The sequence below is a fragment of the Methanomassiliicoccales archaeon genome, from assembly GCA_029907465.1.
Taxonomy (GTDB): Archaea; Thermoplasmatota; Thermoplasmata; order Methanomassiliicoccales; family JACIVX01; genus JACIVX01.
Map to the genome: position 1 here is coordinate 1 of JARYLV010000010.1, position 54,371 is coordinate 54,371.

Here is a 54,371-nt window from a genome sequence, read left to right on the forward strand (position 1 = left end):
CTCGTGCGCAACGGCAGCGCGATGTATGATATCATGGAATACCACCATCAGTTCCGCGTCAAGGTAATGAGCGCGATCAAGAATCGAATTGCGCTCGAGGTGTCTTCGGAGAATCATGAAGGAAAACTGGTGCTCGTCAATGTCGATAAGAACACTCTCCAAATGAAAAATTCCAATCTGGTCGTGAAGATTGATGGAAAAATGATTAAGGAGACGACAAGGCCACTGGAGGTCCTTTTTGCATCTGGATCAGGAGAAAGTGATGCGGTGTATACGGTGCTTCATAACGACGAGATTTCTCAGATCCTCATTTACGTTCCGAGTTTTTCAACTCACACAATCGAAATTGAAAGCGCTTCAGTCCTCGCAAGTATTTTTTCTCCATTAGGAATTACGGCGGTTCTCTCTGCATTTGCGATCGTTTGTGTTTCAGCGATCGTACTCATTAAGAAGAAATGATAAATGCGAAGTTTTATCGACCCCCGTTTTTATTAGAAATGATTGCGCACTATTCTATTTCGGTCGCGCTGGCAATTAGGCAAAATTACCAATGTACGTATATATGCATCACATCTGTTGATTTCCTGTGCAATACCGGAGGTTCCCACAAAACCGCATTTTGCTTGTCGATATCCTCTTCGATCTTCACCGTCTAACCTCTTGTAGAAGCGCTCTTTATGAAGCTTCTAATTCAAATACCAATCTCATGTTGCGTCAAACCTAATAGGCGCGATTGGGTCATCCGTTGATTTTCAGAGCAGAATAACTACATAAACATTGTCTAGTTTAGTTACCATAGTGAAATAATCGCGAACTAAATCCACAAGCAGTGGATATTTTCAGGTTATCACTGTGTCAACTGGTACGAGAGCACTAAATGCTCTCATATTGATTAATTATCTGCTACTGATAACCTACAGCCAGACCAAAGAGTTACCTTATTTATCGATGCAATCTAAATCCTTATTTGTGTTGGTGGCTATTTTCGCTAAAGATGAGAATGCTACGACTGGTAGATTTGCTCATGACATACAAACCTTCTCAATTGAAGCCACAATCGTGTGATTGCCTGGCACTGACCGATGCCTACAGCGATCTCGATAGCAGAGATATTTCTCCCTAGCGATGTCACGGGGTATTCGTCGTAAACAATACGAGGTCTACTGGGTCGCTACATACCGGATCAATCATCCGATATTCTATCACTTCGGCAATAACATGTAATGAAATGTCAAGAGATGCTACATGGTCGATCGAGATCTTGACAGTCGCTTTTTCCGCTAGACAGAGTTTCACACTGACTGCATCTAGAGTGTGTGGGGTCGCTTCGTTATCGGTTATGCGCATATTCTCTAAGTTTAAATAATTAGCATAAACGGCAGTACTACGAGAAGGCAAGCGATGAAAATCAAGACGATGGCGACATTTCTCTTCTCATTAAGCGAATCCCTTCGATTTTCGGTTTCTTTGAATTGCCGTAGATTCATCTATCGCTCATGATACCCTCCTAGCGCGATAAGGTAGAACCACATTGTTCAGGCTTACAGCACAACGATTAGTATCATCAAAACGGCGGGCAGAATAAGGAGTCGTTTAGACAGACGGCTGAAATAAGCGTATTCCAGCTGTGAGATGCCTTGAACGTGTTCATGTAACGCTTTGAGCAGTATATGATCACTCCATATCAAGGCGGTGAATAAAATGAAAAAGAAATAATAAAATTGAGGAGGACGAACAGGGCACTACTAATGAAAACAAAACAGAAGAAAGGCTTGTCGTCGAGAAAATGATAAAGCGGTTCAAAGAACTGAGAAGCAAGGTTACATACTTGAGGCGGCAAGAGAAATGGCAAAACTATGTCCCAATGAGTATGCCGCTAATTACGACAAGATATAGTGTGATCTGGAGAAAAAGGTCTTCACGTGTTAAACCTGATCATAAATTCAGAGCCATGTAGAAAATGGGGAGAATGCTAATCAAGCACCGAAGAGACGTTACTGGATGAATAAGAAATAAACACCGATTTTCCACATATCCAACTTAAAATTGTTATTACCATAATTTGATTTTTCATCATGCTTAATAACCGAATAGTATATGTTTGATCAGGCTGGATTTATGAAATACCAAGTTCTCTTAGTCAGTGGTTAGCCACCAATAACACTTAGTTCTTATGTGCAACTCTTAACGAAAATCCTTAAAGAAACGATGATATACCCAGAACCGAACTTTAAAACATTAGAAATTGTGAGCGGAATGCAGAACCTGAATGCTATAAGATTGGAATTTGAAAATCTATCCGACAAGATAAATAAAATGGATAGCTCTCCTTCAAAATTGAGAATTACAATGATCGGAACACTCCCCCCATTAAAGGGGATAAGCCGCTACTGTTACTTTCTTTGCTCCGCATTGTCCAATTTGGTAGACATAGAATTTGTCTCTTTTAGGAAATTGTACCCCAATTTTCTCTATCCAGGAGGAGTTGATACAGAAAAAAAATCAGAAGAGCTGATTATGAAATTTAGAAGAAGGAATGATTTACATGGTTATAATCCATTAACCTGGCTCAAGACAGGGATTTATTGCTCTGGAGATGTGGTACATGCGCAGTGGTGGAGTCCCCTTCTTTTTCCTGCATATTTTACAATCCTCATATTAGCTAGAGTCCGATGTAAGCGTGTTGTTATTACCGTTCACAATGTGATACCTCACGAAAATACGAAAATAGGAAAGGTTCTAACTAGTATGCTGCTCAAATTCGCGGACTTTATCATTGTTCATAGCGATTCGAACAAGGAGATCTTGTTTAAAGAGTACCGCAATTTAGATAGAGATCATGTTTTTGTTGTACCGCACGGGTTGCTTTCTTTTCCCAATGCACCTTACGACAAAAGGAAAGCAAAAGATATACTCGGTATTCCTATCAGCGCAAAGGCTATCCTTTTTTTTGGAAATATCAGGCCATATAAAGGCCTAAAGAATCTGATTAAAGCTATGGAGAAAGTTACCAAAACTTTGCCGAACACAATGCTTATAATAGCAGGTCACTGTTGGGAAGACTGGCATGAATATGAACGATTGATTAAAGAACTCAATATCGAGGACAAAATCATTGTTAGGAAAGGATATGTCGAACCAATGGACGTACCTCTTTTATTCGCAGCGACTGATCTTGTGGTTCTTCCATATGAAACATTTGATGCCCAAAGTGGTGTTGGACTTGCAGCATTGAACTATTGTAAACCGATGATCGTTACTGCGGTGGGTGGGCTCCCTGAGTTGGTTTTGGACTCTATATCAGTTGTCGAGCCGAAAAATCACGAATTGCTAGCAAGTAGAATAATAATGATTCTGAGGGATCCACGATTATTATCAAAATTGGAAGAAGACTCTAAGAAGATTAGGGAAGAATATGGATGGCAAAGAATCGCAGAAATAACTTATAGGATATACGAGGAATTGCTACGACCAACAGAAAAATGATTCAAAAATCACGCTCATGCATTATGGGATAAATTCGCAGTATCAATCAATTATTTTTTGGTACCCACCTATGATGCATGCACTAGTTCCAACGACGTATTCTTTTTTTAAATCGTGAATCGCATAATTATTTTTAGTGCTGAAATAGTTCTGGATAATTCTTGAATCGTATCTAAATTAAAGGTCCTTATTAAAAGTTGCACATAAGTAAAATATATATGTTTATGAATTGCGAAGCTCAATAAGATCATCTTTTCGAGGACGAGGAAAAGCAATTAATCGCATCTCTATAAACATTCATGTATTCCGACAAAGTATGTCTCCAGTCAAACTTCTGTCTCAAGAAGGAAATACAATTACTGCTGAGCCTTGAGTAATTGACCGAATCAAGAACGTATTCGACGGAAAGAATTAAGTCCTTTAAAGATCCGGGTTCAAACAACTTGCCATTTTGACCGTCTTGGACAATTTCTGGAAGACCGCCAATTCTGGATGCCACAACCGGTAAACCAAAGGACATAGCCTCAAGAGGAGCAGTTGGCAAGTTTTCTGGCCAGATTGATGGAAACACCATCACTCCCCCTCTTAAATATTCTTGTTCGACATTTTCGACGAATCCTCTAAAAGAAATTACTTTAGCATCCTTATATTCGGCCATCAATGACTGCAACATTTTGCCATCACCTATAACATCCAGTGGTATCTCAGTGAGCCTTGAGACTTCGCATACGAGCTTTACGCCCTTTTCTTCAGTAATTCTTCCTACAAAAAGCATTCTTTTATCGTATTTAGGAAGGATTATTTCATCTGGTAAATCGATTCCATTGTAAATTCGCCTCACGTTATTATATCCAGCTTTTGTGAGTTTTGAAAACATATAGTCACTCGGTGCCACGAGAAAGACCTTCTGAAGATGTTTCATTTTGATTAATCTCGTAATTCCTGCTATAGGGAATTTGCATTTCCAACAATCCAAACTGCAGATACAACCCGATCTTATCATGATACTATTAAAGCAAAAAGGCCAGTAATCATGGATGGTCGCAATCGTTGGCAAGCTCTCGGCAGCTGCTGCAAAGAGATTTGTCCCAGCTCCATACACATTATGAAAATGAACAATGTCCGGTTTGATCTCTCGCACTACATTACGCAATATTTCTATATTTTTGAGATGAAAATAATCGGCAATAGATTTTCTCACTACTCGATTCTTAACAACTTTCAACTCATCGATGATTTCAATATTTTCGGATAATTCCTTGACCGGAAACTCTTCAGATCGCATGTTCGAAGTAAGAATTGCAACTTCTATTCCGCTTTGCGATAGTTTCATAGATAATTTCCTGCAGAATTCCTCAGCGCCACCGTATTTTCTTGAGGGGGGCAAACTAGAGATCATTAACACTTTCATATCAGCTGTAAATATATTATTCCAACAGGCTACTTATATTATTCCCTCAATTGCAAATACTCTGTAATTGGATCGCGCAAACTTGAATTGACGCGGTCGATATCTATTTTAATTATCGTGATATGGGATACATATCAAATTCAAAGGGATATTAATTAGATATCCGAAGAACCACAAAAAGAGTCTACATTCCCAGATGTTTTCCAACAATCTCCAAACCCCCAAACCATAATGACCCATTCTGAATTTCAAAAGTAATTTCAAATTCACCTCTCAGTACTTTTGAAAAATCAAGACGATAGTACTCAAACCACCATTCCCATCCTTTTAAATGCGTTCCTGTGATTCTCACGCTATCCAAAACGTTCTCTTCGTTTCTGAGTGACATAGTAATATTTGCCGAAGGTGACAGTTTGAGCTTAAGATAGACTGAAATAAAGGACAGATTGTCTGGGTTAACGGATCTTAACTTTATTGAGCAAAATTTCGATGTTGATTCATAATATGCTATTGATTGCTTTTTCACGATACCATGTGCATCCTCTGAAATATTATACAATTTCATATCAGAGAAACCCAAATAAACCAGCTCATCATTCTCAGCCGGGATATTGATCCATTGAATTCCGTTATAAAATTGAATATAATAAATAATTAGTTTAGAATTAAAAAATTTAAATATGGTTAGGTTTATGAATGGAGCCTTTAATAACTCAACTCCCTTGTCGGGAAATGGGTAGTAATAACCACTTAATTTGTCATAAATGAAGTACTTAGCATCAATTTCATAACAACGTTCAGCAACATTTTCGCTATTCTGAATCATCACAGAAAAGTCGTACAAATTACTAGAAGGCACGAGCGAATAGGAATGTACAAAAGAAGGCCAATAAATGTATAAGATTGATTCTTGGCCGATTGCCTCTTTTGTGAATTCACCTGCAACTGATCTTAAACCGTAAGATTCCGAAACCCATCTCTTGAAATTCGCATAATTAGGAGCGTAATTTATGATGGGTAAAACGAGCAATACAATTAAAATAATAATAAATAAAAACCTCAAGTATTTTCGAGATTGGAATCTTATTTTTTCAAATCTAATAAATAATATATAAACGAAAAAACTAGAAAGGAGTATGATGGCTGGAAAGAATTGTAAATGATATCTGGAACGATGACTATATGAAGCAGGAATTATCATCAAAATAATTAGATTTAATACTAACCATATCATGAAAAATAGGATAACTGGATAAATCTTTCTGTAATAGATTGCAAGTAAACTGCCCAGAATCGTTGTTAGCAACAGTGATATCTGGAAAAAAGAAGGCAATAAGGCAAGATACTCTGTTCCCAAAAAAACTGGTTCGTTGGTGAAACTGTAGCTAACTCCTGGAAGATAAATCGCTACGGCTTTAAAGAATGTAAGAGCGCCGCCAAATATGAACCAAAAGGAAATGCCGAGCAGAATCAAAAAGAAGTTTTTCTTACTAATAAGATATCTAGGTTTCTTTTCAACGACTAAAGATACAAAAATGTAACCAACAATAAGCATCGCTACAAATACATTCCCAAAATTGTGGGCCAGACTTAGACAGCCGCACGAAGCAAAGCATAGTATTAGATGCGCAGTTTTTCTAGTTCTCCAAAATTTAACAAAAAAAAAGGTCGACCCTGTCAAAAGCAGTACCAGTAGCGCATCAACTGGTGAGAATGATGTGACCCATAATACATTATAACTACCAAAAATGAATAAAAACGACATGAAAAATGGTAAGAATCGATCCTGAAATAGATTCATTCCTATGGCATACACTATCGCCACTGAAAAAGCTTGAAAAATATACGGAAGTATCTTGAACCAGTTTTCATTGCCTATTGGCGAAATGGAGTTCAATATTGAGGATATAAGCGCAAGGAGTGGGGGGGAATCTCCTACACGTGCTTCCATTCTTGCAAATTCATTAAAAATATATCCACTTTTAGAAATTGTATCGCTAAAAATTAGATTGGAATAAACATCTTCCGTAGCGAAATGCTCAAAAAACAGTAAACCAAACACGTATCTGACAATAAAAAGAATAATGATGCATGATAGCATGGAAAATTCAGGGATGTACTTACGGAACAGTAATACTGCCTTTTTCCAAATAAGATAAGATATCATTTACGACCCCCCTCACGATATAACGCCAGTCATACTCATGCAGATCGTAAGGAATTAAATATTTAAATTCGTTAGGACGGGTCGCGAGCTTAACCATTAACTCGGAGAATTTGTCCCAATCATCCGTTATCTGAAGCCAATCTCCAAAGCTATCTCTTTCCAATCCTTCAGCACCAATTCCAGTTGATACAACAGGCCTTCCGCAAAAAATGGCTTCAAGTATTTTTATCCTCGTACCTCCACCACTTTTCAAAGGACATATTACCACATCGCATCCGCTGATCAGTTCTGCGATATTGGGATAGATGCCTGTAAAAATAAACGTTGGATCATTGCAAACATCAAGGGGTGGATTGTCGCCGGCTATAACAAATAATGCAGATGGGTGGAATTTCTTTACACGAGGAGCTAATTCGCGCTTAATTATATCAACGGCTTGTTTATTTGGAGCATAATCTAGTTTTCCATGAAAAAGATAAACAGGATCATGAATAGGTAGACCGATCTTCTTTCTCGACGTCAACTTATCACAAGCATTCATACGCAACACCGCGCTATCCACCCCATTACGAACAAGCAGAACGCGTTCCTTCGGTACTTTAAAGGTTGAGATGATTAACTCGCGGTCTGGCTTAGACACGCAAAAAACTTTTGCGGCAGAACGCAGTAAGAAGCCTTCGTATAATTTTAGCAAAAACCTACTAATCCTATTTCCTTTTTTTATTCTTTCAAATCTCTGAAATTCGACGTTGTGTTCGTCAATGATCAAGATTGCACCAGTGATCCGGCAAACAATCAATGAGATAAACCCGAGCCATGGAAACTCCACCAAAACAACTCGAGCTTTGGAAGTTTTTATTGCAAGTAGTAGATAAAAAGCAAGTAAAGGATTGAAAATCTGTGAATATCGAGAGAAAGCCTTCACCATTTTTATTTTGACACCCTCTCTTTCAAGAGCATGCATATAGAATTGAGAGTCTCTTTCGCAACAATCTACTTGAACCAGATCGTTACAAACGATGATTACATAGAAGTAATCACTAAGGAATCGAGCCAAATTAAAGACCCTTGCTGCCCCACCAAAATATGGAGGAAACGGATTAAAGGGACAAACAATTATAATTGTTTCTTTGTTCGATTTATCACTCATTTTCACCTTAAAATGTCGTCTCAGTTAAAAAGATTTCTAGTATTCATGAAGCCCAAATTGATATAATAAATTTATCTAGTTGAAAAAGTCTCGATTAATCAAACGCTTATCTAAATTGTCATACTCGGCATTTCAATCGTCACCGATCATTCGGTTTCTTTTTTTATTATATGAAACTCCCAAGAGACCCAGAGCAGATACTATTCCAACAGACAAAAATGTGGATGTTGCGCTAATTCTCATACCGAAGAATACATTAAATCCAATAATAAGAAGTGGAACGGTAACCAAAGATATGAGATAACTGAAAATTATTCTTTCTCCAAAGGACAGCCTGTCTCTGCTACCATTTTTTTCAGGCCATATCGCATAGGTCCATATGAGGCCAGGGAGCAAGAGCACCAATACAAATGCTAAAATTGATGTGATCATTTCAAACATCGTATGCTGTGTAGATACTAATTCCTATTTTTGCCTTCCGTAACTTATCATTCTCTTAAAGCAATCTCTGATGGGTCGATGTACGTATATTCAAGTCAACAAGAGTGAATACCGCTTGCTCAAGGTCGACCTTTATATAGCATAGCTTTTCTGCTTGAGAGAAAGAATGCGTTTCGAAACAGGGTATGAGATTAAAGGGAGCTATGCTTTTTCACATCGCTAGAAAGATGTAAGAATGGTTCAAATACTTGGGCATTTCATTAAAATCGAAATTCCTAGCTAATTTGTATTGAGATTACCGTTGCATTTTATCGTTGTCTGAAACTGGCTTATTAAAGTTTCCACTCAATATCCGTTTCAAGAGAAGCCACGGAGGGTATTAAAGTTTCTCGATTCGGCTAAAAAGTGTAGGATTTTTCCACAAGAAGAGAAGGAGGTTTCCCTTAGTCGCTTTTATCATGCGATGTAATACTCTGATATGTGGACTTTACGAGTCCCCGAACCTGACACACTCAGAATCCATCTTGGGTATATGACGCAACAACAGTAAAACAAACAAAGGAAATTTAGATTGCGTTTCGATCTACAGGATGCAAAACCGCAAATTAAAGCGGGCCGCAAGTTATCTCTTGCCTCCCGCCGTCGGCGAAAAAAGTGTTGCCTTCTCGCCGAGAATTTATTTATGACCGATGATCTACCTCCCGGTACCATTCCTTTGGATCTGGGTTTTCGAGGGCAAAATGGGATAGTTATGCGCGTTAACGCGAACCGAGTCGTAATGGTAAGTTGAAATGCGTTAGCTCGTCAATGAATGCTTAAGACTACGATCGCCATTTCTAGATAAGTAAACCAGCATGGAATTAGGACGCTTAGGAAACACTGGAAAGGCAAATAGGTTATTTCGGCTAGCGTATCCAGTAGTTGTTCAGCTCTTCAGCAACCGTTCTATGAAAGCTATCATAATTGCAAAAAAGATGCCGGGTTCTCACAATGATCTCACTAAAAGATTGACAAAAGCTGAATAATTGTTTTTTTGGCATGATCATAAAACATAAGTCGAAAGACTCTGATAATTCGTTAGCAAGAAGACTTTCCATATGATATAAGTTATACTTTCCAACGAAGATAATTCCTTCAGAAAATTATTTCTTATGGCATTTTGTGATTGGACGCAAGATGCGAAGATCACAAAAAATCCAAGTAACCTTCTAACTACTCATTCCTTGACGAGGCTGCTAATATCAATGGAAAAATCAGCTACAATATCTTGATCGAATCTGCAAATTTGGAAAAGCAAGAGATAATTTAGAATAGGGTTCCTATCGATATGATCTATGTCTACAAACTGCGGGATTGATCTGTTTTGTTCGATTTACATTTGAATCACTTATTCTATTGTTAAAATTTCAATAGGCCCGATTGCTTTAGATTTCGTTTAGAACAACCAAAGTGTCCTATCTCACCCATCATTACAGGATTAGAATTTCCCATTAGCAATAATAAATATCGTCAAACCCGATAAAAATCAGAACAAGTGGAGGATTAAGAAAAAAGAACCATTCTTGGGCAAACGATTGTTTTTCTTTGTTGCATAGATCTAAATATGCAAGGGCAGAACTATTTAGCTTGCGCGTTGATCAAACAATAGGATAAATTCAAATACATGGCAAGAAGGGCAACAACCAAATCGTCTGAAACGCGAAAATTAAATCTATTTTAAATGAAAATGAGTTGACTTACGATATTTAATATAACCACCAATCAATTCCGCTAGAGAGATGATTGTAGAATTATTGTTGGTGGCAATCGGAACGATTCTCGTTTATTTCCTCCCAGGATTCGTGTGGTCCTATTTGCTGCTTGAGCAGGAAAATATTTTGGATAAATCTCCGCACGAGAGATTTTTTAGAATCATCGAACGGATCGCGGTTTCATTTGCTCTATCTCTAGTGCTTATTCCTCTAACAGTCTTTCTTTTGAATTTGGTCATTGATGTCGGTCCTTCGATTCTTGATTCCCTCATGATATCTCTAATACCGATTGTTGTCGGAGCTCTGTTTCTACTGGCGAAGAAGAATAGAATACATGAAAGCATCATAGGAAAAATAAAGGAATTGCTGAAAAATTGATGTTTATCATCAATGAGGTTCATCACCCGAATGACCAACGTATTTGTAAATGCAAAGGATCTCAGCGTACCCGTGATAAACACACTTGAAGTAAGGACTGGAAGCATAGTCATCAACGGGAATCAATTTCTTGGTCACCACGAGGGGGCGGTCGAGGTCCCAAGTTCCCCAAAGTACGTAGATCTCCTTTTCTTTGTACGCTGGATTGTCAGTCAGAAATTTCTCTATATAAGTGAGATTTGTCGGTGCATTAAGCATGAATTCCTCTGCAATGGCCATCGGATGATCGTTTTCTCTAGTCAAGGAAAAGTCCCAGACAGCCATTAAGTAGCCGAGCTGAATGAGATCGGCGGAGAGGTAATCTGGTGCAAAAATCACCGCGTTGTCCTTAGACATGTTCTTTTCGATCCAATCAATTGCCTCGGTGTTTTCTTTTATGTAAGGCGCCTTATTGAGCTGGCTATCAATCGAAAAACATGCGGATGGAACAACAAGCACTGAAGCCATCAAAACGACGCCTATAACCTGTATTTTGCTTCCATATTTCCTTAAGGTATTCTTATAAAAGTACACAATTGCAAATGGTGCAATGACACAAAGTAATAGATCAAGATTCAAGATAAATCGATTTCCGAAGAAGAGCCAAAGGCCGATATAAAACCATAGTACGATCGACAGGGCTGGTAACGTGTAATGGAGCTTATGTTTTGTCCAAAGAATGTAATAACTCATAATTGAAAAAACGACGAGAGGGAAAAAGAATATCAGATATCCAACCAGGATATGTGGATATGACCAAAATAGACTCGGGATCGCTCCACCTCCAGCCCAGAGACCTTCCCCGGAAGACAGGGTTGAGGTTCTCCAGACAGATGTCGATATCGCTGCAATGAATGTGGTCAAAATATCTCCAAATCTCGGTATCCAAGCGGGCGCAGATATCAGTATCGCAGAAATGATTGAGAGACCAATCGACCTTATTGCTTTCCTATCTTTGGTCCAAATGAAAAAGATGAGCGATATCAAGTATGCAAAAGAAACGAACAAGGATACAGCAATATGATAAGCAACTGTCCCGGATGCGAGGACAGTAAATAATGCGAGATCACTGGTTTTTCTAGTCTCAAGATACTTGTCTAAATAGACGAGCGACATAACTAATATTACTGAGGCGAAAATCTGCCTATAATAAGATTCAGTTACCGCATCAATTTGAACGTATGAAAAAGAAACTAATAGAGCGGAGATTCCACCACCGATGTTCGATCGCGTGAGATTTTTGCCAGCCACAAAAGAAGTCAAAGTAGCAATTGCCCCCACAATTCCCGGAAGATAGTATCTGAACAACCAGTGGATGTCGACGCCCATAACCCCATTTGAAACAGAAACCATAACGAAGAAGCCAGGTTCCACCCATTTAGTATATACTTGATAGGGCATAGGAAACTCGGGATAAGCGGGTAATACTCTCCAGGCATCAGAATTACTCCAGAATGTTACTAATTGTTCATATATGCCTGTATCAAATCCAAGTTCAAAGCGATAATCGTGGATCAAGTAAGAAAAGAACCTGCTCACAGTTGCGAAAATCACTAGGATTACGAGAACCCCTATTGCCAAAGAAGGGCTCAATGATTTTAGAAACTTACGTTTGATATGATTCTCTGGAGTCACAACCAATACTCCTGACTAATGAACTATTAGTTAGATAAGTGAACAATTTTGATTTTTATAAGTCTTTCATTTAATCATTAAATGAATAATAGAATGCTAATCACAAGTTGTGCCGCATCAGCGTAGGATTCTAAATCTGATGAAAACTTCGCTACACTTACGATTGAGCCCAAAAAAAAGAACCAATTGTACAACCAGAAGAGGTAACATAAAAATGATGATTCTTAAAAAAAAGTGTCTATCTTTTATCAGGAGCATATTATTACGCAATATTAAACAAGGCTTTTAGTGAAATTTCGCTTAACGCTATTATAGAATCCGCAAATTTGAAGGCAGCAACATAGCAAAAGGAGAAGTATAACTAAGACTGTCAGATTCACTCAATTTGGAGCTTAATTACCCTGATTCATTTATTATTTCTCTTAATATATGCCCTCACACCAGATATCCTTGCTAAGGAATTATGCCATCAATTTAATGTAATTGTTTTGATTTATAGGAGTAATAAAGAAAGACCATGAAGACATTTGCTGTAATCCCAGCGTTCAACGAGAGGGCAATGATCAGCCAGGTGATCGAACAGACTAAAAATTTTGTCGATCAGATCATTGTCATTGACGATGGAAGCTCTGATGACACCGCAACCATCGCGCGCAGTGCTGGTGCAGTCGTGATTTCTCATCCACGAAACATGGGCGTAGGCGCGGCCTTCGCAACAGGAGTCGAAAAAGCGCTATCATTAGGCGCGGATATTGTTGTTACTTTAGATGCGGACGGACAATTTCAACCGAGCGATATTCCAAGATTAATTCAGCCGATCATCGAAGGAAAGGCGGATTTTGTCACGGGTTCACGATTTATGAACAATGAACCCGTCTCTGGTATGAATGGTGTAAAAAGAATCGGCAATAGGTTTTTCACAAGACTAACGAGCTGGCTGACTGGAATGAAATTCACCGATACTCAATGTGGGTTTAGAGCCTATTCCAAAGAGGCATTGTTACGCATAACAACCTTTGGCCGATTCACGTACACTCAGGAAGTTTTTCTAGATCTTGTCAACAAAAATATGAGAGTCGTCGAAGTACCAATTAGGGTCCTTCCCCGTCAATGCGGAAAATCGAAAGTCGTCAAAAACCCATTTTCATACGGACTCCGCGCTCTGAAGATTATCATGCAAACTGAAAGAGATCATCACCCACTTCGATTTTTTACAGCAATTTCAATGTTTTTTGTCGTCCCTTCAATAACAATGTTTGCATTTGTTTTGGCACATTGGCTACTTTCCGGAAAAACAAGTCCCTTCACCTCCCTGTTGTCATTATCAGGGACATTATTTCTTGTCGGTATAATTTTTATAGTCCTCGCCCTTATCGCTGATATGCAAGGCAGACAGAGAAAAATGCAGGAGGAAATACTATACCTTTTAAGAAGACAAAGATATTCCTAACAATTAACGAGGGATCGACAACATGAACTCGAGAATCGCCTCCATTTCCGATAAAATCCAACAAAAAGATGCGAAAATCGCGGTCATTGGTCTTGGCTATGTGGGTCTAAATGTATCGATCAGTTTCGCGTGCGAGGGGTTCCAGGTTTATGGATTCGATGTGGACGAAAGAAAAATAGATTCGCTGCGAAAGGGAATCAATTACATCCCTGAGGAAGGATTCATCTCGGAAATGCTTCCCAGAGTTATTTCAAGAAGTTTTTTTGTTTCCACCGATGTCGATGAGGCTTCAGCGATCGGTGATGTGATCATCATCATCGTGCCAACGGCAAACGGCAACACACCAACGATGGAGTATCTGCAGAATGCGCTTGACTCAATCATCAAGAACGATATTACTGGAAAACTCATCGTTTTGGAAAGCACCGTCAAAGTCGGTACCACAGAAGAGATTGTCGTACCGGCACTCGAAAAAACTGGGCTCATTGCTGGTAAAGACTTCTTCGTCGGCTATTCACCAGAGAGAATAGACCCAGGGAATAAAGAAAGATCGCTCAGGAATATACCAAAAGTCGTCAGTGGCATCAACCCAGAATCAGCGGAGATCACTGCTAAACTTTACAAGAATATCGTAAATGAGGTTGTCCTTGTCTCATCAACGAGGACGGCGGAATTCATCAAACTTATGGAAAATGTCCAAAGAGATGTCAACATCGCCTTAATGAACCTCTTCGCAATGATGTGCGAAAAGGCCAATATTGACATTGAAGAGGCGATTTTCGCCGCATCCACAAAATGGAATTTCCACCCTTACAAAGCCAGCTGTGGAGTTGGCGGCCATTGCCTCAAAAAGGATCCCCTGCTCCTTGCGCATTCTTTTGATGGAGAAGGAATCGATCTCGGACTCATTTATGCCGCAAGGAAAATCAATGACTTGATGCCGACCTTTACAGCAGAAAAGGCATTATCAATCTGCCGCGACAAGATTGGCAAGAATGTTTCTGAGACGAAATTTGGCATTTTGGGATTGTCCTATAAGAAGAATTCATCGGATACAAGAAATGCCCCCGCATTCTACATTATCGATCATCTAAGGAAAAACGGAGCACAACACATTTACCCGTATGATCCTCTCGTCAAAAATGGCATCGAACAGGCCGAAGTTTCAGATATCCTCAACTCAGACATCATAATTTTAACAGCGGCACACGATTGCTTTTCTGGGCTCCTTGACAATTATCGTGGTTTTATTGTCGATGGGACGAATACTCTCGAACCCTCAGAAAAGGTTATTGGCATCGGTCGGAATCACATCGATATGAAATCCAAAAACAAGGCGTTTGATGATTCAGTATTATTTGGAATGCTCACTCATCAGAAGAAGGAACTCGCGTCGCCAAAGATTAACCATAGTTAATTTAGCGGGAAAATTATATATCAAGAAAAGAAAGTCAATGGCGGGGTTATGATCGAGCAACGGCCTTCTAACGGGGATTTCACGATTATACTACCGACTCTTAACGAGAGCCAGAATATAATACCGATGCTCGAAACGCTCAATTCCCTATATCCATCGGCGAAAATCCTTGTCATCGACGATTCATCGACCGACGGCACGCAAGCAAAAGTCAGGGATTATGCGCATATCCACAACCAAGTCTCTCTCATTGAGAGGAATATAGAAGACCGCGGTCTAACCGCAAGCGTCATGGACGGCATCCTTTTATCAGAGACGCCCTACTTTGTTGTCCTTGACGCCGATTTTCAACACCCGCCTGAGGCAATTAAAGACATCATCTACGCGCTGAGAGAGGGAAATGACATCGTTGTCGGCGTCAGGAAGAACAAAAGAAAACTCTCTTTCACGAGAAAAATCTCCTCCTGGGGTGCGCATTGCCTCGCGTCGTTATATTTGCGAGCGAAAAGAAAGCGGAGATCGAGGGACACGATGAGCGGTTTCTTTGGCGGGAGGACTGAATTCTGCAAGAAGATTGTTGCTGAGAATTATGAGAAGTTCGAGCGGCGGGGCTTCAAAATTCTTTTTGATATCCTCAAATTCTCTCCTGAGTGGACAAAGGTCTCGGAAATCGAGTTTGAGTTCGGGGAGCGGCGCGGCGGTTCTTCGAAGCTCGACGCAAAGGTCGTACTGTCGATCATGAGACAGTGTGGCGTCTTCGGTAAAGGGCTGGCTGCAGCAACCTCGTTCTTCTTATTAAGCATGCTAGGGCGGTTTATTGCCGCATTCATCCTCGGGATTCTGACAACGATAGTTTTTCTAACACTGACTAATCAGCCCTGGCACACGCTGGGAATTTTTCCAACTGTCATCTCGTTCCTTATCGCAGTCGGCTACGTAGTCGTCGCCAACGAGTTCTTTGCGGGAAGGAGGAAGAGGGCGGGATTAATCAAAGGCCTCCAGATCATGTTTACAGTGTTCACCGGATACCTCATCAACCTTGGTCTCTTCTACATCATCGCTTCTGACTTACTGGACCTCCAACTCGTACCAATGTTTATCGGCTTTAGTCTATCAGCTTTTTATGATACCGTTGGATGCAGCATCGACGCTGGTTAACCTATATTATGAACGAAAATTATCTATTGGGAGTGTGACTTGTAGAGTCGATGCAATCTGTGACGATAGGCGTCTGCGCTCACAACGAAGAGAAGAATATCGAAAATTCGCTGAGCGCGATCTCGTCGCAGAAAGTGAAAGATTTCAAAATTGAAGAAATTCTCGTCGTTTCAAGTGGTAGCACTGACCGGACTGATGAGATTGTTAAAGAATATATGAAAAAGGATCGGCGGGTGAGACTCATCGTCCAGGAGAGGAGGGAGGGGAAGTATTCCGCCGTCAATCTGATTATCAGAGAAGGGAGGGGAGAGATCATCGTGCTTGCAAACGCTGATAATGTCCTCGCCGAAAATTCCCTTTCATCCTTGCTCTCTCCCTTCAACGATGATCATGTCGGCATGACAGGTGGTCATCCCATCCCCGTGAATTCGTCCGAGACAATTACTGGTTTTGCCGTAATGATGCTATGGGACCTACACCATCGCCTCTCCCTGATCGTGCCGAAAACGGGAGAGCTCATTGCTTTTCGAAATCTTGGATTCCAGCTCCCAAAAGGCACGAATACTGATGAGGACTGGATAAGAATGGAGATCGAGAGGCGAGGCTACAGAGTCGTGTATGTCCCAGAAGCGATCGTTTATAATAAGGGACCTGAAACGATTGAAGAGTTCCTCAAGCAAAGGACCAGGGTCAACATCGGTGAGATGTATATGAAGAAGCGGTTCGACTTCACGGTCCCGACCTGGAAACCCTCTTACCTCATGCCAGCACTCGCGTCTTTCTGCAGGGAGCATCGCTCACAAATTGACAAGATCGCAGCGGCAATCGCCCTCGAGGCAATCGCGAGAATATATGCAACAGTGCACGTCGCACTCAACCGCCCTGATAAACACATCTGGGAAATCGCTGAGTCAACGAAGAAATTCTCTCCCTAATGAGCATAAACCTCAACAATGTGCCTTGCGTAGGTAGCCGTGGTACCTACTGTGGAAATAGCGAGAACCGAAACGAACTGTGGGTCCTCGAATGTCGCATGTAAAACGCCGCTGATCTCGCCGAGCCTTCCTTCAGCGCTCTCGAATACGATCGGACCGGATATCCACTGGAGTTGGCTAACAACGATCCTAGCGATGTCCGTGGCGATCACATCCTCAGCGCTCGTCAAATAGGGGGCGGAGACGGGGCCAGAAAAAGCGATGAGCGCCCCATCGCCGATATGAAAGAGCGCCGCGGACACGAGGACGCGATCCCTCTCGTAGTAATAACCAATAACCCTCCCACCGTAATGCTCAACATCTGCGACATCAATCCCCATGATTGGAGCGGTGAACTTGAAATCGAGCGCCTCGGCGACGCTCGATGGTGTCACGCACTCGCCACCAAGAAAATCGAGCGGGTAGAACCGAATTCCGAGAAATCCCTCTTCATCAACTCCACTGTTCGACTCCCTTGCAAGAAAAGGAATTGACTCATTCCCCAAGGTAATCAAAACACCGCCCCTTTCGACCCATTGGAGTGCAAGAAGAGCGAACTCCGTTCCATTGGGAACCCCTCCAGCAAGAACGACGGTCGCAGGACTGCCGGAGAAGACTTCTAGCAAGGGTTCAAACGGGACAATCGAGACCTCGATCTCGGCGTTCATAAGATCGAACTCCGCACGCAAGTGATCATACAGGCCGTGAATGCACCTTGAAAGGTAGACGTCGACGTATCTGGGATCATCGAACAGGAGAATCCGGTCGAACCTCATTTTAGAAATCGGGAAGCTCGCGACATTGAAACTTCCATAAACCCCCGGAGCACTAATTGCGTATGAGACATTGAGTTGAACTTGCTCATCCACTAAGGCCTCAACATTGAGATCGATATGGAGCTTTGTGATACCGCCCTGGACGAAAGCACCGCCTAGGAAAAGGAAAAGGACGAAGAGCGAGAACAGAATATGAGCTAGTTTCATTCCCTTCCTCCTTTCATTGGGACCAATCGGTTCCAAATCCGATCTACGAAGTCGTATTTCTTTGGAAGTAAGATTGAGAGGATCGTGAGGCCGCCGAGCATCGCCGAAGCGATGACGAGCGATTCCCTCGAGAAGATTCCTGCGGTCGTGTAGTAATTTATGATCGCTGTGTTGAGAAACTCGAGGTCCACAAGGTTGCTATAAGCCGCCGCGGGATAGATCAGAGCGTATGCAGACTGAAGCCAAATGAAATAGAGAAGGGCGAGAACCGTTAAGAGGTAAAGCTTCCTCTCGTAGCGTTTGTCGTCGACAAGAGCGATCAGCAGCATTGGAAATATCCAGAGCATGTGTTGGGGATTTGTGACAGGCTGCAGGAACAGGATGAGGGCGATCACGGCGATATTACCGAGAGTCATTGACCTCAATTCGTCCAGCTCTTTGTTAGCGTATTGCCTTACGATGAGAGCGGACACGAGGAAAATCAGAATAATCATGAGAATGAAGACGAAGGTTGGAAGCCCGATCACACTTGGCAAGATATCTGGTAAGAGGCCTTCACTGGGAAGGGCAGGAACAAAAAACCAGAAATTCAACCCACCATAGCTTGTTGATCCCGTCCTCCTGAAGATGAAGTCGAGCATTTTGTCAGAGGTCAGGAAAAAGGGGAGGACGGCGATCAAACTTATCAGTCCTCCGACCACCATTGCATAGAATCCTCTGAGTCTCAGGAGACTCGCCTGTACACATCGACTATCAAACTCCCTCGAGAAGAGGAACGTTAGGTAAAAAATAAAGAGGTAAATTGGATAGATTTTAAGAAAGACGCCAATACCAAGTGCCAGACCTGCGAAAAAGTATTCGCGACGGTAGAAATTGATGAGCGCGATCACAGTCATGAATGCTGGCAACACGTCTATTTGGCCTGCGACAGAGCTGATCCAAATAACGAGCGGATTGAGAAACCAGAGGACAAACACCTTCTCCGCCAAGTCCTTACCCTTTCTCTCGCGCACGAATCGATAAAGTGTGATGCCCAGCAGAAGATCTGAAATGATCAGGGGTAGCTTGAAGGACAGGTTGAAAAGGGGATGGGTCACAAAAGGGACAAGCATCCCAGTAGTCTGCGCAACCCCAACCATAGAATACTGGATGGAGCCGAAGTCCGACGGGTCAAGAAATAGCGAGAGCATCGCGATGAAGGGATAAGATATAATGACGGAAAGAGGGGGGTAGGACAGGTAAGCGTGGCCATAAACGCCCAACCCAGCCAGCTTGTCGACCGATGCCTTGTAAAAAGGATAGATATCGTATGGACAGGAGGTCCACGGCGCCACGATCAACCTCACGATCAGACCGACGAGAATGATTAATAGAAGATTGCGTACACCGCCAAAGCGCAGTGGAAAAAGGGATGTGGTTTTCCGGCTGATCGTTGCTGAGAAGGCGCTAGTCTTCAACTGGCTCTCTCCCTCCCACAACGAATTTCAGGCCATCGATGATTCCCCGAATGTAGGCGAGATAGGCCCCCCTTATCTTCTGCAATGCGATCATGAAGAAGTAATAAGGGAAACGGATTGCAAATTGTCCGATGATGCATGTGATAAATTTTCCACCTTTGATCCTCTTCGAGGTCAAAATAAACATGTTCCTCGCGTAGTGGTACGCTCTGAACGGCGTCATAAGATTTGACCCGGCAACCCCTGTAGAACTCGAAACTTCGTGATAAACCACTGACGAGGGTATGTACCACGATTCGTAACCTCGCTCTGCAGCGCGCAGACAAAAATCGAGGTCTTCCGCGTAGATATCATAATCCTGGTCGAAAAGCCCCACTTCCTCGAAAACTTCTCTCCGAACGAGCATTGCACACCCTGTCACGAAATCTACTTTCTCATCTATCTGATCGCCATCGTCCTCCGAGTCCATCATCGGATGCCTGCTGTATCCCAACCACTCATTGAATTCGCCACCAGCGTACCAGATTCTTCTCCCATCTGGATAGAGGATCTTCGGCCCAACGATACCGGCATTCTGATGGCGTTCCATGCCTTTAAGAAGTTCAGTGATGAAGCCACGCGACCCGTAGGCATCGTTGTTGATGACTAGGATAAAAGACGGCCTGCTTTCCATTGCTTTGGATATACCAAAATTGATCCCCTTTACGTAACCAAGATTCTTGCCCATCTCAAAGACAAAAGCGTCTGGAACCTCTCGCCTAATAAGGTCAATGTCATTGCCATTAGACCCGTTATCGACAACATAGATCGTGATATCTTCGACCCCCCCTTCTTTTAATGACTTGATGCACCGTACCGTCTCGAGGGGTTTATTCCAGTTAACAGTAACCGCAGTGATCGATGAGGAGGATCGCATTGACAACGCATCGCTAATTATTCTATTAACTTCTTTGCCATTTTTTGGCAACGAAGGCGCAGACTATTTTAGCAGGGAGGATCAATATTTTTACTAATGATGATGAAGCAATTCGAAATTTATGTGCAAAACAGGCCCGGAGAAGTGGCCTGGATTGCGGAGATTCTGGCGAAAAACTCGGTGAACATCCGCGGGATTTCGACCGACCTCGGCTCGAATCGGCCGATGATCCGCGTCATCACCGACGATGAGAACAGTGCAAGAAGCGCTCTGAAAAATGCAGGGCTCGAGTTTTCCGAGCGAGAAGTGCTTGTTGTTTCCCTGAGCGACAAACCAGGGGAGCTCGCAAAGTTGACAAAAAAGTTGGCGAGAGCGGGCATAAACATCGAGTCGATTTTCATTCTCGGTGCGAGAACACCGAAGGAAGAAATTGCGATAGGCGTCGACCAGCCGGAAAAAGCTGCGGAAGTGCTGGCCAAGTATACGTCTTGAACAACACCACGATATAAATCCTCATTTTCTATTTCGCTTTACTGATATAATAACGATAGCGAAGACAATGAAACCTCCCCCGACCCAAGTGGCAATGGTCGGAATTTCCTGCAAAATGAGGAAGGCGAAGACCATGGCGAAAACGATCTCGAGTAGGAGGATGATTGAGGCGATCGTCGCGCCCATTCCTTTCAGCCCGTAATTGTATAGAAGGAAGGCGAGGCCCGTGCAAATGATTCCGGTGTAAACCGCACTCATACCACCAGACAAATCGACTTGATAATCCCCGGTGAATATCAAGGTTAAAGGAACTAGAATGATCGTCGTTACCAGAATCACAGCACAGGTAACGAGAAGGACATCATGCTCCCTCATGAGAACCTTTTTCTGATAAACGATGTAGAACGCCCAGAGAACACCAGCGCAGAAGACCATTGCATTGCCGAGGAAACTCCCAGTGAAGATTGCTGATAGATCGCCGTTCGTCGAGACGATCACCACGCCAACAAGACCACTCACAAGACCTATGACAACCTTCTTGGAGATCTCTTCGGCAAGAACGAAAAAGGCAATGATGGCGACGAAGACCACATTAATGTCGATGAGAAGCACGGCATTCGTCGCGCTCGTCATTGTCATACCTAGGTGCTGCAGTTCCAGCGCAACGGCATTGAATCCCGCGATCCCCCATACGAGCTTGTCATTGAAAATCCGCCAGCTGAATCTCTTTGACACTGCCAAGACAAAAAGGAGTACGACTGATGCGAGGACGAACCGTAGGAACGAAAAAAGGAACGGGTCGATATGTTCGACGCCGATCTTCGCTGAGACGAATGATGTACCCCAGATGAAGCTCGATGCGATGAGGGCCGCTTCGTGTTTCGCGTTCACCCAGCGGCAATCCCTGCAGAACTATTTAACCGAAGCGCTCGAATCAATCGCGCCGAGTCGCTCGGCTCACTCTTCTGTGGCGCCCTCTAGTGAACGGGGACCCTTGATCTCGATGCCGTCGCCCAGGACGCTTCTCACAATTCTTGCGCCAGGTCCGATCACGCATCCCTCCCCGAGGATGCTTTCACTGATCACACAGTTGTTTGAAATGTGGCATCGGCCCAATACCAAGGAGTTGACAATTTCGCTCCCATCACCAATCATGCTCTCTTTTCCGATTACCGATGAAGAGATGACGCAACCTTCGCCGAGAGCGACATCCCGCCCGACATAGGAGCTGCCGACGATCTTCGCACTTCCCTTGACAAAACGATCGCCCGATGGCACCAATCCATCCCGAAAATGTGCTTGCGTCCGATCCGCCATCTTGATATTCGCCTCTAAGAGGTCAAAGGGCCTTCCGATATCCTTCCAGAATCCGGGGATCCTAAAGCCAAACAATTTCCTTTCTGCCGCAAGGAGCCTCGGAAATAGATTCCTCGAGAAGTCGAACTTTTCACCGAAAGGTATCTCCGCCAGGACCTCTTTTTTCAACACGTAAATACCAGCGTTAATGAGGTTCGAAAAGACCTCTTGTGGGGAGGGCTTTTCCTTGAACTTCAAAATCCGTCCTTGATCATCTAGACCGACGATGCCAAACTCCTCAGGTCTTTCCACCTGTGTAAGGGCGATTGTGACATCAGCCTCGTGACGCTCGTGGAACTCGATGAGCGACTTTATGTCGACGTCTGCGAGCACGTCCCCGCTCGCGACGACAAAAGTCTCGTCAAGCTTTTCTTCCAAGAGCTTAACAGCGCCAGCAGTTCCCATCGGCTCCTCTTCAAAAGAATAGATGATACGGGCACCGAGTCTCTCGCCATTCCCAATTGCAGCGACAACATCTGCCGACCTATATGAACATGTCAAAAAAATATCACTGATGCCGGCCCTCGACAAAGATTCGATCACGTATTCGAGACAGGGCCTGTCGAGAATCGGTAGCAAAGGCTTCGGCCTCGTGTTCGTCAGTGGCTTCAACCTCGTGCCCTCGCCACCAGCGAGTACGACTGCCTGGTCAATCCTCCGCATCAACTCATCTCCGAGACGAACGTTTCAAAACGGATATACACGGAAGTAATAAAAAGGTGGCATAATGAAACCATGTCGGACGATCCATTTAACCGATATCGTTTTCGATAAGGATCTCTCAATCCTCGCTGACGATCAAATTGACACCAAGACCTGGAGATCCGCTCGTATACAGTCTACCATCCCTGAACTCGACGCCATTGGTCGGATCATTCACAAAAGAAAAATGCGAGTCCAGATCGGCGTATTTGACCGCCTTTCCTGAGAGAGCAAAATGGAGGCCGCCGGCAATCGACGCCGCGCACTCCGACATGCAACCAACCTGAATACCAATACCATGATCCTTGCAAAGCGTATCTATGATAACTGCTGAGTGAATTCCGCCGAATTTGACGAGTTTAAGGTTGATCATCGATGCACAGTCCTCCCTGATGATCCTGTTCACGTCATCTAGCGTCTTGGCCGATTCATCGGCCATAATCGGAATCGACGATATCGAAGAGAGTTTCTTCATCGACTCAAAATCGCTTGCTGAAACTGGTTGCTCGACGAATTCGACATCCAGGCAATCAAGCTCCTCGACAAATCGCTTCGCTTCTTCGAAGCTATACCCCTGGTTACAGTCAACCCTAAGCCTGATTCCTGATCCAACAACATCCCTGATCGCCCCGACCCGACGGATATCTCCGTTGACGTCCAGCCCCGTTTTAATCTTGAGAACGCGAAAGCCTGACTTGACAGCATTCGCCGCTTTTTTGACAGATGTTTCGAGATCCTCTATACCGATCGTGAACGATGTCTCTATACAATCGCGCATCCGGCCGAGCATATCGCAGACCTCGAACCCTTTTAATTTTCCAATGAGGTCGTAAATCGCGAGGTCGACGCCGCTTTCGACCGCGGGATACCCTGGGAGTTTCCTGTCCAAAATGTTATGGATTCCATCGATATCCTCGGCATCGCAACCTATGAGTATACCCCTGACCTTCAAAATCGAGTTCTCGATTGATTCAGCTGTTTCTTTCGTTACGGAATTTGGCACGGCCACGCCCAGGCCATCAATATCGCCGGCATGGATTATGATCAAGAAATTGACTGTATCTTTCGATACTCCCGTCGCAATGCGGAAGGGTTCTTCCCTTTCGAGCCTTATCTTCATGAAATCAACCGATTCGATTTTCATCGCTTGACACCGCCAGCCGGACACCTATTCAACGACTCTGACGACATTGTCATTGATTCTCGCGCCTATTGCCCTTGCGACGGGTCTGCACTTCGCTCGCAGAATATACGCAATCGGTTTGAACGCATAATCCGAAAGTGCCTCGAAGTTTGCCATTCCCTTTGAGACGATAAGGTCTGCCTTTTCGAATTTATTCCTGAGTTCCGCAGACATTCTTAAAACGTTGATGCCAATCGCAAACATGCCAGTTGTGTCCAGATCGTCAACGAGGGACGCGACTGAAGTTTCAACCGCGTCTTCTCGTGTCGCGTCCGTTAGGATCGGTTCTCCCTTCACGACGCCTATCACCTTCGCCCCAAAGGACTTGATCTGCTCTATCAACAACTTATCGAACACGATCTCCCCGCAATTGTCGAAAAGATAAACCACACTGTCCGCCCCTTCAAGGATTCTTTTCATTCTGGGTGTGTCGTCTACATCGAGTCCCTGCGCGACGATCGAGTCGAAGGCATTCGAAAACAGCTCAGGTCCTTCCACCGACGCGCGGATACCGAAATCGAGGACATTGCCGGCGATCGAACACAAACAGGCGGCTTTCAATTTATCGTTCGCGGAATACACATAGGATCGCGCCCTTTCGAACATTGAGAGCGCTGTCAGATTGCTCTTTCTCTTCAAATCCTTGTATGGATCAGGGCAAAGAAGGTCATATGCTCGCCGGTGCACATGAGTCGCCACATCGGCCGAATTCGCGCCGATCCTAAATTTCTCACACAGCGTCTTCAGGCACTCTACCATCACCTCTTCCTTCCGATCGGGCGCGCAGAGGCGTGTCTCGTAAAGCACGCGACCAAGGAGGCAGGGCACGCACTCAGCATCCATCTGCATGTTCGGGACTCATGTCTTCCCCCCGCATTAATCCTTTGTGTTCAAAATCGAAATTTTAAGATAACTTGTGAAGGCCAGGGGTCAGGAAGGTTTAAGACTCGCTGAAGCATTGTGCAGTCAAAGAATGTGGGGGTAATATGGCAGAGTCCGTGACCCTGAGGGTGGCTCGCGCCCAGCACCAATCTGAAGTTGGACTCGGAAGGGCAAGGATCGACGCAAAGACGAGAAGGGAATTGGGAGTTGAGGTCGGAGACGTCATTGAGATCGTTGGAAAGAAGAGAACTGTCGCGAAAGTATTTAGAGCATCTCAGGAGGACGAAGGAAAAGGGATCATTCGTATCGATGGCATGATCAGGTCAAACGCTGGTGTCTCGATCGGGGAGAAGGTCACCGTCTCCAGGGCGGACCCGCAGCCAGCATCGAAGGTTGTCGTCGCGCCGAAGATCCCCCAAGGGAAGAAGGTCAGATTCGGCCAGGGCGTTGAGGAACTTTTCAGGAAGGGGCTCATTAACCGACCGCTGATCAAGGGCGATGAGATCATCATCCCAAACATCGCATTGATGGGCGGATTCCTGCCATTCATCGTCGTCAACACACAGCCCTCTGGCGTGGTCGTCGTGGGGGAGCATACAGAACTTTCTGTGAAAACAGAACCTGTGGAGACGACAGAGGTCGTTACACCGTCTGTCACTTACGATGACATCGGCGGCCTAGAGTACGAGTTACAAAGAGTACGCGAAATGATTGAGCTACCACTCAAACACCCTGAGCTTTTCGATCGTCTCGGCATCGATCCACCTAAGGGTGTCCTTCTCTTTGGTCCACCAGGAACTGGAAAAACACTCATTGCGAAGGCCGTGGCGAACGAGGCGGGCGCAAACTTCTACGCGATACAGGGCCCCGAGATCATGAGCAAGTATTACGGTCAGAGTGAGCAGAAACTGCGCGAGAAGTTCGAGGAAGCCGAGAAAAATGCGCCTTCAATCATTTTCATCGATGAGATCGACTCGATCGCACCAAAACGCGAGGAAGTTCAGGGCGAAGTGGAGCGGAGAGTCGTGGCTCAGCTTCTTACGCTTATGGACGGGCTCGGTGGACGTGGGCAGGTCATCGTCATTGGTGCGACGAATCGTGAGGACGCACTCGATCCCGCTTTGAGACGACCCGGGCGGTTTGATCGAGAGATTGAAATTGGCGTCCCGACCAAAGAAGGCAGGAAAGAGATATTGCAGATTCACACACGAGGGATGCCACTTGCTGAGGACGTCGATCTTGATAAGTACGCAAGCTTGACACATGGATTCGTCGGAGCGGATCTCGCCGCCCTTGCGAGGGAAGCTGCTATGAAATGTCTCGCGCGGTATGTGCCGGAACTCGATCTCGATAAACCCGTTCCGCCGGAACTGCTGGAAAAGATGAAGGTCACCGCAAGAGACTTCGATGAAGCTCTGAAGGAAGTCGAGCCGAGCGCGATGAGAGAAGTGCTCATCGAGATCCCGAGGGTTACATGGGACGACATTGGCGGACTCGAAGATGTGAAACAGCAGTTGAAGGAAATGGTCGAGATGCCCCTCGAAGACCCTGAGGCGTTCCGCAGGATGGGCATCAAGCCTCCTAAGGGGATCCTTCTTTATGGACCGCCTGGTACTGGGAAGACGCTGATCGCCAGGGCTGTCGCGACTGAGTCGAAGGCAAACTTCATCTCGATTAAAGGGCCGGAGATCATGAGCAAGTGGGTTGGGGAGAGTGAGAAGGCGGTCCGCCAGATTTTCAAGCGTGCAAAGCAGGTTGCTCCCTCGATTGTTTTCCTTGATGAGATCGATGCTATTGCACCGAAACGGGGGCTCAGCGGCGATACGAAAGTCGTCGAACGTGTTGTCAACCAGCTGCTGACGAGCATGGATGGACTCGAGAGCCTCGATCGGGTCACGGTGATCGCCGCAACCAACCGCCCAGATATCGTGGATCCTGCGATTCTCAGGCCAGGAAGGTTCGACCGCCTCGTTCTGATCCCAGTGCCCGACCTGGAGGCGAGGTTGGCGATCTTGAAGATTCATACGCGATCGATGCCGTTGAAGGACGTCGATCTGGGGTCAATCGCTGCGAGGACAGAGGGATTCGTCGGAGCGGATCTCGAAAACCTTTGCAGGGAAGCCGCGATGAACGCGCTGAGAGAGAACAAGGATGCGTGCCATGTGGAGATGCGCCATTTCGATGCAGCACTCAAAATCGTCCGGCCTTCAGCAGATAAGAATACCATGAAGCAGTACGAGAGTATCGGCCATACACTTCAGAAGGCAAAGACCGGATGGGAAGAACTTGGCGCCTACAGGTGAATACCTGTTACCAGTATTCCCGGATCAAGGTAGCGTCTTCTCCATTCTCAGTCCGTCAACTCCCCCGGAATAATAGTTCTCAAGTTTCTTAACAGTCCTGAATCCAAGCGCTTGATAGAATGCTATCGCATCGGAATTCAATTCGCTGACCTCGAGCGTCATCTTCGTGCACTTTCGCTCAACGGCCAGTCTTTCCGCAGCCCGCATCAGTTCCGTACCTATTCCCATCTTACGATACGCAGGATGAACACAAATCGAATAGACCCGAGCAGCTGGTGTATCCATTCTGAATAGCAGGAGGATGTAGCCACGAATTCCATTGTTCTCGTAGACTAGCGTTGCAGATTGAGCTTTCTTGATAAGATAGGACATCCGCCGGTGTGAAAAGGCATCGATATTGAAAGATTCGTCCTCGAGTTTCTGAATTTCAGGAATATCCTGGGGAGACGCTGTCCTGATCACTTTTTAGCCACCTGCTAGGTATCGTATGATCCTCTCGTAGACCTCCGGGTTCTTTGCGTCCTCGCCTCCCGCGTCGATATTAGGATTGTCGTTGACCTCGATGACCAGGTATTCCCCATCGACTTCTTTTATATCAACTCCATACAGGCCTTTCCCGATAGCAGCGGATGCTTCGATACCTGTTTCGATTAATTCTGGATCGACTTCTTTGAGGTCCATTGCCTGGATTCTCGCCCATGTCACGTGTCCATTTTCTCTATGTTGGATTTTCCAACTACTCGGGGGCATGATGTACTTGCAGACAAAGAGCACTTCTCCGTTAAGCGTCGTAACACGCCAGTCAAAGTTAGAAGGGACAAAGCGTTGGGCGACAATGGCGCTCGTTCTCCGGAAGTATCTCCTCGCAGTCTCCAGGAACTCGGATAGATTCTCTACCTTCTCGACGTAAGTTGAAAAACTGCTGAACGGTGCTTTCAACACAACAGGGCATCCAAGCTCTTCGAAAACTCTTCTGGCCGTGTCAGGATTCAAAGTGTTTTTATCGAGGAAGCGCGTCTCTGGAACTCTCAGCCCGTTCTTCTGCAATCTAAGATACATATTGATTTTATCGCAGCAAATGATGATCGAATCGGGATCATCGATCACCCTAAGGCCGTTCATTTCCGCTATGCGAGAGGCGACGTATGACGCGTTCATCGGGTCGGTTGTAGATCTGATGAAGAGTGCATCGAACTCAGGAATCCTGTGAATTTCCGACCTGAAAATATAGTCAAAACGATGTCCTAGGTTGAGCGCTGTGACCTTGAAATTCGTGAGGGCGTTAAGTTCCTCTGAACGATTAATCGTATAGCGCTCAACGAAGCACGCTATATTTGCCATTCGTTCGCCTTCCTGAGGAGTTTCAGCTCCTTACTCTTGAGCTGATGGAGCGGTAATGGTTCAATTGCGCTGAGCAGGACCTCGCCATCCTCGATGACCCTCACTTTACAGATTGGCAGGTGAAAGAGATTCCAGATCTGATTAGCGATCGTTTCGAACTCGTCGGTTGTTGTAGTGCCGAGAATACATTTGAATTCCCTGATCGATGCATCCTCTCTAATTCTCTGGACAAGTATTGGATACTTGTAATTCCTCGTCAACGATTTGCCGATAGTCTTCACGTGCCCTTCTTTGTAAACAACGCTGTGTCGTCGCATGAAAGGATTAATAGGGTATATGATTGCAGGAGGCTCAAAGAATCCGTTCGAGATATAATATTCTGGAACTGGGATGCCGGCTCGTTTAGCCCTTTCCATGCACAATGGAACAACATACGCATCAAGCGCTTCCTTCACCCGCGGATAAACAGGGATTTCTTGCACCTCAGCTTCGACACTCTCGTAGTGCCCTTCGCTGAGATATCGGTAGTCACCAGCAATGTTAACGAAAGCACTCTCTTTTGATTGATAATGAAGCTTGTAGCTTAAGCCCATGGGTAACGACCCGTTTTACGAGACTTTTTAATCTCCCTCGGGAGAAGCTTAAGAAGAAGCCCAGCTAATAAACCTTTCCGTTCTATCACCCAGCATTTACATTTTTTTGGTTTGTCTCGAATGCGAGTTACCAGTCAGATCACTCCGGTACGGGAAATGCTGAGGCTTCGGAAGGCACCTGCAGGGAATGATTATTAGGCAACATCATGGAATGATAAGAATTTCTATAATGGCGCCAATACGTCCTGCCCTTCCCAGATTAGATAGCTTATCCAGACCCTATGAGATAAAGCTAAATATGGACAATATCATTCATATAACCAGTTATCAAAATCATTATAGAAGGTGCTCGTAATGAGGAAGTTCATCACGGAGTTGAAGGGTAAAACTGTAATGACAAATGATGGGCAGATCTTGGGGATGATTGACAACTTTGTTATCGATACGACAACGGGAGAAATTCAGCATGTGCTTGTGGTGCCAGCAGAAGAGATTGAAACCCGATTATACAAGACTGACGCACAGGGCAGACTCATCTTACCCTTCAGCGAGATGCGGGCCGTGCGCGACGTCGTCGTGATGAACATTAGCTGAGATTTTTTGCGTACTTATTGGCCTTATTTCTTACCTTCTTTGACAATACTCAGCACGCGGTCGCGATTCGCAATTGCATCATGAAATTTTGGGTTCTTTTCAATTGCCGCGTTATAAAGCTCAAGAGCTTTGATGAACTCTTTTTTTCTCTCCGCCACGATTCCTAGGCAGTTGAGCGCATCAGCGCTCTGCTCAATGCGCAACGCGGAGGTGAACGAGTCAGACGCGCCCTCAAGATCGTCAATTGCGAGTTGACATATCCCCTTGTTGAGATGGAAGGAGGGGCGTTTCTCAAGCAATAACGCTTCCTCAAAACACTTTAACGCTTGTGCATAATCCGCTTGGAGATAATTGACGCATCCGAGGTTGTTCCACGCATCGGCATATGCCGGGGCGAGCGATATCGCGTCTCTAAACGCCTTTGCAGATCGCTCGAAATCGCCCAGGAGACGATAACATACGCCAAGATTGTTCATCAACTCAGGTGTGATCTCCCCTTTAGCAACGATCTCTTCGATTTCCTCAACAGCCTTCCCGTAGTTTCCAGATGCTATGAGTAAAAGAATGCGCAGCTCACGCATAATCCATGTCTCATTTTTTATGAGAGAGATATCAAGCCGCTCGAGCCGGTTCATTTCAAGCAGAAGTAACAATCGCCTGGCATCGGATTCGATGGAGTCATGAAGTCCTTCCAGGATCCTCAGACACTCCTCTTTTTTCCCAAGGCGATAGGTGACTGCCTCAAGATCAAGAAGGTTGAATACGTCTCCTGGGATCTCTCTGACACTTTCCTTGATAGAGATGAGCGCTTCCTCAAACCGGCCGAGATCGAGCAGCAGTTCGCCACGCAGCCGATGCGCCTCTGGCGTCAGAGGTTCTATCTTGAGACACTTTTCGACCTCCATCAATGCCTCCTCTGGTCTTCCCATCGCCCGAAGGATGATCGCCGCATTCAAAAATTCCCTGGCTATGCCAGTGTCTCGTTTTCTTTCTGGGGGAGCAGTCATATCTGCCGCAGCCAGTGCTTCATCACGCTCAATAACCGCTTCAGAAAGACTTGGATTCAGAACGAGGGCAACACCAAACGACTTGGCCGCATCATCGAAAAGGCCTGCCGCCTTCTGGGCCCTCCCGAGATTTAGCCAGAGTTCTGCTTTACCGCCCTCAACTCTCACGACTTCCTGCCATGCATCGACAGCTTCGCCAACTGAACCGAATTCGGACAAAAGGGATGCGCGATTAATCAACGCCTCAAGATTCTTAGGATCGCTCTTGATCGCGAGCTCGAAGGAATGGAGCGCGTCAGTCAGTCGACCGAGAGCCTTGAGTACGAGACCACGGTTGTTGAGAGCTTGAGCATCCCCAGGGTATGATTTTAGCATTAGTTCATAAACCTTCAGCGCTTCGTCGAACATGCCGAGCTGGTAGAGTGCAGCGCCTTTGTTGAGGAGTACCGGACGCATCGCAGGTGATAACCTCAAGGCATTATCGTATGCAGCCAATTCGCCCTTGAAGTCGCTGAGCCTGCCGAGGAAGACCCCGAGCAGATACCATGAGTATGCGTCATCGGGCTTCAGCTCTATCGCTTTCCTGCAGGCCTCCACCGCTTTTTCATTCCTTCCAATTTCTGCAAGAGCGATCGCTTTCTTCTGCCAGGCCACAAAATGATCTGGTTTCAATCGGAGTGCCTCTTCTATGTGGACGAGCGCTTTCTCGTAGTTCTTCTGTCTCATCGCCTCCTCCGCGGCACCGAGCACTGCGTCAAATCTCCCTATACTCGGAAGGTATCTCGCACCCTCCTGCTCCAGTATGCGACGGTCGATTTCCTTGAGCAATTTAGACCCAATTCCAAATTTCTTAACCAACGATAGAAAACGAGATTGATCAGCGTAAGCGATCTGGTTATCGGTTGCAAGTTGCCGCGCGTCTTCATCAAAGTCACCTAAAACGATGAGAGCAGGGCGTCTTCCCTCAAGCTCAGCTTTTTCCTTGATCTTCCTGAGCCCTTCTGAAGAGGCATCAGCGGCACGTCTGGAGACCATGACGAGATATTTTCCCTCCTTGCCTTCGCCTTCGACGAGCACAGTATCGTCGGAGTAGATTGCTCCAGTGACCCTGAGTTCCATTAGACCCAGCAATTCAATAACGGTGTCTCTGAATTCCTCATCACTCAGTGTCCTCAGCGCATTGGCGATTCTCGCATCAAGTCTCTCCTCGAGGATCTCTTCAATTTCTTTCATTTCAATCCGCCCAGGAGCAATCGGAGTCTGTTAACCCTCCTTCCTTGAGCATCTTTCGGCAGTTCTCCCATGACTTTGGTTGCTTCCGCATGCCTACCCAAATCCAGAAATATGCTCGCTTTCCAGATCAGTATGTTATTCTTTTCCTCGACAAAATCCTCAGAGTCGAGGAGCTGATCGAGCCTCTTGATCGCTTCATCGCTTGATCCGATGAAATGAAGGATAACCGCCTTGTTCACCTCAGTGATCTTCTTCAGACCGGGATAAGGCGCGCCATGCCCATACCGCTTCATTGCACTTTCTGCCATCGATTTCGCAAAAGGGATCGAAGCCGACGGTTCAATCGGCAGGTTCATCACCTCTCTGGCAGTAATTGCCTCAATATTGCCCAATCTAATAGAAGCACGAGCCCATGATTCCCCAGAAAAAGTTAGGTCTGAAGTCACATCAACAATCTGGCGCAAGAAAGCCCTCCGCGGCAAACGTTCGTCACCATTCAATCTAAGATCAATCCCAAGCATCGAGAGGTATCGATCAATGAGGATCGGCAGCTGATCTTTATTATCCGCCATCGAAAGCTCTCTAAATCTAGTGATCGTCTCAAGACCCTTGCCAAAGGCGACATCAGAATCGGAAAAGGGGCCAATCCTCATCGATACGCTACAGAGACGATTTAGCCTTACGTCAGCGGTCGGATCGAGAGATGATGGTAGAAGCGCGAAGGGGTCTTTCAGTCGCTCAAAACATGCCTTGCACAGTAGTACATTTTCGGCCGTTTTTTCACCGCAGCTGATACACCCCAATAAAACACCAAATTATGCATCATCACTGTGAAATAAAAATATTGGTTTTTGAACTACAAACGATCAAAGTCGTTTCGCCATATACACGCCATCCCGCACATATCCCATGGAGGAATAGTATCGCCTCGCACCGACGCCACTTGTGACCTTTATCTCCCTGCAACCTCTTTCGCGCGCGATCCGCTCCGCCTCAGCGATCAGCTGTCTGCCGAACCCCCGGTGTTGCCATGATTCTCCACTCTGACCGATTGGCAACATCTGGCCAAAGACCTTTAACTCTCTTAAATGCGCGGTGTCATTCAAAGGCGAATCATTGATCCTTAACCTTGCATAGCCAACAAGTGCGTTTTGATCTGGTAACTCATAGGAAATGAAATACTCGTCACCGTCGGAGGCCCGGTATTTGATGATCTTGAGTTCAGCATTTAATTGTTCGTTGAGGTCGACGCCGAGTAACCCCACTTCTCTGCACCTAATGCACTGACAGCTCGCTCCGTCCTCCTTCATTTTTTCTCTGACGAGCTCCCTCAGGTGTCCCTTGTCGACCCCTGCCTCAATCAACGGCACAGGTATATCCCTTTGAATCCTCTGGATACGGACATACGGAGGCACAATTTTTTTCATCTCGGCGATGACTTCCACGGCTTCTTCAGTCGAATAAGGCCTGTATTTCCCGCCCTTCCAGAGATCATAGAGTGGCGTCCCTTTAACTACAAGCGTCGGGTAGATCTTCAACATGTCTGGCCTGAATCTTTCATCTTCGAACATCTTCGAAAAACTCGCGAGGTCTTTTTCTCTCGATGAGCCGGGTAGGCCAGGCATAATATGGTAGCAGACTTTTAGCCCCAATTCCTTTGCGATGCGCGTCGCCTTGACGACCTCCGACACGCCGTGCCCCCGTTTCACCACGCTTAGTATCTCGTCGTCAAGTATTTGCACGCCAAACTCAACTCTCGTGGCGCCCAGATACATCGAGAACTCTGCTTTCTCTCGATCGAACGAATCGGGCCTTGTCTCGACGGTCATTCCGATACATCGGTGATCGGCCGTTTCATTGATCTCGTGCGCCTCTTCGAGCGACTCGCTGCTTTTTGAATTCAGGGCATCAAAGCATCCCTTCACAAATGATAGCTGGTATTCCCTTGGACGTGTTGTAAATGTCCCACCCATGATGATCAGATCTATCTTGTCGGTAGGGTGGCCGATGGCCTCGAGCTGTGCGATCCTGCTCCTCACCTGTCGAAATGCATCATACTCATTGGCCGAGGCCCTTCTCGCCGCTGGTTCCTTTCCAGTGTAGGATTGCGGGGATCCGTATTCAACCCCGCCAGGGCAATAGATACATTTACCATGCGGACACGGCGCAGGCGAAGTCATTACAGCGATGACCGCCACCCCGCTCAGAGTTCTCGTGGGCTTCCTTCGCAATAACCTTAAGACGAGTGGATACTCCTCCTCATCTGCAACTGCTAAAGTCTCTGAGTTAGGCGGTATTTCGCTGAGGTTGAACTGTTTTGCCAGTGTAATCTTCGCGGTCTGGAGACTCTTCCTATCTTTTATCGCTCCTCCGACGATCTGCCTGATCAAGGCTTCATGGTAACTCCAACGATTCCGATCAACCTGGTTTGTTTTGGAGTGTTCCCGATCAATGGAAAAGTGGTTCATCATTTGATCGCATTTACCTGAAATAAACTTCTCTCTCCTCGCTTTCCTTTTTCTCCTCTTCTTTTTTCAAATGCAACAGATCGATCGAAAGAACGGCGATGCATGGGATCAATCTGATTCTCCCCGCTTCTTCTCCATGGGAGTCGTCTAGTTCAATACTGATAGCCGTATCATGTCCGAAAGCAACGTACCCCTTGAACTCACCAGTTGTCAATAATGGCTGCCCCTCGCCACCTTTGCTGATCACCCTGCACTTCGAGCCCTTTGTGAGATTTGGTTCGAGATCTTTGCCAGTCATCTACCTTGCCTCCTCGATTAATTTTTGGAGATGATCAACCGTTTTGCGGTAATTATCCATCGCCATCTGCACATTTGCTTCGGTGAAGCTCCATGCCTTGCGGAGATCACCGTATCGAATGCGGTATCCCTTCTTTGTTTGCCCATCGCGCATAGTCTCCACTTCTTCGATCAAATCCATCGATTTCAGTTTGTTGAGATGTCTGTAAACTGTTGGCTTCGTTGTTTTGAGATAGATTGCCAACTCTTCGACAAGCCAGACACGTTTCATATTTTTTATGAAGCACTCTACGAAGAGCTTGTAGGGAATCCCCTCTGTCGAATTTCCCCTCTTCTTTTTCGGATCAAAATTCATTGGCAGGTATCCTATCTGCTTGAGGAACTCAGTAGCGACTTCCTCGACGTCATTAATTGGTGTCAGGGGTGTGTTGCTTACCACGTTGAGCTGGAACATAATATCGGATAACTCGAGATTATTAAAGCTTATTAATTTTTTTCTTTCGCTATTGCAATTCTTTTTTCACGATATACCGAAATAATCGCAAAAACCTCTCATGATGAATGAAATTGGATGAATTGAAAATCAATATCGAACTCTGATATCTATCAAGAAAAAGCATTAGCTGTGTCATTCAAGAGTCGCACCTTGCTTAAAAAATCCAATACCTCTAGGGATCAGTCTATCAAATACCATTGTGTGGAATTGAGGAGAAAAAATGTACAAGTAGGACAAATTTTTTCCTTCTAGGGAGAAACCATTTATAGACCAGTTAAACTATAGAAATCGGTGACCTCATGAAGCGATCGGCAATTTATGCAATTATTGTAGCTATTATAGCAATTCTCGCCGTTGTGGCCGCCGCAGTTTTGTACAAGCCAGCAGCGGAGGAAAAAGTGATATACTGGAGTGCCGTCGCACCGGCGAACCAGCGTGCTGCATTGCAGACCAACACCGTCCAAGGAGCTGTCAGCTGGGAACCTTATGTTTCGGATTCCTTAGTGGACGGTACCGCCAACGTCATCGCATGGTCAAACGACATATGGCCACACCATCCATGCTGTGTCATCGCTGTGAAAACGAGCTTTGCCGAATCAGATGCCGCGAAGAACAACGATCTTGTTGCAAGAGTTATTAGAGCGCACATCGATGCGACGAACTGGATCATCGAAACGATCGAAAACGGTGGCGAGAATTACACGAAACTTTTGGAGATTGGAGCAGAGTTCAGTAACAGGAATACAACGGTCGTAGAGTCTGCGATTGAGCACATCGAATTCAACTACGAGATTACGAAACCGGTGAAGAAATGGTTTGAAAACTATACTTCAATGTTTGCCGACTTAGGACAGATCACTTCCCTCAGCGGATACGCGAATGTGACAGCTTTTGTCGATTCCATTGTCAACACGAGCTACTTGGAAAAAGCGATGACTGTCGAGCCGAGCGACACGATTCTCGGTACCGTGAGATTGGGTTACCTGATGGGCGACCTCCATCAGTTCGCGAGAGTTGTTGCGGCGAATGAAACGTTGTGGGGCGGAAAGACGCTATTTGAGAAGTATGGTGTGGAGATTCAATCGCCCCTACCCTATGCAAACGGTGCATTCTTGATGGACGGTTTCGCTCGAGATGAAATCGATATGGGTTACCTTGGAAGCCCGCCAGCGCTCTTAAAACGCATCAACGCGAACATCCCGATAGAAATCGTTTCATTAGTCAACAGCGGCGGGTCGGCGATCGTCGCTAAAGCAGGGATCACGAGCTTCAGCGAGTTGAATGGCCAGACGGTTGCAACACCGGGACCTGGTTCAATACAGCATCTGTTGCTGATGTTCTACGCAAACGAGCACGGTTACAAGCTCAAACTCAAGGGGACGTAAGGTCCCTCCAAACCTTTTTCTCTTTTGATTTAATAAGGGATGCAGATGATTTCACCTTGGGAAAGGCTCAAGAAGAAGTGGAGGAAGATCTCCGAAACTGGAACCCTCCGGATTTTATGGATCACACCCCTTTCCCTGGCTGGATTCCTGGTCGTGTGGTGGCTCTTTTCAATAGTTATCAACCGCGCATATTTGCCCGGGCCCTATGAAGTCTTTCAGGCGTTCGTCGATTCATTTCTTACGCCAGCGCCGTCCCTTGGCATCACGATGGACGACAACATCGCATCGAGCCTCCAGCGTTTTCTACTCGGTTTTGTCCTTGCATTTTGTGTCGCAGTCCCACTGGGTCTGATGATGGGATTTTTCAGGACGGCAGAAACCGTCGCAAAGCCAGTGATCGAGGTTTTCAGACCCATACCCCCGATTGCGTGGGTACCAGTATTTCTCCTCATCTTCAAGCTCTTTTGGGGCCCCGTCATGGTCATCTTCATTGGCGTCTTCTTCCCTCTTCTCTCAAATGTCATCTTCGGTGTGAAATCGGTTGATCCAACCCTCATAGATGCGGCGCGTACACTCGGTGCCGATCGGATAAGACTCTTCACAAAGGTGATTTTCCCATCAACCGTTCCGTTCCTCATGACCGGCATCACAATCGGTCTGGGTATTGGTTGGATGTGTATAGTAGCTGCTGAAATGATTGGCGCCGTGGGAGGCGGAGTAGGTTACTATATTTACTTCATGGAGCAACTCGGTAAATATGAATACATGTATGCCGGAATGGTCGTCATTGCAATTCTGGGGATCTTGACGGTGGGCATTAGCAGGTATATTGAGCAGTACTTGTCGCGATTGATGGGGATGAAATGACGCTGACCATTGAGAAACTTGAAAAGAGATTTCCGAAGGACGATGAGGAACTCGTCGCGATCACCGATTTCACCCTCGAGGTTAAGGACCACGAATTTGTATGCGTTCTTGGCCCTTCTGGCTGCGGAAAGACCACGCTCCTTCGCATCGTGGCCGGACTTGAATCAAAGACCTCTGGCTCCGTGAAACTTGATGGTGTCGAGATTACTGGGCCAGGTTCCGATCGCGGCATGGTGTTTCAAGAGTTCGCTCTGTTTCCCTGGCGAACGGTCAGGAAAAACATTGAATTTGGACTTGAGATTAGAAAAGTACCAAAAGAAAAGCGAAGGGCGATTTCCGATAAATACATCGAGCTCGTCGGTCTCAAAGGTTTTGAGGACTCACATCCATACGAGCTCTCCGGTGGAATGAAACAGCGGGTGGGGATCGCACGCGCGCTAGCAAATGATCCGAAAATTCTCCTGATGGATGAACCGTTCGGCGCACTTGATGCGCAGACACGAAATATGATGCAAAAGGAGCTCCTGCGGATATGGGCCGAAACAAAGAAAACCGTGCTTTTCGTGACGCATTCAGTCGATGAGGCGGTTTATTTAGCTGATCGTATAGTAGTCATGACTGCACGGCCAGGGACGATCAAAGAGATTTTCGAAATCACGATGCCTCGTCCTAGAGATAGAGCGAGCGTCGAATTTGCGTCACTCAGAAAACACATTTTGGCGGAGCTGGAAAGAGAGGTTGTCAGGCCGACACCATCGGCCTAATTCAATACACTTTTTTCGCCGCCAGTTCGATCGCCCTTAACACGGAGTCGTGCGGAATCACGACCGTCACTGGCACCGATAGAATTTTTTCGACTGTTGGAGCAACGATAGGGGCGCAGACGACCGCGAGGGCACCATCCTTCTCAGCCCTCACAGCAGAAATGATCGCTTCCTCCATAGTCGCCGCAGGGTATTCTTTAACTCTGATGTTCTTACCGCCGATCTTAATCGTGCGTTCCTCAATTTTCTCAAGGACTGGCCTACTTGCAATGACAGCGATGAAATTGCCTGTCGGATGTTTCTCAAGTTTGCGTACTGCCAGAATGATATTCCTCACTGTCCGCAGATTTGGCTCTCTCTTATCCTGCATGATTTTGTAAATTGTGCTCATCGAAAGTCCCGTCTTTGCACAGAACTCAGAAACACTCATCTGGAGGTCTTCTTCGAGTACCTTTCTTAACGCCTCTCTAAATCCGCCTTCGCCCCGAAGTATTCCCGCGATCAACTCGTTTTCAAGGGCCATATCAAAAAATCAACCCTCCTGGTTCTTGACGAACTCTGCTGCCTTGAGGCCTGCGATGCAGCCCTGCCCCACCGCCTTTGCCAGTTGCCATGGTTGGCCCGTCACATCTCCACAGGCAAAGGCGCCGTCGACTTCTGTTTTGCAATCATGATCGACTGTAATCAGCCCACTTGGGTCTGGTATGATTCCGATTTCGAGCGCAAGTTCGATCGAACCCTTGGCACCGAGTTCAATGAAGACACCATCAAGATCGAGCTTCCGGCCGTCGTTGAGCTCTAGACCAGTGACGACCTCGTCGCCATAGATTCTTACAGGTGTCGCGGGAGAAATGATCTCGATCGTTGTTGATTTGACCTTGTCGAGCAACGGTTTCGCGACCTTCATTTCTCTTGAAATCCAAAATACCTTGCTGGCGTATTCTTTCAAGAGAAGCGCGGATGATGCGGCGACACTCTCATCACCTATAACAGCAACCCTCTTGCCCTTGAAGAAATTACAGTCACAAGATGCACAGTAACTGACACCCCGGCCAAGGAATTCTTTTTCGCCCTTGATACCAAGCTTAACTCTTGAAATACCAGGTGCCAGTATGAGGGCTTTTGCGATTATCTTTCTTTCATGGTCAGTCTCGATTAAAAAACGCTTTTCATCCTTGCTTACCTTAATCACATCCTCCTCCAGAATTTGAGCGCCAAATCTCTTTGCCTGGCTTACCCCAGTTTTCAATATTTCTTCGCCTTCTGCCGATTCGATCCCGAGGTAATTCTCGACCCTCGACTTCACAAGCGCGCTTCTCTCTGGATGGCCAATAAGTGTAACCTTCACTTTGCTCCTCGCGGCATGAATGGCAGCTTGGAGCCCAGCTGGCCCACATCCGATAACCGCAACATCCGTTTCCAAATCCTTCATCAAATGAAAATGATGTTGTGCCGTTATAACAGTTATTCTGCACAACTCGAAAATTTGATCAACAAAAAATCTGGAACCGGCGCTATTGTCTTCCTATAATCTTTTTCAGGGCGGCTATTTCATCGCGCAGTTCGTCAATTCTCATTTCGAGAGATAGTTTGGGAGAGTGAGCTGGCCGATTTGCCTCCAACTCGGCGAGCTCCTTTTCAAGTTTCTCAAGCCTTATGCGATGCTCTTCATCCCTCATTTCTACGCCCTACATGAATTTCTGAATTCTTTTCATAATCTGGTCTTTTGGCATGGCGCCAACGATTCTGTCGACGAGCTTCCCATTCTTGAAAACGAGGAGCGTTGGGATAGCCTGTATTCGATACTGCAAGGCAATTCTTTGATTTTCATCTGTGTTTAGTTTGCCAAAGGCAACACGCCCTTGGAGCTCCCTAGCCAAACTATCTATGACAGGCGCGATCATCCGACACGGACCGCACCATGGCGCCCAGCAGTCCACGACGGCGACCTCGTATCTATTTACAAAACCATCAAAACCGACATCGTCGATCACGATGGGCTCTGAGGGCCATTGAGAGTCAGTGTGCCTCTCGGCAGCTTCCATCAATTCCTTGATTTTCTTTCTTCGAATTTCTTCCAATTCGTCCATACCATGATCACCTATCGGTTGTGTTCGATTTAGACAAAACCGATAATATAGCGCCGGCTATTAAACTTTCTGCCTGATATTTCGGGGAATAAGAGCACCATTGCCTATAAGCTCGAAAGAATATGGAAATCGTGCGCATCTAACCATGAAATTCGGCCAAATAATAATTCATAAACTTATGGCCCCGCAACAATTGATCCATAAAATCTTCTTGATTCCACGTCAAATCCGAAGGCTTTTTAAGAAGTAACAGACATATGGATAGCTGATGTTGGAGGAAGCTTCAGAACTCATTGGGTTGCAGGTTTATACCCCAAACGGCATCTTCGTCGGGAATGTTAACAACCTCGTCATCGAACTGGAGAAGAAATGTGTTGATGGCATTTTCATTAGCGAGACAAATCCACTACTCGTCGAGGATTCGAAGGCCATTAACATCCCTTACCGGTGGATCCAAGCTGTTGGTGACGTGATCATCCTTAAGTATTTCCCGAAAAGGGTAACGACAAAGAAACCTCCTGTGAAACTATAACGGAAAAGGAAAACGGGGGAGAAGTTTTTTCCTTTAGACTTCATTCGGGGCGCTCATGGCAATCAATATCAAAGGGAAAGTTTTCATCGATCCCACGGCTGTCATCATAGGCAATGTCAGTATAGAGGAAGGGGTCAGTATCTGGCCCTATGCTGTTTTAAGGGGAGATTTGAATTCGATAACGGTTGGTGAAGGTTCGAATATCCAGGAGCACGTAACCATTCACGGCGATGAAGATTTTCCGAATGTCATAGGGAAAAACGTATCGATTGGTCACGGTGCCGTGATTCATGGTGCAACGATCGGCGATTACTGTATCATCGGTATGCACTCAACGATTCTGAACGGGGCGATCGTTGGCGATGAGTGCATCATTGGTGCTGGTGCATTGATCACAGCGGGGACGAAGATACCGCCGAGATCGATTGTCGTCGGTGTCCCAGGAAAAATCGTCAAACAAGATGATCCGGGTATCCGAGATCGTGCTGCTCGAAATGCTGAAGAATATCACAAACTCAGGGATCTGTACCTTGCTGGAGAATATACTCGCTACACGACCCGCTGAACTTCACACGTCTCTTGAGAGGAAAAAGCAGTTCGTCGATATCCCTGTCGCATAATCGGGACAGTTCTTCGTGCATCATCTTCATTCTCTTAGCGGCATCGAGGAAACCACGCCTCTCAAAATCCGCAGAAGCGTCCCAGACCGATCTCACACCGTTTTCATCAACGAGATTGTCAGCGTGTGTAACGATCTTTTCCTCGAGTGTCTCTGGCATGTAGTTACCCGGCGGGAAACCGAGTAGCTCCGCTTCTTTCTCCGTCAACCCCGCGCCAAGATGTCTCTGAATGATTCTCACGACCTCAACAGGCAAATTCCTTTCCATCGCGATTTTCATACCTTCGATCACATGGTCAAGGCCATGCGTCCGCGTCCTTCCGATATCGTGAAGGAGCGCACCGGCGATTACAAGCCTAATGTCAGCACCGCAACACTCTCCGATCCTTTTAGCTACCTCTTTGACAATGCAGCAGTGTTCGACAATACTGCGATTCGCTCCTTCTTCGATGAGAATCCGAAGACATTCCCCTTCAGTCGGAATCGCTGACAACCCTCTTCCCCCTCTCGCACGGGATGATTTTCATCCGCCCTTTGAAGTCTTTTCTGAGCCCCTCGCCCTTAAGAAACCTATCAAGGAATACTGCTAGGGCCGCTACTTCAGAATGCGGCTGATTTCCTACAGCGACGTTGAAAGTTGCGAGCTCATACATCTCCGGCGGTACCTTTTCTGCACCGACGACTATGAGCAATCGCTCAGACCTTATCTTCGGGAGTGCATCGTCGATATGTATGCCGTACATCGTCAGATGGACGACATCCCCGTCAAAACTCTTTACAAATTCTTTCCAGTTTCTGATTCCTGTCCTTATCTCGAAGTCCCCGCCGAACCGCTCATTAACGCTTCGGATCCCCTGCTCTAATTTCTCATCCTTCGTCGTGACGATAATTCCCTTCGCACCGAAAGCTCGCGCTGTTAGAGCTACATGGGTCGTCACCCTCTTATCTCTCTCTGGGCGATGACCGAGTCTCAATACCCAAATCTCTGCCATCGAAAAGCTTCCAAAATTCAGTCTTTGATCCGTTCAATCCTGTGACCACGGTAATCGAGTCTGACTGAGCGCTTTACCAGGCTCTTCAGCATCGTCGAAGTGATACCAAGGGCTTCAGCAACGTCGCCAGCGAATTTGCCCTCTGATCCTACGAGGTCCAGAATCTTCCTTTCGATCTCCTGAAATTCTTCTTCAGGCATCATAGCAGCTGCTAGGACATCGCTGATTTCGTATACTGGCCAAGATGCGTTGATATGAAAGGATGTATAATAGGTATGGTACGCCTTATCAGGATGAGACCCAGCGACTGATTGCCACTTCGTTTCGACAAGCTTCATTTTCTCAAAGAATTTCAGTGCTTCCTTACCCTCTGGGCCAAATTTCTCTTCAATCTCCTTCGAAGTGCGCCATTCAAGCGTCACTTCTTTGAGTACTTCCCGTTTTATCTTGGTATCAACTGCCCTCAACATTGGCACTAGATCAGAGGGGTCGTTGATAACCTTGATCCTGTTCATACGGTACCTTATTGAATTGTGAAAATATAAAAGGATAGCATGCATAAGAAAGGCCAGAAGCCAAGAAATAATGTGAGGCTGGCATCGCTGCATCCTGCAAATGTATTATAAACCTCTTTGGAGTTTCCGGAAAGGGATGAAAGTGGTCTATCAGTGTCTCGTTTGCGATAAGGTGCACGATACAATTGAGGACGCTCAGAAATGCCACAATGGCCCTATTCAAATCATTCAGAGGGGAATAACCAGATACCCAAAGAAATCGTTTTTCGGGCGGTGATTAATCCTCATAATTCATATTTATTTGACAAGAGCGAATGTCATAGCGATTCCGATCAGTGGTACAATGATCATGAGAAAATCATCGTCGACGAATCTTGATTTGATTCTCTCAATACCAACAGCAAGGAATGTTGCAACAACCGCTGCGATAAAAACCGAGGGGGTCATCCCGATCAAATAAATCATTGAAGAAAAAGCAATTGCAAAATAGACAATGAGGGGGGCCAGTGGATAGAAATGACTTTTTCTCTTTCTTAGCTCTCCAATGAGCGGATCAACCCAGCCCATTCCCATGAGAACTGGCGCCGAGTATTCGAGAGGGAAGAAAAGAAAGGCAATGGCCATGCCAACAGCTGCCCAAACTGCCGCACATATCTGGTATTGCTCATATTCTCTTAAACCGATGATGCGTGGTTTAAAGATTAAGCGTAGAGCCTCAGCAACGAGGATGATTGAAAGAAGAAGGAGCAACGCAGATTCTCTTTCAAGACCTCCAACCCAAAGAGGGTCAGGTAAAAAATAGTAAACGAGAAAAGCCGGTGTAAACATGTGAACTACTCGCCTCAACACGCTTCCTCGATCCATTTTTCAAAACCTCCGACTTAACGAGATCAACAGTTCCCAGTTTTTATTAAGGTAGTCGTTCAATGGTTTGGTAACGTACATGTTACGGCCGTATGATTTTATTCATTAGCAAACGAAAATTGAAGAGACAACTAAAATCCACAAATGATGAATATGGTGATAGAAAGATCTACAAAAGTCATCGATGATCATTGATGACTTGCCTACTGCTCGAAACTATGTAAGGAAAAACTCGTTTGGTTCAACTGTTCCCTCTTGAAATCGTGAGGTTTGGTAGTAAACATATGACGTATGATAATTACCACACAATATTTATATACAATCAATCTATAAAATATATGAGAGTTGTGTCATCAGGTATCAAGAGAGAACCTTTTTATTAATCAAAAGGTTGGTATAGTATCATGATGAGTAAGCGCATTTCAAGAATTCGGGAGCGGAGTGGGGTTTCCGAGATCGTTGGCAACATTATGATACTTGCTATAACGGTGACTTTGTTTTCTGGGGTATTTTGGTATGTTGGCACGATGCCGCCACCTGCAAAAGAGGTTAATGCCGATTTTTTGACAGAAACTCGGATCTCATCAGACGGCACGTGCTGGATCAATATAACTCATCGCGGGGGACAACCTCTCGCGGAGTTTAAAACAAAGATCTACTTATCTGTGAACGATGACATTAAAACTCTTAATATATCCGATAGCCTGAACAACATTGGAACATACTGGGAGACAGGTGAGACATGGTCGTATAAATTAACAGGTATCACTTCGTCAACACGACTTAGTATTATGATAATTGACTATGTCGAAAACTCAGTCGTATGGAGTTCAGTTCTCGCAGGCGAAACCGAGAAATTCCCACCGATTATCGGTGAGAGAGGTACGACTCCGAGTCCATCATATCACACTGACCCTATCAGATTTTACGCTTTTGTTACCGACCCTGATGGTGACCTCGATAGAAGTGGTGTCATTTTGAATGCGACTTCGATTGGTCTGCCGGCATCCATTCCCCTTGAAGATTCTGATAACGATGGAATTTTCCTTTCCCAAGAGTTCACTGCAGATATCAGTTGGAACGGGAAGATTGTCTTTGTTAGCGCATCCGACCTCTCTGGACATTCCGCAATTGCCAGGATTACATTGAATGTCCAACTTAAGCCGTCTGGGGGAACGACGACTTATGGCCCATATTATAATTACAGTCATTATTTCGTAAATGGGACGTATCCGCCTGATGCGAGTGGTGGTGAAAGCGGTTCAGAAACGGGTCGAGTTGGAACCACTTTTTACTATATAAGAAGGGCATCAGACTATTCAATCACTCGGAACTTCAATCCAAACGAGAGAGTCCTGGTTGAATTGTATAGCGATGCGCTGGCAAATCTAGCATTGCAGAACAGCTTCTTCCTGTATCACCCGATCACGGGCGAGCCGATGACTCCTCAATCTTCTTTGGAGGCATTTGAATACGGAGGGATCTATGGTACATTCCATCGATATGTGTATTATTTCGATGCACCGTCATCTGCCTATATTTATCCAATTCAGTTTATATTAAAAGACAATCGAGGAACGGTTATTAACATCGCGGATTCAATTCAGGTCTCGTCAGTAAATTATCCGAAAATATTGACTTACAAACTGGTTGGCAACTCTTTGATTCAAACATCAGACTTCAATCACACTGATACCATGTATGTGAGAGTTGTAACAAAGGACGTCGATCTCCTATCTAGTACTGTTTACATGAGCGATATTGAGATCAGCGATTACTCTGGCAGATATATCATTAAGAAAATACCGCCCTCTTATACATCGCCACCTACTTATTCTGCTCCTCTGAGCAGCATATTCAAAACAGCCGGCACAAACCCGACACCATCGTATGAGGGGTCAAATAACGGAATTTACACTTTCTATGTCGGGCTAAAAGACGCTTATCAGGGTTGGTGGTTACCTAAGAAAAATGCATATAATCTTAAGATCCTGCAATTTTCAGATACTGGTAGCGGCTCCACAACCGGTGAGGTTTATTACAGTCTGTGCATCCAGATAAACGTCACAGCTCCGTTAACAACGATGGATATTCTCGCCAGCGTGGGTTCTGGTTCATTTACATGGAGCGATTCTGGGGCTTACTGGGAAGATAACAAGATTGCCTGGTATAAAGGTGGAGAACAATGGGATGAAACAATAATAGACAACAGCCCTAACAAGGGACCAATCGGCATGGCGCTAGCAGACATCAATGGGGACGGACGCCTCGATGTTGTTGTTGGGTGTCAGGACCCCGATTATGCCAATATCGTATGGTACGAGAATTTAGATCCAGATGGAAAGAGTTGGTCCTCTGCGAGACCTGTAACGATGCCGTTTGACGCATATTCGGGCACTCAGACCGCCTATAACAACGATCTTGGAAATGCCAACGAAGATGCAACGGTTTGGAGCACAAGACTAGGAAGATTTGCAACTGGTTATTCTTCAATTTACGAATTATGTGGTGCAATTGCAGTGGGCGACTTTGATGGTGATGGTGATGGCGATATTGTTGCTAGCTTCATTCATGTCGTTGTCTATACAACCGCATTAGGATCAAGCGATGCAGATTACACGAATACATGGGGAATGTATTTCAATCGCGGCATCTACGTTTTCTGGAATGACGGTACCTGGAGAAAAACGGCTTTACACAGCACATTGGATTGGATAAGTTCCAATGCTGCTAATAAGAATACAAATCCTGCCGCGATGGACATTGCGACTGGCGATTTCAATAGAGATGGTTACGATGATATTGTCGCAGTATACGAAACCGGCGACACAAAAGTTTGGCTAAATCAATGGGGTAGATCATCGGGTGATGCTCAACAGCGCCAGAATGCCGCGTTCGGTTCTGCTTCATCATTGAGAAGCTTACCTTCAGTAGCTGGGAAGAATCCGTGGGATCACGTACAATATATCCCACGTGTGAGGGTTGCAGATGTGAATTTAGATCAGTATCCAGACATCATCAGAACAAGCACAGCTGATAAAAGTGTAACAATTTTTTACACACAGGCTTCCACATCAGAGATTATTGATCGATATCCTGTCGTCGAGTATCAACTCGATCCAAACGGAAGCGCGTCAAGGAGTGGCAGCAAGTCTGATTTAACCGCAAGCGACGATATTTACGAATCTTTGACAGAAGTTTATGATAATTATCCGCCGTACACCTCGTTGCCGACGTCCAAAGGAGTCTACGATACAACGCATGAGATACTCCAAAATTTGACAGCTGATGACGGTGACTATTATAATGTCGACGCAGGAGAACAGCTGTTCATATCACAGTTTAATCTTGATACCAGTTACCAAAACTGCATCCCCTCAAGGGTTGTCCTAAAGGTCAAATATTCTGTTGACACTAATTACAATGCCGATGATTATGTGATGTGGGGATATGCAGGAGGGCAGTTCCAGAACACGACAATAAAGCCCATGGCAGGACAATCGAACACTGTCAGCGAATTCGATCTTCTAGCAAATGGGGTCAACACTTGGAACAAGATTAACAGTCTCAACATTCGCTTCAAGAATAACGACACAGGTGGGAATTCTGTCAGATTCGATTATATGTGGATTGAAGTGACATTTGTCAAGACACGCTGGTTGGGCTGGCAATGGGAAATACAGAACGAGAATAGAGAATATCATAACCTTACGATTGAGATCAGAAAGGGCCTCGAGAGTTCCGAAGAGTTCATGCTTCAATATTCACCAGACAACAGCACATTCTTTAACTTGACTAAAATTACAGTAACTGCAGATACAGAATTGAATTTTGACTTGCCCTACACACCCAATGCCTACTATTACATAAGAATCATCGACATGAACCGGCTCGTCTCCGACTCTGTGAATGATACAATCTACGTTGATCGGCTTCTCATCAGACATTATGCAAGAGCCGTGTATTGGGATGCGCAACATACATACAAAATACCATGGACAGCCCCTGATTACATCACGGCAATCGCGGTTGGCGATCTTGGACGTCAGCTAGCCGATTATGAACCGGATGGATGGCCAGATATCGCTGTCGCTACAGCAAGAGTTGGCGGCGGCGACGATCGAAATACACTTTTTATCCTCACACAAACAACAGGCGGCAGCTTTGATCCCAGACCGGTCTATACGACAACCCTAGCTATCATGTGCCCAGATAATGGGGTTTACGACGTAAAGGATATCGAGCTCGGTGATACAGATGGAGATTATGATCTAGACATTGTATTGGTCGTTGGGGCAGCACCTGGTCGTACGCCGGGAACAGGTCCGACACTGTGGCATTACGAAAACAATCAATTGTTTGCTACAGTCGGTGGCGCGTGGCAATATGGAGAGAGTTATTTGAACGTTCTCGCCAGCAAGGGTGAATCTGCCATCAATGTCGAAGTTGGAAACATTGACCTCACAGTGCTATTGCCATTTCTGAGCATAATGGGAGTCATCATCGCTGAGGCGTTTGTAGAGAGGTTCAGAAAGAGTCGGTAGTCTTACATGCGTGAATTCAATTCGCGAAGAGGTGGCTTCACTGAGTCTCCACTATGACGTTATCATCAGTGGTGCCGGTCCTTCAGGAGCTTATTCAGCGATCCAATGCGCAAGAAAAGGATTGAGAACGCTGCTGCTCGAAAAAGAGAAGATGCCTCGAGACAAATGTTGTGGGGGCGGCATATTAGAAAGGGCCTTGAAGTACCTTGATGTAAGAATTCCAGATTCCATTATCGAAAAGGAGATCTACGGTGTAAGATTATTTGGAGACTCCTCACACAATGAAATTCGGTCGAAAAGCAGGATTGCATTAACCGTCGTAAGGAGACGATTTGATGCTTTTCTTGCTGAAACGGCAGAAAAAGAGGGTGCAGACTTCATTGAGGAAGAGGTAACAGATGTTACAGAATACCCTGATCATATTGAAGTCAGTACAAACAATTCGATGTATGAAGGCAAATGCTTGATTCTCGCGGAAGGCGCCCACAGTCGTTCTGCCAACAAATTACTAGGGCCGTACAAAAGAAATATCTTCGCATCTGGGATGTCAAAATACATCTCGCTATCTGCAGATCCTGGCAATATGATGGAATTCTATTGTTTTACTCTCGAGAGAGAAAGATCTTTTTTGGAGTTTAAACCACCAGCCTATGGCTATGGATGGCTATTCCCATGTTCAGGAAGTGCTAATATAGGTGCTGGCGGTGTTGGATTGAATAAGAAGGTGATTCAGAATATCATCAAAAAAATTGAAACAAAATGTGCTAATGAGGATTGTAGCGTGACAAATTCTGACACCTTTCTTGCCGGGTCAATTCCACTTTCAGTGAGAAAGAAAATCCATACCAAGAGAGCGATTGCCGTCGGCGATGCAGCAGGTCTCACGAATCCAATAACGGGTGAGGGGATGACCTATTCTTTCATTTCCGCTTTAAGAGGGGGCGAGGCCGTTTGGAACTTCATTACACATGAAGAAGATTGGAGACACCTAAGAGATTATGCAAAGGCGATCGAAAATGATATCTTAAGAGATATCAAGGCGGCCTCAATAATCGAGCCACTATTGCGCCGAGTGCTAGGGACGTTGGCTCTAGATTCATTTCTTGATAACTTCTGTAAGATTGAAATACTCTCTGCGGATTGCGCAAAGATTGCGAGAGGAGCGGGAACATGGAAAGAATTATTATTGCATATCATTCCTATGATTCCTTCGCTCTATTTTTCATCAATTCAAAGGGACTTACGTATCAATTTTACATCAAATGCCAACGAACAAATTGAGATACCTTAGTGCAGCATAGATTAACCCAATGAACGCGATGAACATTACCATGTCCGATCTTCTCAAGCGATTGAATGAGACAGCGGCGGCGATTCCTAAGAATGGGAAGACCACCAAATCGATTATGTTCCTGAATATTGCAAGAGGAGTTAATGATGCAAAAAATATCAAGAAAGCCACAACGCGAACTCCTGTTTCAAACCCCAAGACCGTGTAGACCGTTTTCACACCGCCCCGTATATCCTCTTTATAACCCTCTATGTCAGTTATCATCGAGCCGATAAGAATGCCTAAGAACATAAAGAAACCAATAATCACTCCATCCGATGTCAAATTAGGGATCAGAATAGCTCCAGTGAGATGCGGGGCGTATATTCCTCCGGTCGTGTATTCTTCAACAACACTGAATGGTGTGACGAACCCATAAATGAAGGCAAGAAAAGCCCCGATCCCTATCAATGCTGACCTCAACATATGTTGTTTCAATCGGATCAAATTAGATGAGTAGGCAATTGAGATGAGAAAAACTATTGATAGGAGAAACAATTGAACAAATGATAATAAAAGTGCACAGAATAGTGAAATAGCCGCTAGAACGACCGATGTTTCTAGAGCGGTCTTTTCATCAATCAATCCAGACGCAAGAGCCCTACCCATGCGTGTTGGGACGTCTGTGAAACGATCACTTAGATCATTCCAAATGACACAAACTAACCACGCGAGTACCGCTGAAATTATCGATATGCCAACAAATGAAAGATTGACCCAGTACGGGGTTTCGAAAATATGAGTGACGTATACGATTGAGCCAGAAGAAGATCTCCAGCCGCTGACAACTCCCGCAGCAACGATGATCCCAAAAAACAAAGTCTGAAAAGGCCGCAGGCTCATGAAGAGTCTTGTAAAAATCGTTTTCTTCGCGATATAAACGATTCCTAAAGAGAGAATCAAACCAACAATCAGATACCAAGAAAATAAGAAAAGGTGGGTCTGTCTGTACTTAACAAGGTCAAAAGCGGGAAATTGAGGGATCCCACCAACTGTACCAACTGGAAGATACAGTCCTGGCGTCGAAAGAAAGAACATCGATAGAAACGCAAAGAAGAGTAGAAATGCGACCCGTAAGATTGTAACGAGGCGCCCTCTGATATCAAAGAACTTACTTCTTTGCGTCCAGATCGGGTATGAAAAAAGTACGAACAAGATTACTGCAACTTCTATTAATTGCCCATAGTGTAACCTATCTCCGCTAAAATGGAATAGTGCATTGGCAAAATCCGTTGGCGAAAAATACGCGTAATTCTCACGAACGCCGAAAACGAAATAATCCAAAAATGGCGGAAGAAGAATAATCCAATAAAAGCTTGCAAGAAAATTCACGGACTTTTCAAGCCCGCGACCAGAAAATGCCGTCAAAAGGAGCGTTAATCCTAAAAACACAACAACGTAAAAAGCTACATGATGTGCGATGCTGTAAATCCATGGATGTGGCGTGGTGACGAATTCTGGGTCAAGTAGAAAATATTCAGATAAATCTCTGACGACGGCAAGAAAGACTATGTAAGCAAATAATGCAATAATAGATATGCGCCTTCGTTCGAGATAATTAATAAATGAATCAATCTTTTGGCTTAGGGTTTTTTCAAAAGAGTTGTCTTCACTTTCCACGCGTGTTCAATGACTAATTCTTTATATAAGGCTTGCCAGTTTTCAGCCTGCCAGAGGATATCATTATACCCTATAAACACGAATGATTCTTTTTTATCGCATATACAATTTGTTGATGCTCTGTCCTCTTACCAAGTCCATTCTATTCTTTAATTATTTTCTAAAATGCTTATCGAGATCAAAATGGTAAACGAGCCTGACAAACAGTTGGATTAGAAAAAATGCTTAGCTCGGAAAGAAATTGATCGAGTCTATGATGAACATCCCAACAAAAGAGATAGAATAAAATATCAACACATGTTATCACGTCTCTTGGAGAAGAAAATGCGAGGAAGAAGCATTCTGACAAGCAAAATCGAAAGCGAGATCGATTTACTCCAGAGACACGTGACAATGCTCAAAGCAATCATGACACACGAACCGATCGGTATAATAAGATTGTCAGAATTATTGAACTGCCCCCAGCATAAAGTACGGTATTCGCTCAGGATTCTTGAACAGGAAGGACTCATAAAGCCCTCTCCTGAAGGAGCTGTCACGACGGATAAATTGCAGCCATTCCTCGACAATCTCAAGAAAACACTAGATTCGATGAGCAACACCGTCAAAGAGCTTCGCGAATCGCTTGGCTAAACGATGAATTGTTGCCGATTTCAGACCTTCTATCCATGAGCTAACGATTCCTCCAACAGATTTCGCTGAAAATTCATCCTCGGTTGCAATAAGAATCAATCAAAGTAAGGAAAAAGGATTAATATGAGGCTGGCATTTTAGAGCGTCGCCCAATTATGCCGTCGTAGCTCAGCTGGTAGAGCGTGTGGCTGTTAATCCCCCCTAGGGAGTTGAAACCACAAGGTCAGCGGTTCGATCCCGCTCGACGGCGCTCCGCCTTCAATCATTTTTTTCAAGGAAACTGTAGACATGTCAACAATCCGTCATAATATTATTTGAAAACCTTTTAAAAAGGAAGAAAAAGATGTATACCAAGCAATCGTTTTGCTCCCCCATCAATCTACAAGGAGCAAACCTAACCACACAGGCGTCGTCTTTGCGAAGAATTTTAGATCAATTCCGGCATTCTTTGCTGTTTGGATCACGTCAATACCAACTGCTTCCATCGAGGGTCTCGCTACGAAAGGGTGTCTGCAAGGTTTTCCAGAATGCTGTCCGACGCATTCTTCACAAAGCCTGCAGGTTCCAGCCGATAGACCCGTAGCGAACCTGTAACCCATTTCAAGACAATCCTTCTCGAGTTTGCATAGAATCTCAATGAGTTGTCTATCACCTTTCGATAATAAATTTCGATAATTCTGATCTTCTCGGATCTCCGACAACGACTTTCCCTGACCAAGGATCTTCACGAAATCATTATTGATTGTTAATGGTACCTGCACAAGAATCGCATGACGATAGAGTGAAAGGATTTTTGCAAACTCTTCTGGACTTATGACGTTGGGAGGACACATAAGGTTAACGCCATAACTCGCGCATAGCGGAATCATACATTTGAGACGGACTCTCGGATCGACAACGATCCTGTCAGCAGAAATGATTGTTGCCTTCGATGCACCATACTGTTTCGCCTTCTCACAGAGTATTGCGAGGTCTTCTTCCAAAGTACTCAAGGCTAATCGCCCCTCTAATCCACCAAATCCTTTTTCAGTGACTGCTGTATCGTTCTTCTTTCCAAGGGTCAGCGGCGTCGCTGTATCCTCTCCCTTCCCAATAACCGACTTTCTGCTCTGCCATAAAATCAATTCGCCTGATCCATTTTATCGATTTATACGCATACTTCCTTGGAATCACGAGTCTCAAAGGACCACCATGATTTAGGTCAAGCGGCCTATCTTCGAATTTGTAGGTGAGGAGAACATCGTCTTCCATCAGGTCTCGAAGAAACACGCTGGTCGTATATCCATCATCGGCGGTCATGTAGACGCTTTTCGCGTCGGGAAGTGGGTCAGCCATTTTCGCAATTGTTACGAATCTTACACCAGTCCATTGATTATCCAGTCTGCTCCAACCTATCACACAATGAAAATCGCTCGTTACGCTGATAAATGGAAGGGCGAGGAGCTCATCCCAAGTCAATCTCAATTTATTCCTCACCAATCCTTCCACAGTGAGATCCCATTTCGATAGATCAATGCACGGTACCTCGCCATAACTTAATACCGGGAATTCCCGAATCGGCTTCTGACCAGGAGGGATCCGGCGCCCTTCCATAAACATCTCCTTCAGCAGTATAAACATTTGAATAAGAAATATAATGAGTTATCGCCAAGGGTTAACAACTGAAGTTGCCATTTGATAGCTGACAAAGGACAACACCTTTATATGAATCCGCATTATAACCTGAATCCGTAAACCAAAGGGCCCGTAGCTTAGTCTGGCGGAGCGTCTGGCTCATAAGATCCTTCTGAGAGACCAGATGGTCGTCGGTTCAAATCCGACCGGGCCCATCCTTCTTGCTGGCTTCCTTTTTCCAC

At 45.1% G+C, this 54,371-nt stretch carries 51 protein-coding genes and 2 tRNA genes; 21 read left to right on the top strand and 32 right to left on the bottom strand.

The annotated features are described in order from the left end of the window. A partial coding sequence (locus QHH00_05065) for a hypothetical protein (protein ID MDH7508753.1) occupies positions 1-459 on the top strand: 459 nt, incomplete at its 5' end. Between the two features lie 669 nt (positions 460-1,128). Here the strand turns inward: QHH00_05065 and QHH00_05070 are convergent. Next, complete coding sequence (locus QHH00_05070) at positions 1,129-1,296, bottom strand: hypothetical protein (GenBank protein ID MDH7508754.1); 168 nt, start codon at positions 1,294-1,296, stop codon at positions 1,129-1,131. Positions 1,297-2,208: 912 nt separating this feature from the next. On the opposite strand from QHH00_05070, the gene QHH00_05075 reads away from it, so the two are divergent. Then, complete coding sequence (locus QHH00_05075; protein MDH7508755.1) at positions 2,209-3,486, top strand: glycosyltransferase family 4 protein; 1,278 nt, start codon at positions 2,209-2,211, stop codon at positions 3,484-3,486. 247 nt (positions 3,487-3,733) lie between these two features. Here the strand turns inward: QHH00_05075 and QHH00_05080 are convergent, their stop codons facing one another. From QHH00_05080 to QHH00_05095, 4 genes are all read right to left on the bottom strand, one after another. Continuing rightward, positions 3,734-4,885: a glycosyltransferase gene (locus QHH00_05080; protein MDH7508756.1), complete on the bottom strand. Its 1,152-nt coding sequence runs from the start codon at positions 4,883-4,885 to the stop codon at positions 3,734-3,736. 196 nt (positions 4,886-5,081) lie between these two features. Continuing rightward, positions 5,082-7,064 (bottom strand): hypothetical protein, encoded by a 1,983-nt coding sequence (locus QHH00_05085; protein ID MDH7508757.1) that lies wholly within the window; start codon positions 7,062-7,064, stop codon positions 5,082-5,084. Then, positions 7,018-8,214 (bottom strand): glycosyltransferase family 4 protein, encoded by a 1,197-nt coding sequence (locus QHH00_05090; GenBank protein ID MDH7508758.1) that lies wholly within the window; start codon positions 8,212-8,214, stop codon positions 7,018-7,020. The genes QHH00_05085 and QHH00_05090 overlap by 47 nt, the downstream gene beginning before the upstream one ends. Positions 8,215-8,346: 132 nt before the next feature. After that, positions 8,347-8,655, bottom strand: coding sequence for a DUF1616 domain-containing protein (locus QHH00_05095; protein MDH7508759.1), 309 nt, complete (start codon positions 8,653-8,655; stop codon positions 8,347-8,349). Between the two features lie 1,799 nt (positions 8,656-10,454). On the opposite strand from QHH00_05095, the gene QHH00_05100 reads away from it, so the two are divergent. Continuing rightward, entirely contained in the window at positions 10,455-10,784 is a 330-nt protein-coding gene (locus QHH00_05100) for a hypothetical protein (GenBank protein MDH7508760.1), read from the top strand. Between the two features lie 9 nt (positions 10,785-10,793). Here the strand turns inward: QHH00_05100 and QHH00_05105 are convergent, their stop codons facing one another. Further along, complete coding sequence (locus QHH00_05105; GenBank protein MDH7508761.1) at positions 10,794-12,224, bottom strand: hypothetical protein; 1,431 nt, start codon at positions 12,222-12,224, stop codon at positions 10,794-10,796. A 751-nt stretch (positions 12,225-12,975) separates the two neighbouring features. On the opposite strand from QHH00_05105, the gene QHH00_05110 reads away from it, so the two are divergent. The 4 genes from QHH00_05110 to QHH00_05125 are packed head-to-tail and all read left to right on the top strand — an operon-like array spanning position 12,976 to position 17,418. Further along, the gene (locus QHH00_05110; GenBank protein ID MDH7508762.1) at positions 12,976-13,908 is read left to right on the top strand and encodes a glycosyltransferase family 2 protein; all 933 of its coding nucleotides are present in this window, start codon (positions 12,976-12,978) and stop codon (positions 13,906-13,908) included. Between the two features lie 22 nt (positions 13,909-13,930). Continuing rightward, positions 13,931-15,325: a nucleotide sugar dehydrogenase gene (locus QHH00_05115; protein MDH7508763.1), complete on the top strand. Its 1,395-nt coding sequence runs from the start codon at positions 13,931-13,933 to the stop codon at positions 15,323-15,325. 48 nt (positions 15,326-15,373) lie between these two features. After that, the gene (locus QHH00_05120) at positions 15,374-16,483 is read left to right on the top strand and encodes a glycosyltransferase (GenBank protein ID MDH7508764.1); all 1,110 of its coding nucleotides are present in this window, start codon (positions 15,374-15,376) and stop codon (positions 16,481-16,483) included. Positions 16,484-16,533: 50 nt separating this feature from the next. Then, positions 16,534-17,418, top strand: coding sequence for a glycosyltransferase (locus QHH00_05125; protein MDH7508765.1), 885 nt, complete (start codon positions 16,534-16,536; stop codon positions 17,416-17,418). Here the strand turns inward: QHH00_05125 and QHH00_05130 are convergent. Genes QHH00_05130 through QHH00_05140 form a run of 3 tightly spaced genes read right to left on the bottom strand, consistent with a single transcriptional unit; the run spans position 17,415 to position 20,864 of the window. Beyond that, positions 17,415-18,440, bottom strand: a complete 1,026-nt coding sequence (locus QHH00_05130; protein ID MDH7508766.1) for a hypothetical protein — start codon at positions 18,438-18,440, stop codon at positions 17,415-17,417. The genes QHH00_05125 and QHH00_05130 overlap by 4 nt on opposite strands. Then, complete coding sequence (locus QHH00_05135; GenBank protein MDH7508767.1) at positions 18,437-19,897, bottom strand: glycosyltransferase family 87 protein; 1,461 nt, start codon at positions 19,895-19,897, stop codon at positions 18,437-18,439. The genes QHH00_05130 and QHH00_05135 overlap by 4 nt, the downstream gene beginning before the upstream one ends. After that, positions 19,887-20,864 (bottom strand): glycosyltransferase family 2 protein, encoded by a 978-nt coding sequence (locus tag QHH00_05140; protein ID MDH7508768.1) that lies wholly within the window; start codon positions 20,862-20,864, stop codon positions 19,887-19,889. The genes QHH00_05135 and QHH00_05140 overlap by 11 nt, the downstream gene beginning before the upstream one ends. Before the next feature lie 48 nt (positions 20,865-20,912). Here QHH00_05140 and QHH00_05145 point away from each other — a divergent pair, with 48 nt between their 5' ends. Continuing rightward, positions 20,913-21,305 (top strand): ACT domain-containing protein, encoded by a 393-nt coding sequence (locus QHH00_05145; protein MDH7508769.1) that lies wholly within the window; start codon positions 20,913-20,915, stop codon positions 21,303-21,305. 21 nt (positions 21,306-21,326) lie between these two features. On the opposite strand, the gene QHH00_05150 is transcribed toward QHH00_05145, so the two are convergent. From QHH00_05150 to QHH00_05165, 4 genes are all read right to left on the bottom strand, one after another. After that, positions 21,327-22,196 (bottom strand): EamA family transporter, encoded by an 870-nt coding sequence (locus QHH00_05150; protein ID MDH7508770.1) that lies wholly within the window; start codon positions 22,194-22,196, stop codon positions 21,327-21,329. A gap of 66 nt (positions 22,197-22,262) precedes the next feature. Continuing rightward, complete coding sequence (locus QHH00_05155; protein ID MDH7508771.1) at positions 22,263-23,324, bottom strand: NDP-sugar synthase; 1,062 nt, start codon at positions 23,322-23,324, stop codon at positions 22,263-22,265. A 118-nt stretch (positions 23,325-23,442) separates the two neighbouring features. Further along, the gene (locus QHH00_05160; protein MDH7508772.1) at positions 23,443-24,507 is read right to left on the bottom strand and encodes a dipeptide epimerase; all 1,065 of its coding nucleotides are present in this window, start codon (positions 24,505-24,507) and stop codon (positions 23,443-23,445) included. A 24-nt stretch (positions 24,508-24,531) separates the two neighbouring features. Next, on the bottom strand, positions 24,532-25,395 hold the full coding sequence (locus tag QHH00_05165; GenBank protein ID MDH7508773.1) for an ARMT1-like domain-containing protein: 864 nt from the start codon (positions 25,393-25,395) through the stop codon (positions 24,532-24,534). A 137-nt stretch (positions 25,396-25,532) separates the two neighbouring features. On the opposite strand from QHH00_05165, the gene QHH00_05170 reads away from it, so the two are divergent. Next, a complete protein-coding gene (locus tag QHH00_05170; GenBank protein ID MDH7508774.1) occupies positions 25,533-27,731 on the top strand; it encodes a CDC48 family AAA ATPase in 2,199 nt (732 codons plus the stop codon). Between the two features lie 24 nt (positions 27,732-27,755). Here the strand turns inward: QHH00_05170 and QHH00_05175 are convergent, their stop codons facing one another. Genes QHH00_05175 through QHH00_05185 form a run of 3 tightly spaced genes read right to left on the bottom strand, consistent with a single transcriptional unit; the run spans position 27,756 to position 29,665 of the window. After that, positions 27,756-28,193, bottom strand: coding sequence for an N-acetyltransferase (locus QHH00_05175; GenBank protein ID MDH7508775.1), 438 nt, complete (start codon positions 28,191-28,193; stop codon positions 27,756-27,758). A 3-nt stretch (positions 28,194-28,196) separates the two neighbouring features. Next, positions 28,197-29,072, bottom strand: a complete 876-nt coding sequence (locus tag QHH00_05180; GenBank protein MDH7508776.1) for a RimK family alpha-L-glutamate ligase — start codon at positions 29,070-29,072, stop codon at positions 28,197-28,199. Continuing rightward, the gene (locus QHH00_05185) at positions 29,060-29,665 is read right to left on the bottom strand and encodes a RimK-like ATPgrasp N-terminal domain-containing protein (GenBank protein MDH7508777.1); all 606 of its coding nucleotides are present in this window, start codon (positions 29,663-29,665) and stop codon (positions 29,060-29,062) included. Before QHH00_05185 ends, QHH00_05180 begins: the two co-directional genes overlap by 13 nt. A 354-nt stretch (positions 29,666-30,019) precedes the next feature. Here QHH00_05185 and QHH00_05190 point away from each other — a divergent pair, with 354 nt between their 5' ends. Beyond that, the gene (locus QHH00_05190; GenBank protein MDH7508778.1) at positions 30,020-30,259 is read left to right on the top strand and encodes a PRC-barrel domain-containing protein; all 240 of its coding nucleotides are present in this window, start codon (positions 30,020-30,022) and stop codon (positions 30,257-30,259) included. 23 nt (positions 30,260-30,282) lie between these two features. On the opposite strand, the gene QHH00_05195 is transcribed toward QHH00_05190, so the two are convergent. From QHH00_05195 to QHH00_05215, 5 genes are all read right to left on the bottom strand, one after another. Beyond that, entirely contained in the window at positions 30,283-32,499 is a 2,217-nt protein-coding gene (locus tag QHH00_05195) for a tetratricopeptide repeat protein (GenBank protein ID MDH7508779.1), read from the bottom strand. Then, complete coding sequence (locus QHH00_05200; GenBank protein MDH7508780.1) at positions 32,496-33,302, bottom strand: hypothetical protein; 807 nt, start codon at positions 33,300-33,302, stop codon at positions 32,496-32,498. Before QHH00_05200 ends, QHH00_05195 begins: the two co-directional genes overlap by 4 nt. 63 nt (positions 33,303-33,365) lie before the next feature. Next, positions 33,366-34,889, bottom strand: a complete 1,524-nt coding sequence (locus QHH00_05205) for a tRNA uridine(34) 5-carboxymethylaminomethyl modification radical SAM/GNAT enzyme Elp3 (GenBank protein MDH7508781.1) — start codon at positions 34,887-34,889, stop codon at positions 33,366-33,368. Positions 34,890-34,980: 91 nt separating this feature from the next. Continuing rightward, positions 34,981-35,265 (bottom strand): hypothetical protein, encoded by a 285-nt coding sequence (locus QHH00_05210; protein MDH7508782.1) that lies wholly within the window; start codon positions 35,263-35,265, stop codon positions 34,981-34,983. Beyond that, a complete protein-coding gene (locus QHH00_05215) occupies positions 35,266-35,718 on the bottom strand; it encodes a helix-turn-helix domain-containing protein (GenBank protein ID MDH7508783.1) in 453 nt (150 codons plus the stop codon). Between the two features lie 341 nt (positions 35,719-36,059). Between QHH00_05215 and QHH00_05220 the strand changes: the two genes are divergently transcribed. The 3 genes from QHH00_05220 to QHH00_05230 are packed head-to-tail and all read left to right on the top strand — an operon-like array spanning position 36,060 to position 38,776. Beyond that, positions 36,060-37,145, top strand: a complete 1,086-nt coding sequence (locus QHH00_05220; GenBank protein ID MDH7508784.1) for an ABC transporter substrate-binding protein — start codon at positions 36,060-36,062, stop codon at positions 37,143-37,145. 45 nt (positions 37,146-37,190) lie between these two features. Beyond that, positions 37,191-38,012 (top strand): ABC transporter permease, encoded by an 822-nt coding sequence (locus QHH00_05225; protein MDH7508785.1) that lies wholly within the window; start codon positions 37,191-37,193, stop codon positions 38,010-38,012. After that, positions 38,009-38,776 (top strand): ABC transporter ATP-binding protein, encoded by a 768-nt coding sequence (locus QHH00_05230; GenBank protein MDH7508786.1) that lies wholly within the window; start codon positions 38,009-38,011, stop codon positions 38,774-38,776. Before QHH00_05225 ends, QHH00_05230 begins: the two co-directional genes overlap by 4 nt. A gap of 1 nt (position 38,777) precedes the next feature. On the opposite strand, the gene QHH00_05235 is transcribed toward QHH00_05230, so the two are convergent. The 4 genes from QHH00_05235 to trxA form a co-directional block, all read right to left on the bottom strand. Then, the gene (locus QHH00_05235; GenBank protein MDH7508787.1) at positions 38,778-39,299 is read right to left on the bottom strand and encodes a helix-turn-helix domain-containing protein; all 522 of its coding nucleotides are present in this window, start codon (positions 39,297-39,299) and stop codon (positions 38,778-38,780) included. 9 nt (positions 39,300-39,308) lie between these two features. Then, positions 39,309-40,208: an NAD(P)/FAD-dependent oxidoreductase gene (locus QHH00_05240; protein ID MDH7508788.1), complete on the bottom strand. Its 900-nt coding sequence runs from the start codon at positions 40,206-40,208 to the stop codon at positions 39,309-39,311. Positions 40,209-40,290: 82 nt separating this feature from the next. Continuing rightward, positions 40,291-40,455 (bottom strand): hypothetical protein, encoded by a 165-nt coding sequence (locus tag QHH00_05245; GenBank protein MDH7508789.1) that lies wholly within the window; start codon positions 40,453-40,455, stop codon positions 40,291-40,293. Positions 40,456-40,464: 9 nt separating this feature from the next. Continuing rightward, positions 40,465-40,866, bottom strand: coding sequence for a thioredoxin (gene trxA, locus QHH00_05250; GenBank protein MDH7508790.1), 402 nt, complete (start codon positions 40,864-40,866; stop codon positions 40,465-40,467). A 268-nt stretch (positions 40,867-41,134) separates the two neighbouring features. Here trxA and QHH00_05255 point away from each other — a divergent pair, with 268 nt between their 5' ends. Both QHH00_05255 and QHH00_05260 read left to right on the top strand, forming a co-directional pair. Further along, positions 41,135-41,398 carry a PRC-barrel domain-containing protein gene (locus QHH00_05255; GenBank protein MDH7508791.1) on the top strand — a complete coding sequence of 88 codons (264 nt, stop codon included), beginning with the start codon at positions 41,135-41,137 and terminating at the stop codon, positions 41,396-41,398. A gap of 55 nt (positions 41,399-41,453) precedes the next feature. Beyond that, entirely contained in the window at positions 41,454-41,963 is a 510-nt protein-coding gene (locus QHH00_05260) for a gamma carbonic anhydrase family protein (protein MDH7508792.1), read from the top strand. On the opposite strand, the gene QHH00_05265 is transcribed toward QHH00_05260, so the two are convergent. Genes QHH00_05265 through QHH00_05275 form a run of 3 tightly spaced genes read right to left on the bottom strand, consistent with a single transcriptional unit; the run spans position 41,914 to position 43,524 of the window. Next, on the bottom strand, positions 41,914-42,510 hold the full coding sequence (locus QHH00_05265; protein ID MDH7508793.1) for an HDIG domain-containing protein: 597 nt from the start codon (positions 42,508-42,510) through the stop codon (positions 41,914-41,916). The two genes, QHH00_05260 and QHH00_05265, sit on opposite strands and share 50 nt — an antisense overlap. Continuing rightward, positions 42,491-43,009 carry a tRNA (cytidine(56)-2'-O)-methyltransferase gene (locus QHH00_05270; protein MDH7508794.1) on the bottom strand — a complete coding sequence of 173 codons (519 nt, stop codon included), beginning with the start codon at positions 43,007-43,009 and terminating at the stop codon, positions 42,491-42,493. The genes QHH00_05265 and QHH00_05270 overlap by 20 nt, the downstream gene beginning before the upstream one ends. Before the next feature lie 17 nt (positions 43,010-43,026). Further along, the gene (locus QHH00_05275; GenBank protein MDH7508795.1) at positions 43,027-43,524 is read right to left on the bottom strand and encodes an ArsR family transcriptional regulator; all 498 of its coding nucleotides are present in this window, start codon (positions 43,522-43,524) and stop codon (positions 43,027-43,029) included. A gap of 136 nt (positions 43,525-43,660) precedes the next feature. Between QHH00_05275 and QHH00_05280 the strand changes: the two genes are divergently transcribed. After that, positions 43,661-43,801: a hypothetical protein gene (locus QHH00_05280; GenBank protein ID MDH7508796.1), complete on the top strand. Its 141-nt coding sequence runs from the start codon at positions 43,661-43,663 to the stop codon at positions 43,799-43,801. 20 nt (positions 43,802-43,821) lie between these two features. On the opposite strand, the gene QHH00_05285 is transcribed toward QHH00_05280, so the two are convergent. Beyond that, positions 43,822-44,388, bottom strand: coding sequence for a hypothetical protein (locus QHH00_05285; GenBank protein MDH7508797.1), 567 nt, complete (start codon positions 44,386-44,388; stop codon positions 43,822-43,824). A 404-nt stretch (positions 44,389-44,792) separates the two neighbouring features. Between QHH00_05285 and QHH00_05290 the strand changes: the two genes are divergently transcribed. Continuing rightward, positions 44,793-48,932: an FG-GAP-like repeat-containing protein gene (locus tag QHH00_05290; protein ID MDH7508798.1), complete on the top strand. Its 4,140-nt coding sequence runs from the start codon at positions 44,793-44,795 to the stop codon at positions 48,930-48,932. Positions 48,933-48,963: 31 nt separating this feature from the next. Then, on the top strand, positions 48,964-50,223 hold the full coding sequence (locus tag QHH00_05295; GenBank protein MDH7508799.1) for an NAD(P)/FAD-dependent oxidoreductase: 1,260 nt from the start codon (positions 48,964-48,966) through the stop codon (positions 50,221-50,223). Here QHH00_05295 and QHH00_05300 read toward each other — a convergent pair. Next, positions 50,191-51,882, bottom strand: coding sequence for a UbiA family prenyltransferase (locus QHH00_05300; protein ID MDH7508800.1), 1,692 nt, complete (start codon positions 51,880-51,882; stop codon positions 50,191-50,193). The two genes, QHH00_05295 and QHH00_05300, sit on opposite strands and share 33 nt — an antisense overlap. Before the next feature lie 324 nt (positions 51,883-52,206). On the opposite strand from QHH00_05300, the gene QHH00_05305 reads away from it, so the two are divergent. Continuing rightward, the gene (locus tag QHH00_05305) at positions 52,207-52,515 is read left to right on the top strand and encodes a hypothetical protein (GenBank protein MDH7508801.1); all 309 of its coding nucleotides are present in this window, start codon (positions 52,207-52,209) and stop codon (positions 52,513-52,515) included. A gap of 157 nt (positions 52,516-52,672) precedes the next feature. Beyond that, positions 52,673-52,765, top strand: a tRNA-Asn gene (locus QHH00_05310). Between the two features lie 124 nt (positions 52,766-52,889). Here the strand turns inward: QHH00_05310 and QHH00_05315 are convergent. After that, positions 52,890-53,639 (bottom strand): DUF2284 domain-containing protein, encoded by a 750-nt coding sequence (locus QHH00_05315; protein ID MDH7508802.1) that lies wholly within the window; start codon positions 53,637-53,639, stop codon positions 52,890-52,892. Beyond that, positions 53,542-54,108, bottom strand: a complete 567-nt coding sequence (locus QHH00_05320) for a molybdopterin-dependent oxidoreductase (protein ID MDH7508803.1) — start codon at positions 54,106-54,108, stop codon at positions 53,542-53,544. The genes QHH00_05315 and QHH00_05320 overlap by 98 nt, the downstream gene beginning before the upstream one ends. Positions 54,109-54,255: 147 nt before the next feature. Between QHH00_05320 and QHH00_05325 the strand changes: the two genes are divergently transcribed. Next, positions 54,256-54,344 (top strand) — tRNA-Ile (locus tag QHH00_05325). The last annotated feature ends 27 nt before the right edge of the window (positions 54,345-54,371 follow it).

What these genes read in the sequence shown, in the direction of transcription:
- QHH00_05075 (MDH7508755.1), top strand. Translation starts at nt 2,209, where the DNA reads ATGATATACCCAGAACCGAACTTTAAAACATTAGAAATTGTGAGCGGA.
- QHH00_05080 (MDH7508756.1), bottom strand. Translation starts at nt 4,885, where the DNA reads ATGATCTCTAGTTTGCCCCCCTCAAGAAAATACGGTGGCGCTGAGGAA.
- QHH00_05085 (MDH7508757.1), bottom strand. Translation starts at nt 7,064, where the DNA reads ATGATATCTTATCTTATTTGGAAAAAGGCAGTATTACTGTTCCGTAAG.
- QHH00_05090 (MDH7508758.1), bottom strand. Translation starts at nt 8,214, where the DNA reads ATGAGTGATAAATCGAACAAAGAAACAATTATAATTGTTTGTCCCTTT.
- QHH00_05095 (MDH7508759.1), bottom strand. Translation starts at nt 8,655, where the DNA reads ATGTTTGAAATGATCACATCAATTTTAGCATTTGTATTGGTGCTCTTG.
- QHH00_05105 (MDH7508761.1), bottom strand. Translation starts at nt 12,224, where the DNA reads ATGCCCTATCAAGTATATACTAAATGGGTGGAACCTGGCTTCTTCGTT.
- QHH00_05110 (MDH7508762.1), top strand. Translation starts at nt 12,976, where the DNA reads ATGAAGACATTTGCTGTAATCCCAGCGTTCAACGAGAGGGCAATGATC.
- QHH00_05115 (MDH7508763.1), top strand. Translation starts at nt 13,931, where the DNA reads ATGAACTCGAGAATCGCCTCCATTTCCGATAAAATCCAACAAAAAGAT.
- QHH00_05120 (MDH7508764.1), top strand. Translation starts at nt 15,374, where the DNA reads ATGATCGAGCAACGGCCTTCTAACGGGGATTTCACGATTATACTACCG.
- QHH00_05125 (MDH7508765.1), top strand. Translation starts at nt 16,534, where the DNA reads ATGCAATCTGTGACGATAGGCGTCTGCGCTCACAACGAAGAGAAGAAT.
- QHH00_05130 (MDH7508766.1), bottom strand. Translation starts at nt 18,440, where the DNA reads ATGAAACTAGCTCATATTCTGTTCTCGCTCTTCGTCCTTTTCCTTTTC.
- QHH00_05145 (MDH7508769.1), top strand. Translation starts at nt 20,913, where the DNA reads ATGATGAAGCAATTCGAAATTTATGTGCAAAACAGGCCCGGAGAAGTG.
- QHH00_05155 (MDH7508771.1), bottom strand. Translation starts at nt 23,324, where the DNA reads ATGCGGAGGATTGACCAGGCAGTCGTACTCGCTGGTGGCGAGGGCACG.
- QHH00_05160 (MDH7508772.1), bottom strand. Translation starts at nt 24,507, where the DNA reads ATGAAAATCGAATCGGTTGATTTCATGAAGATAAGGCTCGAAAGGGAA.
- QHH00_05165 (MDH7508773.1), bottom strand. Translation starts at nt 25,395, where the DNA reads ATGCAGATGGATGCTGAGTGCGTGCCCTGCCTCCTTGGTCGCGTGCTT.
- QHH00_05170 (MDH7508774.1), top strand. Translation starts at nt 25,533, where the DNA reads ATGGCAGAGTCCGTGACCCTGAGGGTGGCTCGCGCCCAGCACCAATCT.
- QHH00_05180 (MDH7508776.1), bottom strand. Translation starts at nt 29,072, where the DNA reads ATGGCAAATATAGCGTGCTTCGTTGAGCGCTATACGATTAATCGTTCA.
- QHH00_05185 (MDH7508777.1), bottom strand. Translation starts at nt 29,665, where the DNA reads ATGGGCTTAAGCTACAAGCTTCATTATCAATCAAAAGAGAGTGCTTTC.
- QHH00_05190 (MDH7508778.1), top strand. Translation starts at nt 30,020, where the DNA reads ATGAGGAAGTTCATCACGGAGTTGAAGGGTAAAACTGTAATGACAAAT.
- QHH00_05195 (MDH7508779.1), bottom strand. Translation starts at nt 32,499, where the DNA reads ATGAAAGAAATTGAAGAGATCCTCGAGGAGAGACTTGATGCGAGAATC.
- QHH00_05210 (MDH7508782.1), bottom strand. Translation starts at nt 35,265, where the DNA reads ATGACTGGCAAAGATCTCGAACCAAATCTCACAAAGGGCTCGAAGTGC.
- QHH00_05215 (MDH7508783.1), bottom strand. Translation starts at nt 35,718, where the DNA reads ATGTTCCAGCTCAACGTGGTAAGCAACACACCCCTGACACCAATTAAT.
- QHH00_05220 (MDH7508784.1), top strand. Translation starts at nt 36,060, where the DNA reads ATGAAGCGATCGGCAATTTATGCAATTATTGTAGCTATTATAGCAATT.
- QHH00_05225 (MDH7508785.1), top strand. Translation starts at nt 37,191, where the DNA reads ATGATTTCACCTTGGGAAAGGCTCAAGAAGAAGTGGAGGAAGATCTCC.
- QHH00_05230 (MDH7508786.1), top strand. Translation starts at nt 38,009, where the DNA reads ATGACGCTGACCATTGAGAAACTTGAAAAGAGATTTCCGAAGGACGAT.
- QHH00_05235 (MDH7508787.1), bottom strand. Translation starts at nt 39,299, where the DNA reads ATGGCCCTTGAAAACGAGTTGATCGCGGGAATACTTCGGGGCGAAGGC.
- QHH00_05240 (MDH7508788.1), bottom strand. Translation starts at nt 40,208, where the DNA reads ATGAAGGATTTGGAAACGGATGTTGCGGTTATCGGATGTGGGCCAGCT.
- QHH00_05245 (MDH7508789.1), bottom strand. Translation starts at nt 40,455, where the DNA reads ATGAGGGATGAAGAGCATCGCATAAGGCTTGAGAAACTTGAAAAGGAG.
- trxA (MDH7508790.1), bottom strand. Translation starts at nt 40,866, where the DNA reads ATGGACGAATTGGAAGAAATTCGAAGAAAGAAAATCAAGGAATTGATG.
- QHH00_05255 (MDH7508791.1), top strand. Translation starts at nt 41,135, where the DNA reads ATGTTGGAGGAAGCTTCAGAACTCATTGGGTTGCAGGTTTATACCCCA.
- QHH00_05260 (MDH7508792.1), top strand. Translation starts at nt 41,454, where the DNA reads ATGGCAATCAATATCAAAGGGAAAGTTTTCATCGATCCCACGGCTGTC.
- QHH00_05270 (MDH7508794.1), bottom strand. Translation starts at nt 43,009, where the DNA reads ATGGCAGAGATTTGGGTATTGAGACTCGGTCATCGCCCAGAGAGAGAT.
- QHH00_05275 (MDH7508795.1), bottom strand. Translation starts at nt 43,524, where the DNA reads ATGAACAGGATCAAGGTTATCAACGACCCCTCTGATCTAGTGCCAATG.
- QHH00_05280 (MDH7508796.1), top strand. Translation starts at nt 43,661, where the DNA reads ATGAAAGTGGTCTATCAGTGTCTCGTTTGCGATAAGGTGCACGATACA.
- QHH00_05285 (MDH7508797.1), bottom strand. Translation starts at nt 44,388, where the DNA reads ATGGATCGAGGAAGCGTGTTGAGGCGAGTAGTTCACATGTTTACACCG.
- QHH00_05290 (MDH7508798.1), top strand. Translation starts at nt 44,793, where the DNA reads ATGATGAGTAAGCGCATTTCAAGAATTCGGGAGCGGAGTGGGGTTTCC.
- QHH00_05305 (MDH7508801.1), top strand. Translation starts at nt 52,207, where the DNA reads ATGCGAGGAAGAAGCATTCTGACAAGCAAAATCGAAAGCGAGATCGAT.
- QHH00_05320 (MDH7508803.1), bottom strand. Translation starts at nt 54,108, where the DNA reads ATGGAAGGGCGCCGGATCCCTCCTGGTCAGAAGCCGATTCGGGAATTC.